Raw genomic sequence first — 55,484 nt, forward strand, 5'->3', positions numbered from 1 at the left:
CGGCCTCACAGCGCCTGAAAGGCTGATTTCGCCGAAATAGACGCAATCGGCGGGAAGGGCAAGGCCGGTGAGCGAGGAAACCAGTGCGGCCGCGACCGCGAGATCGGCCGCCGGCTCGCTGATGCGGTAGCCGCCGGCGACATTGAGGTAGACGTCATGGGTGCCGAAGCGAACGCCGCAATGCGCCTCCAGCACAGCCAGCACCATCGAAAGTCGCGCGCCGTCCCAGCCGACCACCGCCCGGCGCGGCGTGCCAAGGGAGGAGGGCGCCACCAGCGCCTGGATCTCGACCAGAACCGGCCTCGTGCCTTCCATGCCGGCGAAAACGGCCGCGCCAGGCGATTTCGCATGCCGCTCGCCCAGGAACAGTTCCGATGGGTTGGAGACCTCGCGCAACCCCTTGTCCGACATTTCGAAGACGCCGATCTCGTCGGTCGGTCCGAAACGGTTCTTCACCGTGCGCAGGATGCGGTAGTGGTGGCCGCCCTCGCCCTCGAAATAGAGCACGCCGTCGACCATGTGCTCGACCACGCGCGGCCCGGCGATCTGGCCTTCCTTGGTGACATGGCCGACCAGGACGATCGCCGCCCCCGTGGATTTCGCATAGCGGATCATCGCCTGGGCGGCGGCGCGCACCTGGGTGACCGTGCCCGGCGCCGAATCGGCAAGGTCGGTCCACAGCGTCTGGATCGAATCGAGAATAACCAGATCCGGCCGCTTGCCGTCGGCGATCGTGGCGAGGATATCCTCGACATTGGTTTCCGCCGCGAGCTCGACCGGCGCCGAGGCAACGCCGAGGCGTTGCGCGCGCAGCCTGATCTGCGCGACGGCTTCTTCGCCCGAGACATAGACGATGCGGTGACCCTTTGATGCCAGCGCGGCGGCGGCCTGGGTGAGCAGCGTCGACTTGCCGATGCCCGGATCGCCGCCGACCAGAAGCGCGGAACCGCGCACGAAGCCGCCGCCGGTGGCGCGGTCGAGCTCGCCGATGCCCGATATGATGCGCGGCGCATCCTCGATATCGCCTGAGAGCGTGGTCAGCACCACCGCGCGGCCCTTGCGGGCGTTGCGCGTGTTGGCCGGCCCCGAACCGATGCCGCCGGCCGTGCCTTCCTCGACCAGCGTGTTCCACTCGCCGCAGGCATCGCATTTGCCGGCCCAGCGCTGATGCACCGATCCGCAGTTCTGGCAGATGAACTGGACGCGCGATTTGGCCATCAGGCTGCCGCGAGTTGGAACGGAGCGGGTCGGTAGGTCAAAAAGCTACTCAAACCTCTCCGCGATATGATGCTCTTCCGCCAGATCGGAGAAGCGGGTGAATTCGCCGTGGAAAGCGAGCGTCACCGAGCCCGTCGGGCCGTGGCGCTGCTTGGCGACGATGACCTCGGCCTTGCCGCGCATCTCGTTCATCTCGTTTTCCCACTTGACGTATTCCTCCGTGCCGAGCTTCGGCTCACGGTTCTTGAGGTAATACTCCTCGCGGTAGACGAACATCACGACGTCGGCGTCCTGCTCGATCGAACCGGATTCACGCAAGTCGGAGAGTTGCGGGCGCTTGTCGTCGCGGCTTTCGACCTGACGCGACAGCTGCGACAGCGCGATGATCGGCACGGCCAGCTCCTTGGCCAGCGCCTTCAGGCCCGTCGTGATCTCGGTGATTTCCTGCACGCGGTTCTGCGAGGCCCTGGCGCTCGAGCCCTGCATCAGCTGGATATAGTCGATGACGATCAGGTCGAGACCGCGCTGGCGCTTCAGGCGACGCGCGCGGGCGGACAGCTGCGCAATCGAGATACCGCCGGTCTGGTCGATGAAAAGCGGGATCTTCTGCATGGTCTGCGAACAGGCAACCAGCTTTTCGAAATCCATTTCGGTAATTTCGCCGCGGCGGATTTTTGAGGACGAGATTTCCGTCTGCTCGGAGATGATACGGGTTGCGAGCTGCTCGGACGACATTTCGAGCGAGAAGAAGCCGACGACGCCGCCATTGGCCGCCTTGAACGATCCGTCTGCCTGCTGCGCCGGCACATAGGCCTCGGCGACGTTGAAGGCGATGTTGGTGGCGAGCGACGTCTTGCCCATGCCGGGGCGGCCGGCAAGCACGATCAGATCCGACGATTGCAGGCCGCCCATGCGGCGGTCGAGATCGCGCATGCCGGTGGCGAGGCCCGACAGGTGTCCGTCGCGCATATAGGCCGCATTGGCCATGTCCACGGCCGTCTTGACCGCGTCGGTGAAGCTCTCGAAGCCGCCATCGTAGCGTCCGGTTTCGGCCAGTTCGAACAGGCGGCGCTCGGCGTCCTCGATCTGCTCGGAAGGCGACATGTCGACCGGCGCGTCATAGGCGATGTTGACCATGTCCTCGCCGACGGTGATCAGCGCGCGGCGCGTCGCCAGGTCATAGATGGCGCGGCCATAGTCGGTGGCGTTGACGACGGTGACGGCTTCGACCGCCAGCCGCACCACATATTGCGCTACCGTCATGTCGCCGACCTTCTCGTCGGCCGGCAGGAAGGTCTTCAGCGTGATCGGGGTCGCCACCTTGCCCATGCGGATGAGCTCAGCCGCGATCTCGAAAATCCGGCGGTGCAGGGGTTCGTAGAAATGGCCCGGCTTCAGGAAGTCCGAGACGCGGTAGAAGGCATCGTTGTTGACGAGTATCGCGCCGAGCAGCGCCTGCTCCGCCTCGATGTTGTTCGGCGCCTCGCGATAAAGCGGTTGCTGCTCCGCCACGCCGAATTTTCGTGCTGCCTCTGCCATGATATCCCCGATTTCGATCCCGGCTTCTCGATATCAGAACGAGATGAAACCGTGCTGACCTTTCTGCATCACCGCACGACCAACCAACCTTGATGCCCGTTGTTCACAGGAACGGAAAACCGTCCACAGGACAGTGTTCCTGTGTCCCGATTCCGGTTGACTCGGCAAGCAACGATTCTTACGCGCGCTATTGGAACGAAGCAAGAACAATCGGCCGTTCACGTGCCGCCTGGTTCCAGCCTGTCGCCCCAGTCCAGCCGCCGGGCCAGCTTGAAGTCCGCGCCGTCACGCTTGGTGAACAGTTGCTCCGCGGCCGTGCCGTCTTCCCGGCAAAGCTTGAGCAGAACCTTGCCAGATCCGGATTTCGGCGGTGCGAGGACCCGGGCGGCATGGGAGGCGGCCGGTTGGCGCGAAGCGGCGACAAGGATGAATTTCTCGTCTTCCCACGGCACATCGGCGTCCTTGGCCAGCCGGTGCAGGCGCGAGCGGGCGACGCGGCGCGAAAAATGGCACCAGTCGGGCGGGCTGAGCGGGCAGGGCATCTCATGCGGACAAGGCGCCAGCACATGCGCACCGGCGGCGATCAGTTGTGCGCGCACCGCCAGAATGCGCTGCCAGCCCGCAGGCGTGCCCGGCTCGATGATCAGCAGCGTGTCCGTCGTCAACTGCCATAGCCGGTCGACCAATTTGGGCAGTGATGCCGGCACGATCTCGTCCAGCACATAGGCGCAGGTGACGAGGTCCGCCGGCCGAAGGTCCGCCAGGTCTGTTGTGACGTCGCCAGCCTGCCAGACGGTTCGGGCTGCGATGGCATCGGCGGCGAGCGCCTCGCCGACCTTGCGCACCGCCGCACTCGCTTCCAGCAAAACCGCCTGTTCGAGATCGGGCCAGAGCGCGCTGGTGGCCCAAAGCACCGTGCCAGGGCCGGCGCCGACATCGAGCAGGGTTTTCGGCGTGAAATCCGGCCGGGCCGCGTTCAGCGTGTCGAGGCTGGCGCGGACCGCGGCATAGGTCGCCGGCAGCCGCGTCGCCAGATAGGCCTTGACGGCCATGTCCTGCGCCATGTGCAGGCGGCCGTCGCGCTGCTCTGCACGGTAGCGGTCGGAGAGTGTTTTCGCCGCCTGCTTCAGGTCCGGCAGCGGGATTTTTTCCAGGATGCGATCGACGGCGTGTCGAAGAGGGGCCGGCAGTTCCACGCTAGGCTCCTCGCGGTGCGAGCAGGATGACCGAAGCGCCGGCTATGCAGAGCGCGGCACCACCAAGATCCCAGCGGTCGGGCCGCACGCCCTCCACCAGCCACAGCCAGCCAAGCGAGGCGACGATGTAGATGCCGCCATAAGCGGCATAGGCGCGGCCGGCGGCATTGGTGTCGACCAGCGCCAGAAGCCAGGCGAACAGGAGCAGCGAGACGAAGCCCGGCGCCAGCCACAGTGGCGATTTTTCCAGCCGCCACCAGGCCCACACCGAAAAACAGCCAGCGATCTCGGCCACTGCCGCGGCGGCATAAAGGAGATAGGTCATGAAAAAGGGCCCCGTGACGATCACGAGGCCTTTTTCAGGGCAGGGGCCGGGAATGGCAAGCGGCAATGGCGAAAGCGCACCAACGTTGCGTTTCTACTCCGCCACCTTGCGGCGCCGGGCGGGCTTGGCGGGCTTCTCGGCAGGAGCCGCTTCGCGGCGGCCCAGGTCGCGCATTTCCAGTGCCTTTTCGCATTTTGCCATATAGTCGCGGGTCACCGGCAGCGTGTCGTTTTTCTTGGCGATCTGGAACTGGAAGATGACCAGGTCCTGCCAGCGGAAGGCGGCTTCGGAAGCGGCCAGATAGAATTCCCACATGCGGCAGAAGCGTTCGTCGTAAATGGCCTTGGCCTTGTCGCGATTGGCGGCGAAGCGCTGGCTCCAGTGCTTCAGCGTGTCGGCATAATGGAGCCGCAGGATCTCGACATCCGTGACCACGAGGCCGGACTTCTCGATCGCCGGCAGCACCTCCGACATAGCCGGTATGTAGCCGCCCGGGAAAATATACTTGCGGATGAAGGCGCTGGTCGCCCACGGCACGCCGGAGCGGCCGATCGTGTGCAGGAGCATGACGCCATCGGGCTTCAGCAACGTTGCCGCCTTGTCGAAGAAGGTGCGGAAGTGGTTCACGCCGACATGTTCGAACATGCCGACCGAAACGATGCGGTCGAAGCGTTCGTTGAGTTCGCGATAGTCCTTCAGCTCGAAATGGACGTGGTTTTCCAGGCCTTGCGCATGCGCCCTGTCGGTGGCCACGCCATGCTGTTCGGTCGACAGCGTCACGCCCTGCACGTCGACGTCGAAGGCCTTGGCGAGATAGAGGCCGAGCCCGCCCCAGCCGGAGCCGATATCGAGCACGGTCTGGCCGGCTTTCAGCCTGAGCTTGGCGGCGATATGGCGCTTCTTGGCGGCCTGCGCCTCGTCCAGCGTCATGTCCGGCTGCTCAAAATAGGCGCAGGAATACTGCATGTCCTCGTCAAGGAAGAGCCGGTACAGGTCGCCCGACAGATCGTAATGACGCTGCACGTTGCGGCGCGAGCGCGAGGCGGTGTTGATCTGCTGCAGGCGGCGGAAGGCGTGGCGCAGGCCCTCGATGGCTTTTGACCATGTCGCGTCGATGCCGCCGCTGCCCATGTTCTGGAAGGCAATGCGCATCAGGCCGAGCACGCCGCCTTCGAGGATGTCGAGTTCACCGTCCATGTAGGCTTCAGGCACCGCCAGCATCGGGTCGAAGGTAATCGCCCGTTCGGCGTGCCGGGTCTTGATGTGCATGTGCACCGGCTCGCCGCTGCCGTCGCCGAAGATGACGGTCAAGCCTTTGGGTCCGGTTACCTTGAGATTGCCCGTGCGAACCAGGCGATCGAGAACGCGCTTCAGCAGAATGTTCATAACCAAATGTCCCCTCACGGTCAGACCGGCTGCCTTAATTCTGCAACAATATATAGGGGTTCGAAAAGTTCCATTTGGTATAAAAATGCCCGGGCGAGAGGCCCGGGCATTGGTCCAGAATGGCTGGATTACGACAAAGTGATCGGAGCGCTGCTCCTTCGCCTGTCGTGGGCGATCAGGCGTTGTCCTCGCCGCCGTCGAACTCGGCGTTCGGATCGAAGAAGTTTTCCGGCCGCGCATTGTCGTTGATGTCGTCGCCATAAATGGCTTCGGCGGTGGTCAGCGTCTCGCCCTTGGCCTGACGTTCGGCCTCATCGGCCGTGCGGGCGATGTTGAGCGTGATGGTGACTTCGACTTCCGGGTGCAGCGCGATCGCCACATTGGTGAGACCGATGGTCTTGATCGGCTGGTTGAGCTGGATCTGGTTGCGGTTGACCGTGAAGCCTTCCGCCGTCAGCAGATCCGCGATGTCGCGCGTCGACACCGAACCGTAGAGCTGACCGGTCTCGCCGGCCGAGCGAACGGCGATGAAGCTCTTGCCGTCGAGCTTTTCGGCGACTTGGCTGGCTTCCGACTTGCGCTCGAGATTGCGGGCTTCGAGCTGGGCGCGCTGGCCTTCGAACTTCTTCTTGTTGGCTTCGTTGGCGCGCAGCGCCTTGCCCTGCGGCAGCAGGAAATTACGGGCAAAGCCGTCCTTGACCTTGACGGTATCGCCCATCTGGCCGAGGCGGGAAACGCGTTCGAGAAGAATGACTTCCATGGTTTTGTTCCTTTTGTTTGGGCGTCCGTCCACAAGGCAGGCGCCGAATTCTCTGGAACAGGTCAGGAAGCAAAAGGGGCGTTGCCGCCGGTGTCGCTGTCCTGCCTGTCGCGGCAGTTAGAGGCCTTGGCCTCAACTCGGGATTTGATGCCTGAACCGGTCATGCCCGTCATGGCCGGCGTAAGGAACGGGCGGCGAACCGCCCGTTCGAGAGAGATTTAGCGGACCACGTAGGGCAGCAGGCCGAGGAAACGGGCGCGCTTGATCGCCTTGGCGAGTTCACGCTGCTTCTTCTGGCTCACGGCGGTGATGCGCGACGGCACGATCTTGCCGCGCTCGGAAATGTAGCGCTGCAGGAGACGCACGTCCTTGTAGTCGATCTTGGGCGCGTTGGCGCCGGAGAACGGGCAGGTCTTGCGGCGACGGTGGAACGGGCGCCGGGTCGGGATCTGGTTGATGTCGACCATTATTCTGCACCCCCTTCAAAGCCTTCGCGCGGACGGCGCGGACCACGATCACCACCGGCGTCGCCGCCGAAGCTGCGCGGCGGACGATCGCCACGGTCGCCGCGATCACGGTCGCCGAACGAACGCGGGCCGCGATCGCGGTCGCCGAAGCTGCCGCGCTCGGAGCGCTCTTCGCGCTTCTGCATCATGGCCGAGGGACCTTCCTCATGCGCCTCGACCTTGATGGTCAGGAACCGCAGGACGTCCTCGGACAGGCCCATCTGGCGCTCCATCTCGTTGAGCGCTGCCGGCGGGCAGTCGAGGTCCATAAGCGTGTAGTATGCCTTCCGGTTCTTGTTGACCCGGTAGGTGAGGGACTTCAGTCCCCAGTTCTCGACCCGGCCGACGGACCCGCCATTCGCGGAGATGACGCCCTTGTACTGTTCGACAAGCGCATCGACCTGCTGCTGCGAGAGGTCCTGCCGGGCAAGAAACACATGTTCGTAAAGAGCCATTATGGTTCAGTGCCTTTCTTCGTTTCTCTCCCGGTTCCCGGCGGCAAAAGCCTCTGCAACTTCTCTGACCCGTGGAGCCTGGGAGGGCACGGGGAAGAAAGGAGCATGACGAGACGGTCGAGAGCGGAGACACGGGAGGCGGAAGCACTTCTGGCTTCACACGAAGGCTTTTGATGAAACCTCCGGCCCTCCGTTCAGCCCCCAGCTGGGACCGGCAGATTGGCGGCGTCTATACAGCAATCCACCGATAAGGCAAGGGCAGGCGGCGTTCCCGATGTCGCAGGGCGCTGGAAATGACGTGCTGCGTCGGTACCGCCTGGCGATTTTCTGGCAACCAGCCTTTAACCACTATGTCAGGTTGCACAGGGTTGAGCCCCGCCGTCAACGGTCGATTCATCATGGAAGGTGCAAAAGCCCGGGCAATCCGCGCAGACCAAGCGGTGAGCATTTCCCGGGGGTAAGGATGCTTCTCAACAGATTCTGGCGCTCGAAGAGCGGCAATTTCGCGCTTCTGATGGGACTCGGTCTACCGGCCATCCTGTCGGCCGTCGCCTTCGCGGTTGATGTGTCGACCATCATGCGTGCCAAGAGCAACCTGCAGAATGCGCTCGACGCCGCAAATCTCGCCTCTTCTCATCTCGGCGATCTGGACATGACCCGCACGGACGCCTTCGATCGCTATTTTCAGGCCAACGTCGTCGGGCATGGCGAACTCGCCAACGCGCAGGCGACGCTGACCGTCGACAGGGGCGTCAACTTCATCAAGACAAAGGCGGTTGCCTCGGCGGACGTCAATTTGAACTTCGCCTTCCTGTTCGGCCAGAACAGACACATCGTCGTCAATGCCTCGGCTGTCGAATCGAACAATCAGCTCGAAGTCGTGCTGGTGCTGGACAATACCGGCTCGATGGCGGGTGCCCGCATGACGGCATTGAGGGCGGCAACCAAGTCCCTGCTGGACACTCTGGAGGCGACAAAATCGCCGACGCGCCAGGTGCGTGCCTCGGTGGTTCCCTTTGTCACGGCGGTCAACGTCAATGGCGATGGGTTCGACCCGTCCTGGATCGACATGGACGGGAAATCCTCCACCAACGGCATCAATTTCCCCGTCATCGACGGCAAGCGGCCGACCCATATGGCGCTGTTCAAGCAACTGGGGCTGAAGGGCGGATGGAACGACACCGGATGGAAAGGCTGCGTCGAGGCTCGCCCCGGCACCTACAACATTTCCGATACGCCACCGGACCCGAACAAGCCCGACACGCTGTTCGTGCCCTATTTCGCTCCCGACGATCCAGCACCTGCCACCAAGCCGTCCGGCTCCTATGGCAACTCGGCGACCGGCTACAACAATTCCTACCTCGACGACACCATAGACAAGAACAAACTCAAGCAGTCCGGCATCAATGTGCTGGGTATCGACCTCAGCGGCCTGCTCGGAGGTGCGATCGACGCGTCGTTGGGCGCTGATCTGGAAAAAATCGCCAAATATGTCGCCTCGACGAACAAGCTCGTCACCGAGACCGGCACCGCCATCACCGTTGGGCCGAACCGCTCCTGCCCGACCCCTATCGTTCCCTTGACCGACGACTTCGTCAAATTGCGCAAGGCGGCGAGCCAGATGACGGAATGGAACGGTTCCGGCACCAATGTCTCGGAGGGCCTGTCGTGGGGCATGCGGGTGCTTTCACCAGGCGCGCCCTATACCGATGGGGTGCCATTCAAGACGCCGGGCGTCAGCAAGATCGTCATGCTGCTCACCGACGGCGAGAATGTCGTCTATGGCGCCAGCAATCAGCCGACCAAGTCCGACTACACGTCCTATGGATATCTGGCGGGTGGCCGCTTCGGGTCCGACAACCAGACAACGGCGGCCCGCAATGTCGACGCCTGGACCAAGAGCGTGTGCACGCAATTGAAGAACGAGGGCGTGCAAATCTATACGATGGTGCTGCAGTCGGACACCGCCGCCAACCGGGCGCTTTACAGCGCCTGCGCTTCCGACCCGAGCGATTATTACGCCGTCAACGACCCGGCCAAACTGCCGAACGTCTTTCAGCAGATCGCCAACAAGTTCTCGAAGCTACAACTCACGAACTGAGCGCTCGATCTCGAGAGGGCTGCCTTATCTGATGTGCGCCCCTCAACTTGTATGGGCGACGATCTTGTCGACCGTCTCGGGGAAAAAGTCGGGCGCGGCATGGCGCTTGCCGAACATCATGTCGTACTGGATGAGCCGGAAATCGCGGATTGCCGGGTTGATCTCCTTTTGACGCGACCAATCGGGCGTGGCCTCGCCGGCCGGGGTCAGCAGCAGGTTGCGGTCGACGACGCGGTAGCGCTCCCGCATCTCGCCCAGGAAGCCCGTGTAGTAGGGATGGGTGATGCCGGCCGCGGTCAGGATATGATAGGGCAGGAATGCCGGGCTGACCGTGCCGAGGTCCGCGACCGGGCCGGAACGGTTCGACCAGATGATCAGCGGTGTCTCGTGATGGTCAAGGGCTGCTTGCGGTGTCGGCTCCTTGCGTGGCGCGACGTTGTCCTTCAGGAAGCCGGTCTCGACATAGACCGGCCCCAGTGGCGGCAGATGGTCGCCGAAGAAGGCGACAATCGTCGGCCGCTCGCGCTTCTTGGCCCATTCGATCAGCCGTTCAAGGCCGTGGTCCGCGTCGGCGGAACCCTCCGCATAGCTCAGCAGCGAATCGCGCGCCCACTGGCTGATCGGCGCCTGCACGGCGTGGGTCGGGTTGTAATAGCGGTTCGGTTCATAGGGGCCATGGTTCTGCAGGCTGACCGCGAAGAAGAACACCGGATCGTCACTTGCGTCGGCTTCCCGGATGATCTCATCCGTCATCGCCGCATCCGATGCCAGCGGTCCGCGCTTTTCCATGGGCGGCAGCGTCTCTTCCGACTTGAAATCGTTGAAGCCGAAATCGGCGTACACTGCGCCACGGTTCCAGAACCAGTTGGTGCCCGGATGGATGGCGCGCGCCCGGTAGCCCTCGCTCTTCAGGAAGGTCGCCATCGATGGTGTCGGCGTGCGCACATATTGCTGGTAGGGGATGCTGCCGGCCGGCAGGAAAGCGTTGGAAAAACCGGTCAGCGCCTCGAATTCGATATTTGCCGTCATGCCGCCGAATTCAGGCGAGAACATCGAACCGGAACGCAATGCCCGCACGGTGGGGATGGGATCCGGTGTGATGGTGACGCCGGGCAGCTTGGTCGGATCCCAGAAGGATTCGCTCATGACGACAATGATGTCTGGCCTTTCATCGGGCACCGAGGCCATTATCTGCGGCCGGTCGATCGCCGCGATCGCCTTTTCCGTATAGCCCGGGGGTGCCGAGACATGGGCCATCGGCACGTTGAGCGCGAAGGCTAGTGCAAAGCCGTTGGAGGCGTAGTTTTCCTTCTGGTCCCACATGATCGGGATGATCTGCAGCCGATCCCTGGTCCATGAGAAGGTGGCATAGTCCATGATCGAGACGAAGAAGGCGAGCAGCGGCACCGCCAGCGTCAGCCGGGCAAGGCGACCCTTGTGGCTGAGCGCGGGAACCTTGCGGCGCCACTGCCGCCAGCCATAGACGAGCAGCGACAGGCCGGCGACGATGCCGACGACCATGGCGAGCGCGGTCATCGGCCGTTCACGCACCAGGAGCGGCAACAGCGCGAAGATCTGGCGAGCGTAGAGGAAATCCGTCGGGTAGAGCGGATCGCCGAGATAGTGCGACTTCTGGTGGCCGACAAATGCCAGCGAGAGCGTCAATGGCGCGACGATCATCAGGCTCTGGTGGCTGCGGCCGAGCACGGCGTCGAGGCCGATCAGGATCAGCGCGAACACCACGATGGTCGTCCAGCCCGGCTTGAGCGGCTGCAGGAAGAAGAAGACGGTGCCGGCAAAGTCACCGCGCACGATCCATTCGATGGCGAACACCAGGATGGTTGAGATCGCCAGGCTGATCAATCCGTAACGGACAACCGGCCATCTCCGGCCCGGCAGATAGCCGGTGGACGGATCGTCTTCCAGGAACTGAGGCGCGGCTTTACCGGCGCGTTTCGAACTCTTTGCCACTTTAACTTCCCACCCGGCGACAACCCAAGTCACGCGATTGTCATATAATTGTCACGCAAAGCTAGCGCCTGTGGCGAAAATAAGAAGAGCCAGCGAACGATTCGTGAGCGGTTTTCATCAGGAGTGATCGCCAAAAACCCTTTCGGAACAGGCACTCGGCGCATGGTTTGGGTCTGGGCACGGGTCGAAGCGGGCTTGACTTGGCGGGCTGCCTTGCGCCACAGGCAGGAAAAATTCGCGTATCAGATAAGCACATCAGTCTTCGGGAGCCCTAGCATGGCCGTCGCATTCACCTTTCCGGGACAAGGCAGCCAGGCTGTCGGAATGGGCAAGGATCTTGCCGATGCCTTTCCGGAGGCGCGCAGGATCTTCCAGGAAGTCGACGACGCGCTCGGCGAAAACCTGTCGAAGCTGATCTGGGAAGGTCCGGAAGAGACGTTGACGCTGACCGCCAATGCGCAGCCGGCACTGATGGCGGTTTCGCTGGCCGCCGTGAGGGCGCTGGAAGCGCGCGGTTTCTCGCTGAAGGGCAAGGTCGCCTATGTCGCCGGCCATTCGCTGGGCGAGTATTCGGCCCTTGCCGCCGCCGGCTTTGTTTCCGTCGCCGACGCCGCCCGCCTGCTGCGCATTCGTGGCAACGCCATGCAGGCGGCGGTGCCGGCCGGCGAGGGCGCCATGGCGGCGATCATCGGACTCGAGCAGGAGGATGTCGAAGCCGCTTGCACCGAGGCCGCGCAAGGCTCCGGCAAGGTCTGTCAGATCGCCAATGACAATGGCGGCGGCCAGCTGGTCATCTCCGGCGCCAAGGCCGCGGTCGAGCTGGCGGCGAAACTGTGCACCGAAAAGGGCGCCAAGCGGGCGCTGATGCTGCAGGTCTCGGCGCCCTTCCATTCCGCCTTGATGGCGCCGGCGGCGAACGTCATGCGCGATGCGCTCGCCGGGGTGGCGAAGAACGCGCCGGCGGTTCCCGTGGTGTCCAACGTCACCGTGACACCGACCGGCGATCCGGATGAGATCGCCCGGCGCCTTGTCGAGCAGATAACCGGCCGCGTGCGCTGGCGCGAAACGGTGGAATGGTTCGGCGCCAACGGCGTTGTGACGCTTTACGAGATCGGCGCCGGCAAGGTGCTGTCGGGCCTGGCCCGGCGCATCAACCGCGATATCGCTACATCAGCCATCGGCACGTCGGCCGATGTTGAGGCGGCACTGGCCGCACTCGCATAATACACTGGCGATTTGACCCCTTCCGTGTGAAGGGTGTTTTCTCAGATCAGGAGACAAAAATGTTCGAACTGACCGGCCGCAAGGCGCTCGTCACCGGCGCATCGGGAGGCATCGGCGAGGCGATCGCCCGCGTGCTGCATGCTCAAGGCGCCATTGTCGGCCTGCACGGCACTCGCATCGAGAAACTCGAAACACTGGCCGCCGAACTCGGCGACCGGGTAAAGCTGTTTCCGGCCAATCTGTCGAATCGCGACGAGGTCAAGGCGCTTGGCCAGAAGGCGGAGGCCGATCTCGAAGGCGTCGACATCCTGGTCAACAATGCCGGCATTACGAAGGACGGGCTGTTCGTGCGCATGTCGGACGCCGATTGGGATAGCGTGATCGAAGTCAATCTGACCGCCGTTTTCCGGCTGACGCGCGAACTCACCCATCCGATGATGCGCCGCCGCCATGGCCGCATCATCAACATCACCTCGGTGGTTGGTGTCACCGGCAATCCCGGCCAAACCAACTATTGCGCCTCCAAGGCTGGCATGATCGGCTTCTCCAAGTCGCTGGCGCAGGAGATCGCCACCCGCAACATCACCGTCAACTGCGTTGCCCCGGGCTTCATCGAATCGGCGATGACCGACAAGCTCAACGACAAGCAGAAAGAGGCGATCATGGCGGCGATTCCGACGCGCCGCATGGGCACGAGTGTTGAAGTGGCGTCCGCCGTCGCCTACCTCGCCTCCAACGAAGCCGCCTACGTCACCGGGCAGACCATCCATGTCAACGGCGGCATGGCGATGATTTGACCAGACATGGCGGGGTTGTGAAAAGAGACCATTTCACCTTGGACCTCGGCCATTTTTCGTGTAATGCGGCCCGCAACCCGGCGGTTCGGGCAAAAACCGGTCCGTGGCCGTTGCGTTTCCGGCAGGACCATCTTTCAGCTTGATTAGCGGCATTCTGCCCGCTAACGAAGACAGACAAACAAAAGACGAGGATGCCCAAATGAGTGACACCGCAGAGCGCGTCAAGAAGATCGTCATCGAGCACCTTGGCGTCGATGCCGACAAAGTGACGGAGCAGGCGAGCTTCATCGATGATCTGGGCGCTGACAGCCTCGATACGGTCGAACTCGTCATGGCGTTCGAAGAAGAGTTTGGCGTCGAGATTCCCGACGACGCGGCCGAGACCATCCTGACCGTCGGCGATGCGGTGAAGTACATCGACAAGGCTTCGGCCTGACGCTTTCCGCAGTCATCACCGGGGAGGACCTGCGATGAGGCGTGTCGTCGTCACGGGCCTTGGGTTGTTGTCGCCGTTCGGCATGGGCTTCGAGCACAGCTGGAAGGAGCTTCTGACCGGCCGCAGCGCCGCCAAGCGCATCACCGAGTTCGAGGTGGAGGATCTTGCCTGCAAGGTCGCCCACGTCATTCCGCGTGGTGACGGCAGCAATGCGACCTTCAATCCAGAGGCCGTGCTCGAGCCCAAGGAATTGCGCAAGATCGGCGACTTCATCCTGTACGGGATTGCCGCCGCCGACGAGGCGCTGAAGGATTCCGGCTGGGAGCCCAAGACGCATGAGGAGCAGTGCGCCACCGGCGTGCTCATCGGTTCCGGCATTGGCGGCATCGAGGGCATCGCCGAGAATGCGATCATCCTCAAGGAGCGCGGTCCGCGCCGCATCAGCCCCTTCTTCATCCCGGGCCAGATCATCAATCTTGTCTCTGGCCAGGTTTCGATCCGGCACGGGCTGAAAGGCCCCAACCATGCCGTCGTCACTGCCTGTTCGACCGGGGCGCACGCCATTGGCGATGCTGCCCGGCTGATCATGTGGGGCGATGCCGACGTCATGGTCGCCGGTGGCGCCGAAGCGCCGGTGACGCGGCTGTCGATCGCGGGCTTCGCCGCCTGTCGGGCGCTGTCGACCGAGCGCAATGATACGCCGCAGACGGCCTCGCGTCCCTATGACCGTGACCGAGATGGCTTCGTCATGGGCGAGGGCGCCGGTGTCGTGGTGCTCGAAGAGCTCGAGCACGCCAAGGCGCGCGGGGCGAAAATCTATGCCGAGGTGACCGGCTACGGTCTCACGGGCGACGCCTATCACATCACCGCACCGGCTGAAGACGGCGACGGCGCCTTCCGTTGCATGACGGCGGCGTTGAACCGGGCCAAGCTTGCGCCATCCGATGTCGACTACATCAACGCGCATGGCACCTCGACCATGGCCGACACGATCGAGCTCGGCGCCGTCGAGCGGCTTGTCGGCAATGCCGCGTCGAAGATTTCGATGTCGTCGACCAAGTCGTCGATCGGCCATCTGCTGGGGGCGGCTGGTGCCGCCGAGGCGATCTTTTCGATCCTCGCGATCAGAGACAATATCGCGCCGGCGACCATCAACCTCGACAACCCGGAGCGTGAAACCGCGATCGACCTGGTGCCGAACAAGCCTCGCTCCCGCCAGATCGACGTGGCCCTGTCCAATTCCTTCGGCTTCGGCGGCACAAACGCTTCGCTTGTATTCCAGCGCTACAATGGCTGATCGTCCGGCCGCCGGACGACGCTTCGACGTGCCGTCAATTTTGCCATATTCGCCCCTACTCTGCCGCGGGGGATTCGTTGGGCGATCAAACGGTAGGGCAAAATGAACACAAATCCGGTGGGCAACGGAGAATTCGGGCAACGGCCGGCGAACACCGGGCCGATCGTGCCGAAGACAGCCAGCGAGGCCTTGCGGCCAGAAGCCGGAACCCCGCCGCCGAAACGCTCGCGCGCTTCGCGCAGCCAGGTCGTGGTGTTCATGAACTTCGTCATCTCCTCGGTGATGCTGCTGGTTTTGGCGGCTGGAGTGGCGCTCTATTTCGGCAAGCAGGAATTCACCGAACCCGGTCCTTCGGCCAATGGCGACACCTTCCTGGTCAAGGCGAACACCGGCGTCCAGGACATCGCCGACCAGCTTGAACGGCGCGGACTGATCAGCGACGCCCGTGTCTTCCGCCTTGGCGTGCGTGCCTTCGGCAATGATTCCGCGCTCAAGGCAGGCGAATACGAGATCAAGCCCAGGGCATCCATGCGCGACATCATGGAGCTCCTGAAAAGCGGCAAGTCGGTGATGTACTCGCTGACCATTCCGGAAGGGCTGACGGTCGAGCAGGCCCTGCAGCGTATCGCCGACGAACCCGCCCTGAGTGGCGACATGCCTTCGACAACGCCTCCCGAGGGCAGCCTTGCCACCGACACGCTGCGCTTCACGCGTGGCGCGACGCGCCAGCAGATGATCGACAAGCTGCTGGCCGATCAAAAGAAGCTGGTCGACGAGGTATGGCAGCGGCGCGCGCCGGACCTGCCGCTCGCCAATATCGAGGACTTCGTCACCCTGGCGTCGATCGTCGAGAAGGAAACCGGCAAGGGTGACGAGCGTTCGCGCGTCGCCGCCGTCTTCCTGAACCGGTTGGCCAAGGGCATGCGCCTGCAATCCGATCCGACCATCATCTATGGTCTGTTCGGCGGCAAGGGAAAGCCTGCCGACCGCCCGATCTACCAGTCGGACATCCAAAAGCAGACACCTTACAACACCTATGTCATCAACGGGCTGCCGCCGACGCCGATCGCCAATCCGGGCCGCGCGGCGCTTGAGGCCGTGGCCAATCCATCGAAGACCGACGATCTATATTTCGTCGCCGACGGCACGGGCGGTCATGTCTTTGCCGCGACGCTGGACGAGCACAATGAGAACGTCGCCCGCTATCGTGCGCTGCAGAAAAAGCAGGCCGATGACGCGGCCAAGGCCGCTGCCGCCGGTGCCAACGGCAATACGGACAAGCCTGCCGCAGACAAGCCCGCCGACGGCGGCGACAGCACCGGTGGCGACAATGGCGATGCCGGCGGCGATGCGGGTGATGCCCAGTAAGACGAAGAAAGGCGTTGCCCGGAAGGCGACAGCCTGACATTTGAAGGAACGCCAAGCGTCCGGTTTCGACGCGCCCGCGGCGTGGTTGTTTTCAAGCAGCACTTGCCCCGTCCGGAAGACTGGTTTCGGGGTGATGCGCCAGGGATGTGCAGGCGACATGAATTTGCAGAGCATGACCGGGTTTGCACGTGCCGTCGCCGAGCATGACGGCACCTCGATCGCCTGGGAGGTCAAGTCCGTCAACGGCAAGAGCGTCGAGGTGCGGCTGCGGCTGCCACAGGGTTTTGAGCGGCTGGAGCCGGCGGTGCGACAGACGCTGCAGAAGCGTTTCGCCCGCGGCAATTTCCAGGCGACGCTCACAATCGGCCGCGCCGCCGGCGCGCAGGCGCAACCCGTCGTAAACGAGGCGTTTCTGAAAGACCTTGCGGGTCTGGCCAAGCGTCTGCAGGAACAATTCGGCGTTGCCCCGGCGACAGCCGACGGATTGCTGTCGCTGCGAGGTGTGCTTGACATTCCTGAAACCATCGAAACCGAGGAGGCGCGCGCCGCGCTCGACGCCGCCATCACGGTTGCGCTCGACGTCGCGCTGAAAGGGCTGGAACAGGCGCGGCAGGGCGAGGGGGCGGCGCTGGCTTTGCTGCTGTCCGGCCACATCGATGCCATCGAGGCACTGACGTTGCGCGCGGAGGCGGACCCCTCACGCGACACCGCGGCGATCCGTGAACGCATCGCCGAGCAGGTCAGGCTGCTGATGGACGCGTCCGCCAATCTGGACGCCAGCCGGCTGCATATGGAGGCGGCATTCCTTGCGACCAAGGCTGATATTCGCGAAGAGATCGACCGGCTGAAAACGCATGTCGCATCTGGCCGGGCCCTGCTTGGGGGTGGCGGCGCCGTCGGCCGCAAGCTCGATTTTCTGGCACAGGAATTTAACCGCGAATCGAATACGCTGTGCTCGAAGTCGAACGCCGCGGCCGTCACCGCGATCGGGCTGGAGCTGAAGGCCGTGGTCGACCAGTTTCGTGAACAGGTACAGAATCTGGAGTAGCCGATGGTTGCCAAGGAACCGATGGTTCCCAGGGATTTGGGGGGCCGCATTCGCCGCCGGGGGCTGATGCTCGTCCTGTCGTCGCCATCCGGTGCCGGCAAGTCGACGATCGCGCGCAATCTCCTGGAAAGCGATTCCAGCCTCGAATTGTCGGTATCGGTCACCACCAGGCCGCGCCGCGGCTCGGAGATCGAGGGTGTTCACTACCATTTCCGCACCATGCGCGAGTTCGAGCGGCTGCGCGATTCCGACGCGCTGCTCGAGTGGGCGGAGGTGCACGGCAATTGCTATGCGACACCGCGCGAACCCGCGGAACTGGCGCTGGCGCAAGGCCGCGACATGCTGTTCGACATCGACTGGCAAGGCGCCCAGCAGCTCAAGGAGAAGATGCGTGCCGATATCGTTTCGATCTTCATCCTGCCGCCCTCGATGAAGGAACTGAAGGCGCGGCTGAAACGCCGCGCCGAGGACCAGGAAGCGGTGATCGAGACGCGGCTGAAGAACGCCCGCAATGAGATCGAGCACTGGAAGGAATATGATTTCGTCATCGTCAATGACGATCTCGACCGCGCCTTCGCCGAGGTGCGCGGCATTGTCGTCGCCGAACGATTGCGGCGGGACCGCCGGCCCGGTCTGTTCGATTTCGTCTCCGGCCTGCTGGACGAGAAGACGGCGTAAGGCTCCCTTCTTCCTTCTCCCCGTTCACGGGAACACCGATGCTATAACTCGCTCGAACTGCCGGTATGAGGTGGTGGCCTCAATCTGCCGCCAGTCAGCCAGCGCGAACTGGATCGCATCCGCCTGAGAATGGCGACGGTCTGTTCCATTCCACTGAAACCAACGAGGCCGCTCAAGGGTGGCACATGGCTGACACAAGACCACGGTAGACAAGCTCGCCTGCACGTTGAATAGTATCACAGTTCTTGATCGCAAGTCCCAATGGTACTGGATTTGAGAGCGTTGACATCATGATACCGCTTCGAAACCGCTCTTCATTCTTCCGCGCGCTCGGGCCGGCATGACGGCTCCGATCGCGAGCAGCCACGCCCGGTCGCTGGGTGTAGTCACCTGCAGCGCGCTGGTCGTCGGCAATATTATCGGAAGTGGTTTCTTTCTCTCGCCGGCCGCACTCGCGCCCTATGGCTATGTCGCGCTCATAGGATGGGTCCTGATGGCCGGTGTCGCGATCTGCATCGCGCTGCTGTTTGCGCGGCTTGCGCGGATATTGCCAAGCGTCGGCGGTCCCTATGCCTATGCGCGGCAGGCATTTGGCCCGCAGGCCGGGTTCATCGTCGCGTGGACCTATTGGATTTCGATGTGGGTTTCGCAGCCCGCGATCGCGATCACCTTCGTGGGTTATCTCGGCGTTTTTTTCCCCGGCATTGGTCAAAGCCGGCTGCTTTCCACCGCAATCGGGCTGGCCGCGATATGGGCCGTCGCGCTGGTGAATATCCGTGGCGTCCGGTCCGCCGCGATACTTCAGAATATCATGGTCGGCATGAAGCTCGTGCCCTTCATCGCGATCGGGTCGATCGGGCTGTTCTGGGTTTCGCCCGCGACCCTCGCGCTACCGCCTGACCTCCCCGCCGGCGCGGGCGGTTCTGGCCCGCTTTCCACGCTATTCGCGATCGCCAGCGTAATGCCTTTGATCATGTTCGCTTTCCTGGGCATCGAATCCTCGACCGTGCCCGCCGACAATGTCAGGGATCCGGCGCGCACGATTCCGCGCGCCACCATCCTAGGCACATTGATCTGCGCCGCGATATTCATTCTCTGCACGGTCACCGTGATGGGCGTCGTACCGCGCGCGACGCTGGCGGCCTCGTCGGCGCCCTTTGCCGATGCAGCCCGCCTGATGTGGGGGGATTGGGCTGGCGACGTGCTGGCGGCGGCGGTCATCTTCTCGTCGCTCGCCGCGCTCAACGGCTGGACGCTGGTGATGGGCCAGGTTCCGCTTGCCGCGGCGCGCGACGGCCTGTTCCCTCCGATCTTCGCGCGGCTTAGCCGCTCGAGCACCCCTGCGGCGGGGATTGCCATTTCGCTTGTCCTGTCATCGCTGATGCTGCTGCTGCAGGCGAGCGGATTGACCGCTTTGGTCGGCGTCTATCGCGAGCTCATCAATCTCTCGACCACCGCGGAAATGGTCCCCTATGCCTTTTGCGCGGCCGCCGAAACCACGCTGCTCGCGAGTCTTGCCCGGCCCGGCCCATGGGCTGACCGGCCCTTCACTCTGATTTCGTTGATCGCCTTCACCTTTTCACTGGTCACAATATATGGCGGCGGTGCGGCGGCGGGTTTGTGGACCATGATTCTGACGATGATCGGGATACCGGTCTATGCGATGATGACGCGCCGGCAGCCACCGCGCGATGATGTGAGGAATGAGGAGCCGCAACGTTCGATGCCGTGAGAGGAGAACGCACCTGTGCGATGTTCCCCCACCATCGTAGCTCGGCGGCGTCGTGCGGCTCGTCGGGTTCCGCGACGAACAGGATGGCAGCTCGCGCATCACCTCGCGCATCCAGGCGACGATCGAGTATGATTTCGTGCGCTGATCAGATTTTGCGGATCAACGCGCGCGCTTCCTCGCCATAGCCTTTCGCCGGATTGATCCGGCCGTCGCCGAGCGATGCGAAACCCCAATAGTTCCAGAAGGCATGGGCATCGCCGACCGCGATCAGGGCGATAGTGTCAAAAGCCACCACGGCGTGCTTCCTCCACGACAATCTCCACCGCGCGGTTCGCCATGCCGTGCCCGCGCGCTGCCTCGCCGACCGCGAGGTCGTGAAGATAATAGCAGTCGAGCGGTTCGGGCAGCCGCTTCAGCGGCACATCGAGTGCCGGCGGCGTGTCGAGCCGCCCTGGATGTGAGATCAGGTAGCCGCCAATCCTGCCGTCGCCGATGTCCAGAACATGACATCCTGCCGGATAGAGGCGGAAACAGGCGGCGAAGACCGATGAGTTCTCGGGATAATCGAGGTGAACCGCCTCTGCGAGGTTCGTCACTCGATCGAGATCCGCATCGGTCATCGCACGCCAGTCCATCAGGGCGTCTCTTGTGGCACCATCTTGTCGACCGTCTCCGATACGTTCGGCGGCGATGCAGAGCGCGAGTGAAGGTCGAGACCGGAATAGCGGCCCACCGACAGCCAGAACATTACGGCCAGCGCGGCAATGGTAACACCCAGTGCGAGATAACGCACCCAGACGGGCGAACGCCCACCCGGATGGAGATGCTTTTCCTCGATATCGCGCTTGCGGGTGATCGACGCCGAGTAGAAAACGATTGTGGAGATCACGAAGATCAGTGACCACCGCACTTGCTCTCCATCGGAGCCAGCCAGCGCCACCATGCAATAGGCCGCCCCCGCCAGCCCCGTGATCACGAAGAAGGTGTACTGCGCGTGGGGCATCTTGCGATAGCCGAGCACCTTTATGGCGATCATCGAGTAAATATAAGGCAGCAATGTCATGATGACCGCAATCGACGCGATCTTGCCGAACTGCTCGCTTGCGGTCGGCGACATGGTGGCGAGCACCTGAATGCTCATGATCGTCGCCACGATGACAAGGCCCAGCGAGGGGACGCCGCGCTTGTTGACCCGCGCGAAGATGCCAGGGAACAGCCCGTCATCCGCCGCGGCTTTTGCCGACTGGCCGACGAGCAAGGTCCAGCCCGCCAGCGACCCGAGACAACCGACGGCGGCGCAGAGCGCGACTACACTGCCAGAAAAATCGCCCAGCGCGAGCCGCGCGGCATCCGCGAAGGGCGCTGATGAAACCAGCAATTCCTTGTTTGGGATCATGCCCATGATGACCGACGAGCTGAGTATATAGGCGACCGATGCCAGCACCACCCCGCCGACCGTAGCAATCGGGACATTGCGCGAGGGATTCTCGACGACGCCGGCCGAGACGGACGCGCTTTCGACGCCGATAAATGCCCAGAGTGTGAAGGTGAGCGTGGCCATTACCGCGCTTGTGTCGCTCTTGCCGGAGACGTTCCACGCCGATTCATAGATGTCGGCGCTGAACCAGAACCAGCCGAACAGCGCCATCCCGAAGATCGGGACCAGCGCGAACACGGTGGTGAAGCTCTGGAGCCGACCGACCAGCTTGGGGCCGAGGATGTTGGCGTAGGTGAAGAACCAGATGACTGCGATGGCGGCGAATGCCATCACCACCGGAACTTTCAGCACCGGAAAGAAATGCGAGAGATAGCCAAGGCCAGCGACCGCGAGCGCGACGTTGCCAATGACGTTCGCGAGCCAGTAAATGAGGTTTGTCTGATATCCCATATAATCGCCGAACGCCTTTCGCGTATAGGCATAAGGGCCGCCCGCCGCCGGATCGATCGCTGCCAGCTTGGCGAAGACGAGCGCCAGCGCGACCGCGCCAACAATCGTGAATATCCATCCGATCAGCGCGATGCTTCCGATCGCCGAAAGATTGGCGGGCAGCATGAATACGCCCGATCCCATCATGTTGCCTGCCACCATTAATGTGGCGGCAACCACCCCGATCTTGTTGCCGCCCCCGCTTGCGGGCGCAGCCGCTGCTTCTTCAGCCATTTCGCTTCCCCTTCAATGCTTGACGACCAACACGTGATAGACGCCATCCTCATTCTCGACCCCGTGGGTATCGTGCCCAAAGCCGGGGAAGCGCAGGTCGTAGCTTTCGAGCGCCTTGAGATAACCGATCAGTGCCCCGCCTTTGGGACCGGCATTTTCGCCCGGCATCATCAGCGGGATGCCCGGGGGATAGGGGACGATCCCTGTCGCCAGCGTGCGGCCCGCGACCTGATCAAGCGCAACCTTCTCGATATTGCCGCGGACCAGCTGCTCATAGGCGGCGACAGGGCTCATGTCGGGCTTGGGGAGGATGCCGAACGCCTCGGACATCATCCGCGTCGTCTTGAGGTCGCCCATCGCGGCGAACATCAGGTCGGCAAGCTGGCGCAGTCCCATGCCCGCGTAACGATCGGGATGATCGGCGACGAGGCTGGGGATCGCGCGATCGAGCGGGCAGTTCGCGTCATAATCCTTGCGGAAATCGAGCAGCGCGTTGACCAGCGTTCCCCATTTACCCTTGGTGACGCCTAGCGAGAACAGGAAGAGGATCGTGAAGTCGGTGGTTTTCTCGCCGACTATACCGCGCGCCGCCAGATAGGCGGTAACGATGCTCGCGGGAATGCCGACCGCGCGCAGATCGCCCGTCGGGTCCATTCCGGGGGTCAGGATCGACACCTTGATCGGATCGAGCATGCAATAACCAGGCTCGATATTCCCGAAGCCGTGCCATTCGGCGTTGGGCTCGAGGTACCAGCACGACGGCTCGGTCGCCAGATGTTCCGGATCGGCTTCGTGGAAGGCGACGGTGCGTCCGCGCGCGTCTGGAACCTTGGCTGGCTGCCACAGGTCGAAGAACCAGCTATTGTCCTCCGCCATTTGAGCCGACAGTCGCGCCACCATCTGGCGAAACGCAATCGCCTCGCGGATCGATGTGCCGGTCAGTTTTCCGCCCGACGAATCCATCATCGCCGCCGACACATCGTTGGACGCGATGATCGGATAACAGGGCGAGGTCGATGCGTGCATCATGAACGCTTCGTTGAAGCGGGCATGGTCGATCGGGTTGCGGCCGTCGCGAACATGGATCATCGACGCCTGCGACAGCGCCGCGAGCAGCTTGTGCGTCGAATGGGTTGTGAAGACGGTCGGCTTCGACCGATCGCGCGTCGCCGGTTCACCGTGCATTCCGAAGCGTTCGCGATAAATCGGGTTGAAGCGCGCATAGGCGTACCAGGCTTCGTCGAAATGGAGCCGGTCGACGCTTTCGCCCATCAGTTCCTCGACGCGCGCGACATTGTAGCAAAGCCCGTCATAGGTCGAATTGGTGATGACCGCGTGGACCGGCCTGGCATCGGGACCGATCGGCACCAGTGGATTCTCGCTGACCAGCAGGCGCAGCGCGGCGGGGGTCAGTCGCTCGGGCGGGATCGGTCCGATGATCCCCAGCGCGTTGCGCGTCGGCATCAGGTAACACGGGATCGCGCCCGACAGCGTCATCGCATGTTCGACAGACTTGTGGCAGTTGCGGTCGCACAGCGCGACCTGGTCACGTGTCACGCTCGCCATCAATATTACGCGGTTCGATGTCGACGAACCATTGGTGACATAATAGCTCCGGTCCGATCCAAAGACCTTCGCGGCATAGCGTTCGCCCGCGCCGATCGCCCCGCTATGGTCCAGCAGCGAGCCGAGTTCGCCGACCGAAATCGACAGGTCTGACCGGAACAGGCTTTCCCCGAAAAACTCGAAGAAGGCCCGTCCGACGGGCGAGGTCAGAAAAGCGGTGCCGCCAGTATGTCCCGGGGTGTGCCAAGAATATTCATAGGTCCGCGCGAACTCGACGAGACCGGCGAACATCGGTGGCAGGACTGTCGAGCGATAGCGTTGCAGCGCCGCGAAGACGCGCCCGCCGATGAAGTCGGCAGTGTCCTCGAGCAGCCAGATAAAATCGTCGGCCTTGGTCATCGCGTCGGCCGGGATCGTTGAGGCCACGCTGCGGTTGGCGAGCAGGAAGATTGGCACGTCGGCGTTGAAATCGCGCATCGCGTCCAGGATCGTGCGCGCCGCCTGATGCTCGTCGCCTTTGCTCAGATCCCAGTCGAGTAGCAAGCATTGGATCGAGGGATCGGTCGAAACGATCGCAAGCGCGTCGTCGACGGCCGAAGAAAGCACGACTTCGATCTCGCGCCGTTCCAGTTCATCGACCAGGGCCGCCATCGCGCGTCCCGCAGCTGATTCTTCGCCAAAATTCTCGCGGACCAACAATGCCCGCATCGCCAACCTCAGGCTCGATTGTGAAGACATGCTGCGCTTCCTTTCTGCTTTGGGACCGGAAAATGGAAAACGGAAAAGCGTGGGGCGCTTAGCGCGCCTTCTCCGATGATTGGGTAGGGCGCGCGTCGTGCGCTTGCGATGAATGAAAATGACACAGCGCCGTGGGCATCCCACGTGCGAATCGATTCGGATTCGAATAATCCGAAAGAAGGCTTCTGGCGTTCATGGGCTCCCATTCAAGAACTTCATGATTAAGCAGTTGCGCGACTATCGCCCGAACTGATCACAGTTTTAATACATTGTCATGTCATTCTCAGAATACTGCATCGTCCGCCGCGCTGCTGGCGGACTTCTGGAAGCAGGCCAGAATGACCATCATGACACCTTCCGTCGCAATATGCGACGATATGACGCGCCTGCCGCGCTCGTTACGGCAAAGGGGGTTCGATCTCACGGGAGAATGTGGCCCGAAGGGCCGGATGGGGCAGCACACCGTACTCTGAAAATGGTTTGCGCCGCTCATTGCCTGTCGGCATCGTCTCCCCGCAAGCGGCGGGAAGGGAGCTACACCGCGTTCGTCAGGCGTACAAATTCCTCGACGCTGAGCGTTTCGGCGCGTCTCGTCGGATCGATGCCCGCGCGCTCAAGCAAGGCCTCGCCGCCCAGGCTTTTCACGCTCTGCCGCAACATCTTTCGGCGCTGGCCGAACGCGGCTTCGGTGACGCGGCCGAGTTTCTTCACGTCAGTGGGCAGGGGTGTCGCGCGCGGCTCCAGATGCACCACCGAAGAGGTGACCTTGGGCGGCGGCGTGAAGGCCTGGGGCGGCACGTCGAAGGCGATCCTGGCTTGCGTGCGCCAGCCGGCCAGCACGCCAAGCCTGCCATAGGCATCGCTGCCAGGCGCGGCGACGATGCGCTGGGCCACCTCACGTTGGAACATCAGCGTCATCGAGGCGTAGAAAGGCGGCCAATCCATCACAGTCAGCCAGCGGACGAGCAATTCCGTGCCGATATTGTAGGGCAGGTTGGCCACAATCCTCACCGTGCCATCATCTCCGCCTGCTGCCGCGGCGAGGACGGCGAAGTCGGTCTTCAGCGCGTCGCCTGAAATCACCTCCAGCCGACCGGGATAGTGAGCGGAGACTTCGGCCAGTGCCGCCAGGCAGCGCTCGTCACGCTCGATGGCGACAACCCGGCGGGCGCCGTTGGAAAGCAGCGCTCTTGTCAGGCCGCCAGGCCCCGGACCAACCTCGATCACCGCGGTGCTTGTCAGGTCGCCGGCGCTGCGTGCGATCTTGCCCGTCAAATTGAGATCGAGCAGGAAATTCTGGCCGAGCGCCTTTTTCGCCTGTAGCCCATGGCGCTCGATCACATCGCGCAGCGGCGGCAGCCCGTCGATGCTCATGCGTTCGGACCGGAAACGGGAGCGCTCATGCGGCCGCGGCCTTGTTGTCGATGTCGGCGAGCCGTCTGGCGAGCTTCAACGCGGCGATCAGGCTATCGGGCCGTGCAATGCCCTTGCCGGCGATGTCGAAGGCCGTGCCATGGTCGGGCGACGTGCGGATAAAGGGCAGGCCGAGCGTGACGTTGACCGCCTCGTCGAAAGCCAACGCCTTGGCCGGGATCAAGGCCTGATCATGATACATGCACAGCGCGACATCATAGCCCGCCCGCGCCCGGGCATGGAACAGCGTGTCGGCCGGTAGAGGCCCGAAAGCATCGATGCCCTCGGCGCGCAGGATGTCGACCGCCGGGCGCACCACACGTTCGTCTTCCTGGCCCATGGAGCCGCCTTCGCCAGCATGCGGATTGAGGCCGGCAATGGCAAGCCTCGGCCTGGCGATGCCGAAGCGGCTGGCGAGGTCTGTGGCGGTGATGCGCGCGGTCGCCACGATCAATTCGGTGGTCAGGGACTTCGGCACCTCGGCCAGCGCGATGTGGATGGTGACGGGAACGGTGCGCAGATCAGGGCCTGCCAGCATCATGACCGGCGTCACGTCGACACCACCGTGCCGGGCCGCCAGATGCGCCAGATATTCGGTATGGCCGGGAAAGCGGAAGCCGGCATCGTAGAGCGGCTTCTTGGCGATAGGGCAGGTGACCATGGCAGCGGCGTCGCCAGCGAGGCAGGCGGCGACCGCGCGGTCGATCGCCTCGATGGTGCCGGCCGCATTGGCCGGATTCGGCCTGCCGGGGCTGTCGATGAACCGGGCGGCCAGTGAAACGACCGGCAGGCTATCGACGAAAACTTGCGCCGTTTGCGCCGGCGTTGTCTCGACGATCGGCACCGACACGCCGAGGTGGCTTGCCCGCGATGCGATCAGCGCCGGATCAGCCAAGAGATAGAAGGCAGGCAAGCCGACTGCCTCGCGCGCCAGGAAGGCGGTGATAGCGATTTCGGGGCCGATGCCGGACGGATCGCCAACGCTAAGCGCCAGCGCGTTCATCGCGCTGCTCACGTCAGCGCTTGACGATGCGGGCTTTCGCCTTCAGCTCGTCTACATATTTCTTGCTGAGATCGTCGGCCGCCTTGTCGTTGGAGCCTTCGCTCTGGAACACCATCTGGGCAGTCTTGTCGTCGGACACTTCGCGCGACGAGCAGATGCCGATGAACTCGACGCCGCGCTCGGTTTCGCGCGTGACAGTGGCGCCGCCAACCTTGGTGGCCTTGATCTGCTCGGCCCAGTCCGGCGGCAGTTGCGGCGCCAGCACCCGGCCCAGATCGCGAACGGTGACGTCGATCAGGCCCTTGGCGAACTCGCGCGTCGTGTTGCAGCCGTTGAAGCGGGCGCGCATGGCGTCAGCCTCGCGCTTGCGCTTGGCCAGCGTCGCGCTGCGTTCGGCGGCCGGCACGACGAAGATGACCTGCTGCAGCATGTACTCGGTGGCGCTTGGCTTGGCCCCACCCTTGTCGAGCATGCGCCTGACCGCGTCCTGCTCGGTCACGCTGCCGCCTTCTCCGGAACGGTAGCGCGCGCTCAAGGCCTGGTTCCAGGCCATCTGGGCGCGGATGAACTCCTTGAAGTGTTCCTTGGTGACTCCGGATTTTTCCATGACGCCGTCGAGCTGGCTGAGTTGCATCTTGTTGCCGGAAGCAAAGCGCTGATAGGCTGCCTCGACCTGCGCGTCGCTGATGCGGATGCCAAGCCGCCTGGCCTCGGCAAGACGCAGCGTCTGATCGATCATTTCCTGGGCGGCGTCGCCCCCCTTCTTGTGCTGCAGTTTCAGGAAGGCGGCACGATGCGCGATATCGCCTGACGTGATTGGTATGTCGTTGACGACGTATTTGATCTCGCTGGCGAAGGCCGGGGGCGTCATGACGGTCATCGACACGGATGTCGCCGCCACAAGCAGCGCGAACCCTGCTGAAAAGAGGTATTTCCTCATCATTAGCATCCCAATTCTATCCCGGTTCCGCCCAATTTCGTCCTCTTCCGGGTGCGCGAATCCGTGCCAGCCCTATGCGGCGAAACGATGTCGCCGGCTACTGGATGGTGTCGATCGCGCTGGTCGACGAGCCGAAGTCGCCGAGGGTGCGGAACGACAGATTGAAGCCGATGCTCTGTGTCACTTCCCTGGTGTTCAGGTCACGCGACTGCGAGTACGTCATCAGATAGGTGAAGCAGGAATCGTTGTAGGCGAAGCCGATCCCATCCTTGACCAACAGGCTTTCCTGCAGGTCGTAGGTTCCTGTCCCGAAAACGCGCCAGTTCTCGGCAAGGTGGGTGGACGCACCCAGCGTCACCTCATGACGGTCGGTCGTGAAGCCATAGAGCGGCTGGGCCTGGATGAAGGCGTATTTGGCACTCAACGACACCGGCAGGCCTGAATAGGCTGCCTTCACCTCGGCGCGGCGAACCTCGAAGCTCTGCTCGTCGAAGCGACCGCTGATGGAAGCCGCGAATCCGTTCGGGCTGTTGATGCCGAACAGGCCGACATAGTCGGACTTGGTGTCCTGAAGGCCCGAATAGGCGCCGACATTGACCAGATCCGGCGCCGCGAAGGAGTTGTCCCCGCCAATCTGGTAGGACTGGCCGAAAATCGCATTGGTACCCCAGCCGTTGATATAGGAGCCGGAATAGCGGAAGCCGACATTGGCGCGCGAACCGCCTTCCACGCGGTCGTAACCGGAGAACTTGTCGCGTTCGAAGAGCGTGGTTGCATCGAACACCATGCTCTGGGCGTCTTCATTCGGGACGGCGAGGCCGCCGACATACTGTTCGTTCGGACGCAGGAACACCTGCGCCATCGGCTCGATGACATGGCTCGACCCGCTGGCCATCGAAAACAGCATCGGCCAACGCATTTCGAGGCCCGCTGTTGCCATGTAACGGGCAAACGACGAACGCATGTTGTCCTGCTGGCCCAAATTCGTCGCCATCTGGTTGACGGCGGCGAGCGATCCAGACGACGCGTTGAGGTAGTCCACATCGCCCTGCAGCGCCAGCAACGGAGTCAGCACCAAGCCGTCGTCGGTGATGAATGACCGCTTCCATTCCGCTTCGGCCGTGAGACGGCTGGACTCGCCTGCGATGCCGCGTACGCGCTGCACCGGCGTGCCGGCATTGTATGGCGTCTCGAAAGCCTCATCGAGATCATCGCGGCGGATCACCCGCGTATTGACGTTCATCGACAACTGACCGCCCGCGATGGACGCATCGGGGATATATGCATAATCCAGCGAGGGCAGCACCCAGGGCTGCTGGCCGCTGCGTGCCGCCGGATTGCCGTTGAGCGTATTTTCCTGGACCTCGAAATGCATGGCACGCACGTCGAAATAGTTACGGCCATTGAGACCGGTCAGGTAGACCGACGACTGATGGACGGCGGCATTGTACTTGTCGATGTTGTAGGTGTTGGAGAAGTTCTTGTCTGTCTGCAGCAGCACGTCCCAGCCGAAATTCCAGCGTTCGTTGATCGCGAACTGTCCCTGCGTGCCCATCATGCCGCGGAACTTGTTCGGGTCGCCCGCGGCGCCGGAATCGACGTTGCGGCCAGCGCTGTCGATGAAGGCGTCGGGATCCTGCTGCTGGATGCCGGCCATCTTCAAACTGTATTGGCCATTGTTGAAGCGCTGCCGCCACTCGGCCTCTCCGAGGAAGCCCTGCTTGGTGTAGCCGCTTCCCGACACCGTCAGGTCATAGGTCGGCGAAAGTGCGAAATAGTAGGGAACCTTGACGCTGTATCCCAGGTGGCTGTTGTAGCTGATGCTGGGGATCAGGAAACCGCTCTTGCGCTTCACCGTCGGGTCAGCGATCTCGAAAGCCGGCAGGTAGGCGAGCGGAAAGCCGAAGAACTCGAAATTCGCATTCTCGAAGCGAACCGTCTTCTTTTCGCCGTTCCAGATGATCTTCCTGGCCTTCACGCGCCAGGTAGGCGCTTTGTCGGGCTTGTCCTCGCACGGCTCGCAGGCGGTGTAGACACCATTGTGGAAGGTGGTCAGCACGCCGCCCATGCGCTCGGCGCTTTCGGCGGCGAAATAGGCCTTGTCTACGGTTTCGACGCGAAGCGCATTGACGAAGCCGTCGGCGAAATCGTCGGTGATATCGATATGCTGCGAATTGATCTTGGTGCCGTCGCTGTTGACGATTTCGACATTGCCGCTGGCAACCATCCGCTTGGTGTTGCGGTTGTATACGACCTTCTGGGCGACGAGGCGGTTGCCGCCATAGTCGATCTGGACCCCGCCGATAGCGGTCACGGTCTGGTTGTCGTTGTTGTACTCGAGCGTATCGGCCGCGAGCAGCATCTGCGAGCCGGACGGAACCTTGGTCGCCACATCGCCGACGTCCTGCGCGAACGCAGGCAATGGAACGCCGCAGGCAAGCAGGCACGCCAAGGCGCTCGCCGCATAGAGGCGCGCCAACCTGGCCTGCCTGTTGCTGGGCAAAAACGCCTCCCTCACTAGCCGTCTTCCTTGTATAGCAGGAAAGTCACCCCGAAGAACATAGCTACCACAACTGGCACCCAGGCGGCTATGGCAGTCGGCACGAACCCCGCCACGCCGAATGCCTTCACCAGCACAGAAACGACATAAAGCAGAAACCCGGCAACGACGCCACCCAGAATCATCGTTGCCGATTGTCCCATCCTCGCAAATCGCATTGAAACTGTTGCCGCAATCAGCGTCATGGCGACGAGGAGGAACGGCAACGCCACCAGCGAATCAAACTGCATGGCAAAGGCATTTGCCTTGAGGCCGAAGGAACGGGCAACCTCGATTTTTCCGGGCAGGTCGTAGAATGGAATGGTCTCCGGGCGCGCCAGCCGCTCCTGCACGAATTCCGGCTTCAGATTGGTCGGCACACGATCGCTCGCGGCGGGCTGGATGGTGCCGTTCTTGAAGGTCTTTACGTCCTGCAAGTCCCAATAACCGTCCCGCAGGTAGGCACGCGCGGCATCCTTGCGCTCGACGATATTGCCTTGCTGGTCGAGGACGAAAAAGACGGCGTCGGCCATCTCCAGACCCTGGTTGAGGATGGCCCGCGCACCGATGATGGTGTCACCAGAGCCGGTTTTCTGACGAATCCAGGGAGCGGCATCGGCCGAAACCGTGTTCGATTTGCCGGAGCGCAACTGGGTCTCGATCTGCTCCGACAAGGAGAAGGCGTGCGCGGCCAGCGGATTGATGAGCCCGACCGACACGAAGCCGAACAGCAATGCTCCGATGCAGCATGGCAAAAGGAATTGCCAGGCGGAAACGCCGGCGGAACGCGCGATGACCAGCTCGTAGCGGCGGTTGAGGGACACCAGCGTTGCCATCGCCGAGAACAGGCCGACAAATGGCACCGTCTGCAGCATGATCATCGGCATCCGAAGGCCCGAAATGGCCACGGCCGTTCCATAGGTGAAGCCGGGCAGGCCGGTGGTGCGGCCGGACAGTTCTGTGAAATCGATCAGGAACACCAGCGCCAGCAGGCCCAGGAAGAACCAGATCGTGATCGTCACGTAACGGAAGAAGAAGTAACGGCCCAGTGTCCAGCCCATCAGCCGACCCCCTGACCTGAAGTGCCGCGCCGCGACCAACGCAGCTTGAGGGCGTTCCAGCCGTCACCGAAGCGGCTGGCCAGGTTCGTCATCCAGTCCGCCCAGGCCACCGGCAGTTCCATGGTGCGGTTCGACACGATGAACCAGATGGCAACGGCGGAAGCCACGATCGGCACGCCATAGACCATATAGGCGTATTGCGGGATCTCATCCGCCTTGCTGGCGGCGAAGAAGCCCAGCCAGCGCACGAACAGGGATATGGCGATCGCCGTGATCAAGGGATTGACGCGCGCCTCGCGATGCGAGCGCGCGTCGCCGGCGACCGCGAGCGCGATCAGCGCGAACACCATGGAATAGGTCCATTCCGAAAATCGCTGGTCGATCTCGGCCCTGTATTCCTGCGGTCTCTGCTGGAAATTCTTGTCGTTGGGGCTTGGATTGAGCAGGTACTGGGTTGTCTGGTCCTTCGGCAGCAGCGTCACCTCGGAGGCCGCCGCCATGAACGCCGACATGTCGAAGGCATAGGAGGTGAACCGAATGACGCTGAGGTCGCCGGTCAGCGTTTTGCGGTGGATGACGCCGTCATTCATCATCAGCACCTTCTCGCCGCCGCGTTCGACGATGCTGCCCGTCTTGGCATAATAGACGAGATTGACGCCTTCCTCACGCGAATCGGCGACGAAGATGCCGCCCAGCCGATTGTCCGGAAGCCGCTCGCCAATCTGCAGGAACAGGCCGTCCTCGATCTTGCGGAAGGTGCCTTCCTGGATGATCAGCGACAACAGGTCGGCGCGCGACTGCGCCACCAGGGCGCGGTTCTTCTGCCTTGCATAGGGGTCGATGCCATTGTCGACGGCAAAGGAAAAAACGCTGGCCGCAAGCGCGAGAAGCATGATTGGCCGCACGATCGTCCAGCGCGAGGCGCCTGCCGCGTTGACGACAGCGAGTTCGGAATCCGAATTCATGACACTGAGTGTCTGGGCAACCGCTACCACCAGCGCGAAAGGCACGACGATCGGTATTATCGAGGGAAGAATGAGGGCGGCGACCTCGAAGAAGGTCAGCGACGACTGGCCACTGTCGGTGACAAGGTCGATCTTGGCCAGCACCTGCGTGGTCCACACGATGGCCAGCGTCCAGACCAGCGCTGCCAGGAAGACCACGAAAGCGCGGCGCATGATGTAGCGTTCAACGACCTTCATGAAGGCTTTACTCGATTTTCTCGAACGGCATCATGCCACCACGCTCAGGGTAGCTGTCCGGCGACGACCGCACAACTGGCTCCGATGGGCTCGATCAGGCAGGCGATCCGGTTCCCGTCCCACGTCGCGTGCCGCAGTGAACCGGAGTGTCGGAGGGAATGGATAAGAAAGGGCGAACATCGATGGTTAACAACATGTTGCGGCATGAAGCGGGGCCGTGCCGCGACGAATCGCCATCGATTCCGTGTGTCATATGGGTAGCCATTTTGGCAAAGTCTTGCCAAATGCCGGAAAACGACCAAATGTCGCGGATCGCCTCAAACCGCTTCGCGCATCATCGCGCAATCCCCGAAAGCAGGACATGATGAATCCGAGACCGTCGATCGCCTTTGCAAAATTTGCCGCGCCCCAGACGGCGGCGGGCAGGAAGGGCACGGTCTTCGTGCTGTCGGCGGATGACGGCAGCCTGAGCGACGCCGCCTCGGCGTACGATCCCGGCAAGACGCTGGAACGGGCTTTCCCGGTGGCCGAGTTCACGGGCAAGTTCGCCGGCGTCGTCGAGGTTCTGGCGCCGCAGGCAACGTCGCTCGACAGGCTGGTCGCGATCGGCGCCGGCAAGGCGTCGGGGCTCGACGAATATGCCTGGCTGAAACTGGGCGGCACCATTGCAGCCTCGTTGCGCAAGGCAACCGACGTTGCCGTCGTGATCGACCTTGCCGGCGCCTCGCCTGACGGCAAGGACGCGGCCAACCTTGCGGCTGGTCTCCTCCTGCGCGGCTATTCCTTCGACAAGTACAAGACCAGGAAGGACAAGGATGACGCAAAGGCCGATCCGAAGAAGTCGGTCAAGATAACCATCCACACTGCTGACCCGGCCGGCGCCAGGAAGGCTTTCGCGGATGCCGAGGCGGTGGTCGACGGTGTGCTTCTGGCGCGCGACCTTGTCAACGAACCGGCAAATATTCTGGGACCGGTCGAGTTCGCTGCCCGGGCCAAGGAGCTCGAGGCGCTCGGCGTCAAGGTCGAGATCCTGACCGAGAAGGAGATGAAGAAGCTCGGCATGGGCTCGCTGCTCGGCGTTGCGCAAGGCTCGCCGCGCGGCGCGCGCATGGCGATCATGCAGTGGAACGGCGGCAAAGCCAAGGACAGCCCGATCGCCTTCGTCGGCAAGGGTGTCACCTTCGACACCGGCGGCAATTCGATGAAGCCGGCGTCGGGCATGGAGGACATGAAGGGCGACATGGGCGGCGCTGCCGCGGTAACCGGGCTCATGCACGCGCTGGCCGCTCGCAAGGCGAAAGCCAATGTCGTCGGCATCATCGGTCTTGTCGAGAACGCCGTCGACGGCCATGCCCAGCGCCCTGGCGACATTGTCACCTCCATGTCGGGCCAGACCATCGAGGTGCTCAACACCGACGCCGAAGGGCGTCTCGTGCTGGCCGATGCGCTGTGGTACTGCAACGACCGCTTCCAGCCGAAATTCATGGTCAATCTGGCGACGCTGACCGGCGCCATCATGGTCGCGCTCGGCCTGCATTATGCCGGTCTGTTTTCCAACAATGACGAATTGGCGGAGAGGCTGGCGGGGGCGGGGCAGGCGACTCAGGAGCGGCTGTGGCGCATGCCGCTCGGGGTCGAATACGACAAGCTGATCGATTCCAAGAACGCCGACATGAAGAACATCGGCGGCCGCTATGGCGGCGCCATCATCGCCGCGCAGTTCCTGCAGCGCTTCGTCAAGGATACGCCCTGGGCGCATCTCGACATTGCCGGCACCGCCATGGGCGCGCCATCGAGCGAGATCAACCAGTCCTGGGGTTCAGGCTTCGGCGTGCGCCTGCTCGACCGGCTGGTGCGCGATCATTACGAAAGCTGACCTCGATCCATGGCCGACGTGCTGTTCTACCATCTGACCGAATCGACGCTGGAGGATGCGCTGCCGGGTCTGCTGGAGCGCAGCGTCGATCGTGGCTGGCGCGCCGTGGTGCAGACCGGCACCGAGGAACGGCGCGACGCGCTCGACCAGCATCTGTGGACCTTCCGCGATGATTCGTTCCTGGCGCACGCGACCGATCGCGAGGCTTATCCCGGGGAGCAGCCTATCCTGTTGACCACCGGCGACGGCAATCCCAATGAAGCCAGGATAAGGTTCCTGGTCGACGGCGCGGCGCCGCCCGATCTTGCCGGCTACGAGCGCGCCGTGTTCCTGTTCGACGGCCATGACGCCGGCCAGGTCGAGGCGGCCCGCGCGCATTGGAAGACGATGAAGGACGCGGGCCATGCCGTGACCTACTGGCAGCAGACATCTGACCGCCGCTGGGAGCGCAAGGCCTAGGTTTCAGCGCAACGGCAGACATGGCGACCAGGTCGCAATCGGGTGTCGGTGCATGGGCTGCCCATGAAGAGACCCGCCCTTTGGCGGGTCTCTTAGACGATTACAACCGTCATCGGCTGGTTCGCCACTTCACCGATTTCTTCTTGCCTGCGGGGCTTATTGCCCGCCCATTTCCTTCTTGAACGTTTCGAAATCGACCTGCATGCCATTGAAGATGGTGCTCCAGTGGCGGGTCAACGCAGCCATTGTCACGGCTTCCTGGATCTCCTCGTCGGTGGCGCCGGCGCGCTTGGCGTCCTGCGTGTCCTCCCAGATGCAATAGCTGCACGGGATCTGCGCCGCCACCGCCAGCGAGATCAGCGACTTGACCTTTGGCGGCAGTGCCGTCTTGTCGCTGAGTTCGATGGCCTTGACCTCGGCCCAGGCACCGGGCAGACCGGCTTTGGGAAACTGCTTCACAAAGCTCGGTACGCCACCCATGGTCGACTGGATATCCTTGAGGGTCGCATCATAGTCGTCGGCATGAGCAGGTGCCGCGGCCAGCGTGAGTGCACAGCCGGTAGCGGCGAGCAGGAAGGTCCGGCAGATGGAAGAAGGCACGGATGAAAGAATGCGATAATCGAACATGACATTCTCCTCTGGTTTTTCCAAGCCTTACGGCGTAAGGTGATGTGGAAAATGAACCTTACAGTGTAAGTTGTCAAGCGGCGCCATGGACTCATCGATAAAAAAAGCTGGAACACGTGGCCGCCTGTCGCGCGAGATGATCGAGGACGCGGCCTTCGAGGTGATCGAGAAGGAGGGGCTCGCCGGCTTTTCCATGCGCAAGCTGGCGGCGGCACTCGGTTGCGAGGCGATGAGCATTTACCACCACTTTCCTTCGGTGGCGCATTTGCACGAAGCGCTCGTCGACCGGTTGATCGGTGCGCTTGAGATGCCCGACGCCAGCCTCCCATGGCGGCAAAGGATGCGCATCGCCATCGAGGATTTTCGTCGCATCGGCCGAGACCATCCCGCCTATGCCGCCTTCTTCGTCACCTACCGTATGAACTCGCCCATTTGCCTTGCCTGGCTGGACGGCATTATCGGCCTGTTCAAGGATGCCGGCTTTGACACCGAACTCAGCGCGCGGCTGTTTCGCGCCGTCGGCTATTACTTGATGGGCGCGGTGCTGGACGAGAACGCGGGCTACGCCAGGGGCCCGTCGGCTGTGAACACGGTCAGCAACGAGCAACTGGCCCGGGATTTTCCCTATGTCACGGCGGCCGGGCGCTTTTTCGGCACCGCCGAATTCGACAAGACATTCGAGCTCGGCCTCGACATGCTGCTGGACGAAATGGAACGCCTGCGTGACGGTGCCGGTACTGGCAAGTTGCCCGGCGAGGCATGATTGCCAAGGCATGACTACAAGGTGACTGTCTGAATGCGCTTTCTGTTTGTCCTGATCCTGCTCGCCGGCACCGGCATCGGCCTCATCTATCCTTGGGCGATGACCAATTTTTCAGGCCGTGAGATCGGCACCTGGCGGGTCTATGGACAAGGCCGCTTCAAACCAGTGACCGTGTCGCTCTCGAGCCGCGATGCGCCGGTGCGCGTGCTGGTCGACCTGACCGCGAGAGCCGAGCGCATCGTTTCGCAGCAACACACGGTGTTGACGCTGACCGCCGCCACCAATGGCCGCACGGTGCTTGCGTCGACGTTGCGGTTCAACCATGTCGACAACCCGCGCCAGGTCAGCCCGCAACTGCCCGACAAGATCTTTCGTGACGAGGCGGGCGTCATCGCGACCGTCAGTCCCGGCCCTTATGTCTTCACCGTCGGTCCGGGCGATGCCGAGGACATACCGATGCGGGCGGTCGACCTTGTGCTGCGTTCCGGTGTCGGCGAAGCCGACCGTCGTGCGCGGCCGGTCGGCCTCTCGCTGATGGTGGTCGGCCTGATCGGCTTCCTGCTGTCCCTGCGTTCTGGTGGCGGCCGGCCGGACAATCCGAACTCGCAACCGCCGCCGCCGCGCTGGGGCAGGGGACCCAAGTGAACTATCGCCACGCCTACCACGCCGGAAATTTCGCCGATGTCGTCAAGCATGTCGTGCTGACGCGTCTGCTCGACTATCTCAAGCAGAAGGACAAGGCTTTTCGCGTCGTCGACACCCATGCCGGCATTGGCCGCTACGATCTGTCGTCGCTCGAGGCGCAGAAGACCGGCGAATGGCAAGGTGGCATCGGCAGGCTGATCGATGCCTCGTTCGACGCCAGGGCGGGCGCGCTGCTGGCGCCCTATCTGGAGGCTGTGCGGTCGCTCAATCCCGGGAACGGCGTGAAGAAATATCCGGGTTCGCCGATGCTGGCGCGCCATCTCCTGCGCAAGCAGGACCGGTTGTCGGCGATCGAACTGCACCCGAAAGACTCCGCCAAGCTGAAGGCGGAATTCGCTGGCGACTTCCAGGTGAGGGTGATGGAACTCGATGGCTGGCTGGCGCTCGGCGCGCATCTGCCGCCGAAGGAGAAGCGCGGCCTGGTCCTCATCGATCCGCCATTCGAGGAGGAGGGCGAGTTCGGCCGCCTGGTCGACGGGCTCATAAGGGCGCACAAGCGCTGGCCCGGCGGCATTTACGCGCTGTGGTATCCGATCAAGGATCGCAAGGCGATCATCGCCTTCAGGAAGGCGCTGAAGCAATCCGGCATCCCGAAAATCCTCGACATAGAGTTCGAGATCCGACCGGCCTCTTCCGAACCCAGCCTTGATGGCAGCGGCATGGTGGTGGTCAATCCGCCCTTCACGCTGGAAGCCGAATTGCGGACCGTGTTGCCGGCACTGCACAAATTGCTCGCGGTGGAAAAGCCGGCGCACTGGTCGGTGGAATGGCTGGCCGGGGAGCAGGCGGGAACGGCTTGAACCCTGTCGGCCGAGGCGCCGCTATGCTCGGGTGGCGGCCAGTGCCGAAGGCGTGATGCCGGACAGCCGCCTGCTTTCACGTATCAAATGGGCCTGATCCGCATAGCCGGCCTCGACCGCCAGTACGGCGGTCGAGTCATTGCTGAATGTCCGCCGCAGACGCCGGAATCGATGGAAGCGAAGGATGCGGTCGAGCGTCTTGGGGCCATAGCCGAAACTTTCCTCGAAACGGCGACGCAGCGACCGCTCGCTCATATGCAAGCTGCGCAGCAGGAACGGCACCAGCGGCTTGCCGGCCGGCAGCCCCCGGTCGATGACGTCGAATGCATTGCCCATGACCACATCGGGCGCACGGTGTTCTTGCGTGTATTCCCCGATTGCCTTCTCCAATTGTCCCGCCAACTCGGCAAGATCGGGCGTGGCCCGCACATGGCATGCCAGATGGCGCGCCCTGGTGCCCCAGAAGTCACCGAGATCGAGGCGTTCTCCAACGATCCGGTTGGCCGGCACGCCCAGCCACGCGGCGGCCGCCCCCGGCCGGAATCTGAATCCGACAATCGTTGCTCCTGACGGCAATATCTCGATCTGCGGCTCCCGGTCCGGCCCCGCGACCCGGAACCGGCCATCGATCCACTGCAGGTCGATCGTCGCATCCGGCGTTATCACGACAGGTGGGGCGTCCTGGTCCTGCATGCGGTGGACCCAGACGGGCGCGAAGACGGCACCCAGCCGCCTGTCTGCCGGGCGTTCCTGGAAAAAACCGGTGGTCTGCGCCAGTACCGCTTCCATCCCTTCAGTCATAATCCGTCTGCTTGGCTGGCAATCGCAGGCTCGCCGCGCGATCCGCTCTCTCTGCCATTTTGGCCGAAATCTTCAATGCGCGCCGCTCCGGCAATGGCAAATCACGTGAAGCCTTCCGCTGGCATTAGCGACCGCATCCGCGCTGACGTCACCGCGTAAGTCGTGAATATAGAAACGTGAATATAGAAAGGAGAAATCAAAATGAAAGCTCGCATCAGTGTCGTCACCCTTGGTGTAGACAATCTGGAGGCGTCGCTCGAATTCTATCGAGACGGACTTGGGCTTCCGACCGAGGGCATCATCGGCAGGGAGTTCGAGCATGGCGCCGTGGCCTTCTTCGATCTGCAGGGCGGCTTGAAGTTCGCGATCTTCGAACGTCCCAACATCGCCCGAGACGCCGGCATCGGCCAGACCGGCCGCAGCCCGACCGAGTTCACCATCGGTCACAATGTCACGAGCGAGGCCGAGGTTGATGCCGTGATGGCGCAGGCCGTCAGGGCAGGCGCGCGTCTCGTCAAGCCGGCCCAGACTACGTTCTGGGGCGGCTATGCCGGTTATTTCCAGGATCCGGATGACCATCTCTGGGAAGTCGTCTTCAACCCCGCCTTTCTTCCGGAAGACTGATACTGGAAGGAACGCGCAGCCGGCAGGTACGTTGGTAGACGCTCCAGCTCGTTTCTGGAAACCATTGTCTGAGCAACCGCTTGACCGACGCCAAGCGAATCCGCACAGTGCGCGCAATCGACCTTGAGAGGCTGTCATGACTCGCTTCGCCAAATCCGCACTTGCTGCCCTGATTTCGCTCTGTACCCCGCTCGCCGCGCCTCTTGGCATTACCCATGCGGTCCAGGCGGCTGACCTTGGCGTCTATTCGGAGGACGATGGCGGCGTCTGCGGCCAGCCCTGGGTGCTGAGCAAGATCACCTCCCGCTTCTCCTACCAGGTGCATCATGTGCCCCATCTGCCGGATGTGCAGATCATCGATTTCCGGCGTATCCATCAGCACCGCTATCTGCCGGCCGACGACACCTGGCCGATCGGCCGCCGCTATTGCGGGGCCACCGTCAGCCTGTCCGACGGGCGCGACAGGTCCATCTGGTACCTGATCGAGGAAGGTCAGGGCTTTGCCTCGATCGGCGACAATGTCGAATTCTGCGTCTCGGGCTTCGACCGCTGGATGGTCTATAACGGCCGCTGCCGCGTTCTGCGCTAGACGCACCCTTCCGATTCTCGATTCCCGTTAGCGCCTGCGGCTTGATCAGCCGCAGGCGTTTTTCGTGCCGCGTTGACAGAAGGTGAAATCCATCGCATAGGTATGAGACAGACCTGTCTCATCACTTGGTGCGTATCATGACACCGCCGCCTGTCTCCGACAAACGCCAGCACGTCGTCGAAACCGCTTATGCGCTGTTCAAGCGTGCCGGCTTCCATGCCACCGGGATCGACCGGATCATCGCCGAAGCCGATGTGGCCAAGATGACGATGTATCGCCATTTCCCCAGCAAGGATGAGCTGATCGTCGCCGTGCTCGACTACCGCGCCAGGCGCTTTGACGATCAGCTCGACCAGCTTGCGCGGGAGAGCATGACGCCGGAGCAGAAGATCGCCAGGATTTTCGACTGGCATGGCCGCTGGTTCCGCAGCCCGGATTTCCACGGCTGCCTCTTCGCGCATGCGCTGGCCGAGTTCGGCGATCCGCGGCATGCCGTATTCAAGGCCGTCGCCAGGCAGAAGGACGGCTTCAGGCAGCGCATGCGATCGATGCTCGCGCAGGTGATGCCGCGCGGGCGCGCCGAAAACGTGGCGGCAACCTTGTTGATGCTGATCGAAGGGGCCACCCTGATGGCGCAGATGGGGCAGGCGGATACCGCCCTTCGTGAAGCCCGCAAGGCCGCCCTGGATATCGTCGCCGCCTCGCGCAGGCCGCAATGAGCCCGCTGGTCGTCGGGCTCGCGCTATTCGCGGCGATCCTGCACGCAAGCTGGAACGCTTTCCTGCGAACGGGCGCCGACAGATTGTGGACCGTCACCGTGATGAGCTTCTCCAGCACGGCGCTGGCCATTCCCCTTGCCGTCTTCAACGGTTTTCCCGCCACATCAGCCTTGCCCTATGTCGGGCTCTCGGCCTGCCTGCAGGTCGGCTACAGCGTGTTTCTGGTGGCCGCCTACAGATATGGCGAATTGGGACAGGTCTACCCGATTGTTCGCGGCAGCGTGCCTCTGCTCGTCACCCTTGGCGGCCTCCTGCTGGCCGGCCAGCAGCTCACCGTTCTGGAGACCGTCGGCGTTGCCCTGGTCGGTGGCGGCATCATGGGTCTTTCGCTCGGACGAGGAAGAGCCGCCACGACATCGATCCTCTATGCGCTGGCGACGGGAGCAATCATCGCCGCCTATGCGACTGTCGATGCAATCGGCGTTCGCGCGGCGGGCAATGTCGGCGCCTACACCGCCTGGGTCCTGCTGGCCTATGGCGTATTGCTGCCGGCGACCTTCGTCGCCAGTCGTGGCCGGCTTGCTTTCGACCCGCGGGCGCCGGAAACCTGGAAGGCACTTGGCGGCGGCCTGTTCTCGCTTCTGGCCTATGGCGTCGTGGTGACGGCCTTCGCGCTCGGACCTGCCGGTCCGATCACCGCGATCCGCGAGACCAGTGTCGTCTTTGCGGCTTTCATCGGCCGGCTGTTGCTCGGCGAGACGCTGACGCCCCGGCGGGTCGGCGCCTGCGCCGTCGTGGTGCTCGGCGCCATCTGCCTGGGCTATCAGCCGTGACGAAAATCCATGCGCCTTGCCTGCATGCGGGCCGCCGCCGTCGTCGCGACGCGTCAACGGTGTTCGCTGAATCTATTTGCCGCGCCGCGTTGCCTCCGCCTGATCGATGATCTTGCGAAGGAAGGCTATGTGGCCGCGAAAGGCCCGCCGCCCGATCGTTGTTGCCTTGACCCGTGTCTGCGGCCGTCGACCGACGAAAGCTTTTCAATATCGACATAGCCCGCCCTGGCCAGCGTATCGAGGTGTGCCCCGAGATTTCCGTCGGTGGCTTCGACCATGATCTTCAACTGGGTGAACTCCAGTGCCTCGCGCCTTTCCAGCGCGTTGAGGATGGCCATGATCCTGAGTCGCGTACTCTGGTGGATGATGTCGTCGGCGCTCATCGATGGGCTCCAATGCGGCAAGCCTTGGACTGTCATGTGGCACGGCGCTCTCGGGAAGCGGCGCCGTCACTTGCCTCTTGCGCGATCGCAAAGCGCGATCATCTCTTGCAGAATACTCTGCTTTGCAGAGTTATCTGTCAATTGGAGGTACGGATGCGCGCTTGACAAGGTGATCCTCGGATCGGTCTTCGTATCGTGCTCGTGATCCCCATAGATCGCTCGCTTGCTGAAGATGATCGCGTTGATGAGGCGGTAGGTCATGATATTCACGGCCGGCGATCATGCCTAAAGCTGCTCGCTAGTCTTCGCAGTTCGGTGATGGGTTCGCATCGAGAATGCCGATGTCAAATTGTCGGCGGTATCAGAAGATCAGCGACGGATTTTTGCGATGATGAGTGCGATCGCGTCTCGATCTCAACGAAAATTTAAGCTGAGAAAATCATACCATTGCTTCGCTGGCTAGCGAGCCGCGAGTCAGATATGCATTGCGCGCCGGGGTCATTCACGGCCATCGGCATAACGTGAAGGGGCATGACATGGCTAAGCAGTCATCTAAAGCGCCGGCATCCAAAGCACCGGCAAAGAAAGCACCCGCAAAAGCAGTCGCGGCGAAGGCCGCAACGGCAGTTAAGAAAGCAGCGCCCGCGAAGGCGGCGGCAAAGCCCGCGGCGAAGGCAGCACCGGCCAAGAAGCCGGCAGCGGCCAAGGCTGTGGCGAAGCCAGCAGTGAAGAAGGCGGCGCCCGCCAAGGCAGTGGCGAAGCCCGCAGCGAAGGCAGCACCGGCGAAGAAGCCCGCGGCCAAGGCGGCGGCAAAACCCGCGGCCAAAAAGGCAGCTCCCGCCAAGGCTGCGGCAAAGCCCGCCGCGAAGGCTGTGGCAAAGCCCGCCGTGAAAGCAGCGGCAAAGCCGGCAGCGAAAGCAGCAGCGGCCGCTACAAAGCCCGCGGTGAAGAAAGCCGCCGCGCCGAAGGCCAAGGCAGCGCCTGCGAAGGCCAAGGCTCCGGCCAAGAAGTAGACCGGTCGTTGGGGCGTCGCGTGTCCTTCGGGGCTCGGCAAGGACGCTCTGACGCACTGGATTGACGCAAGTCCGGCAGCGGGTTCAGCCCTCGGGGCTGAACATCGGGATGAGACCGAATGGGGCAAGCAAAGCGAGGCGCCGGTTGGCTGCCTCGCTCGCCCGTCGGACTGTCTCCTTGCCGCGCTTGGCGAAGGCCCCGGCGCAGTGCCTGGGTTGGTGAGATGGAATGCAGGTCTGAATACTATCAACTTGTCGCTCGCTCGTGTTTCCGGCGTACCCCTCTGTAGGCTGATGCCTGGGAAGGAAACCGCAACCGGTTTCTGGCAGTTCTTTTTTTGTGCTCTGGCGGTTGATCGCAAGTGATTGTCCAGTCAACACTGGACGTCCGCAACCAGGAAACCGATCATGCCGAAGCTGCTCTACGCATCCACCTCTCCCTACAGCTCCAAGGTCAGGATGGCTGCGGCCTATGCCGGGATCGTGATCGATCTGGTGCCGGTCAAGACCGAGGACCGACCGGCCGAACTGATCGGTGCCAATCCGCTCGGCAAGATCCCGGTACTGGTGCTCGATGACGGCCGTTCGATTCACGACAGCCGCGCCATTACCCAGCACCTCAACCGGATTTCGAAGAACGCGTTGTTTCCGCGCAATCCCGACAAGCGGCTGGAAGCGGAAGTGCTGGAGGCGCTGGCCGACGGCATTTGTGATTGCGCGCTGTCGATGGTCTACGAGCGCCGCACGCGGCCAGACGAGATGGTCTACCAGCCCTGGCTCGACCGCCAGTGGGCGAAGATCACGGCAGCACTCGACCTGCTCAACGCCAATCCGCCGAAACTGCCGAAGAAGATCACCGCAGGCCAGATGGCATTGCGGGCTTGCCTCGGTTACCTCTCACTGCGCTTTGCCGGCAAATGGGAAAAGGGCCGCGGCCGGTTGACCCGCTGGGCGGCGCGTTTCGACGAGAAATTCCCGGAGTTGAAGTCCGCGATCCCGGGGTGACCGGCGGCCACAAAAAAAGCCGGGCGCGAGGCCCGGCTTTTTCGTGTCGTGGCTTGAACGACTTAGAACTTCATACCGACGCCGAAGGTGACGCGGTTGTCGGTGGCCTTGACCTTGCCGATACCGTCGAAGCTCTTCGAGCCGAAGTCGGTGTAGCGATACTCGACACGGCCGAACACATTGTCGGTCAGCTTGATGTCGGTGCCGACGCCGGCGGTCCAGCCGAGCATCGTAGCGCGGTCGCTGGCCGGAATGTCGGAGTCATCAACCTTCAGGCTTTTGCCAGCGAGACCGCCGGTGCCATAGAGCAGGATTTCCGGGGTCACGGCGTAACCGAGACGGGCACGCAGCGAACCTTCGAAGCCACCCTTGGAGTGGATGCCGTTGTCGTCACCCTTGACGCCGTTGTAGCCGAGTTCGGCTTCACCGCCGTACACGAAGTTCTCCTGCTGCCACTGATAGCCGCCGAAGACGCTGCCCACAAAACCCTTGGTATCGGTTTCGAAGCCGAGATCCTTTTCCTTGGTACGGCCGGAAAAGCCATAGCCGAGGTTGATACCGGCATAGGGGCCGGCCCAGGATGCGACGGGCAGTTCGGCAACCGGAGCGGGTGCCGGCGGCTCTTCCTGAACGACGTCCGCGGCATAAGCGGTTCCACCGAGGGCGAAGAGCCCGAGCGCGACGGCCAGCGGCCGTGCGAATTTGAGATTGGCTTGCATTGTTCTTTACTCCTTAAGCCACAGGACACAGGCTTGTTTCTTACGATCGCCATCAACCCGTCCGGGGGGTGAAACGGATCTGGCGCTCGTCGGTTCCAAATGTCGTGTCAAAATGCGGCTGAAGCGAACCTGAACTTGGGTCATTCCCCGGCGCGAATGAGGCAGAACCTTGACGTTGCATCTTCGCAACAGCGAAATGTCAGCAGCTTGGCCATGTTGCGCTGCACACCGCTTGGTGCAAGGAGTCCACCGCCCTATATGGGGATGTGACTGGCCTTGTTGCGGGGCGAGTCTGAATGCCCGCCAGGCGGTTTCGCCACAATGTTGCCCCAGGTGCGAACGCCATTTAACGGATGGCGGGCCATATTTTGCCGGCGCCGTCTTTTTGTGCCGAAATTGAGGATTGACTGAATATGAGCAAAGCCACCGCGGCGCTGGTGACCGGCGGGGCGAAACGGATCGGAAGGGCGATCGTTGAGGACCTCGCCGGCCATGGTTTTGCAGTCGCCATCCACGCCAATCGCTCGCGCGGTGAGGCTGACGCCTTGGCCGCGGGGATTAACCAGTCCGGCGGCCGCGCGGCGGTGGTGAGCGCCGACCTGACCGATATGGATGCCGTCAGCGACCTCGTCGGCCAGGCGGAAGTCGCGCTGGGGCCCATCTCACTTCTGGTCAACAACGCTTCGCTCTTTGTCGATGATTCCGTTGACGATTTCGACTGGCAGGCCTGGGACCGCCACTTTGCCATTCATGTGAAGACGCCGGCGCTGTTGGCGCAGAATTTCGCCCGCGCCTTGCCGAAAGGGCAGGAGGGGCTGATCGTCAACATCATCGACCAACGCGTCTGGCGGCCGACGCCGCGCTATTTTTCCTACGCGCTGTCCAAATCCGCCCTGTGGACGCAAACGCAGATGTTGGCGCAGGCGCTGGGCCCAAAGATTCGTGTCAACGCGATCGGTCCGGGGCCGACGTTGAAGAACATGCGCCAGGATGATTCCGATTTTGACGCGCAGGTCGCCGGCCTGATCCTGAAGCGCGGCCCGGAATTGCCTGAATTCGGCGCCACCATCCGCTATCTCTGGGATGCGCGCTCGGTCACCGGCCAGATGATCGCGCTTGATGGCGGCCAGCATCTTGCGTGGCAGACGCCCGATGTGACAGGCATGGCGGAATGAGTCCACTGGATCACAAAAACAAGGTGCGTGGCGGCGCCGATGATCTTCCTCCCGAAATCGACCTCGAGGACGAGGCGCTGGAGGAGATCGTCGAACCAGCCGGCCCGGATGTCGCCTTCACGGCCATCGACTGGACGCCGCATGCCGGCGATGCCGAAGGCATGGTCGGCGCCGAGGTGATCCAGACGCTGGTCAAGCGGCTGCCCAATGCCCCCGGCGTATACCGCATGATGAACGCCGCCGGCGACGTGCTCTATGTCGGCAAGGCGCGCAGCCTGAAGAAGCGCGTCACCAACTACGCGCAAGGCCGGTTCCACACCAATCGCATCGGCCGCATGGTGCGCGAGACGGCGACGATGGAGTTCGTCGTCACCCGCACCGAAATCGAAGCGCTGCTGCTTGAAGCCAACCTTATCAAGCGCTTGCGGCCGCGATTCAACGTGCTGATGCGCGACGACAAGTCGTTTCCGTATATCCTTTTGACCGGCGATCACGTCTCGCCCGGCATCTACAAGCATCGTGGCGCGCGGTCGCGAAAGGGCGATTACTTCGGCCCCTTTGCTTCGGCCGGCGCCGTCGGCCGCACCATCAATTCGCTGCAGCGCGCCTTCCTGCTCAGGAGCTGCACCAACTCCTTTTACGAGAACCGCACCCGGCCGTGCCTTCTCTACCAGATCAAGCGCTGCGCGGGCCCTTGCACCGGCGAGATCTCGCATGAGGGCTACGCCGAGCTGGTCGCCGAAGCGAAGGATTTCTTGTCCGGCCGCAGCCAGAAGGTGAAGACCGAAATTTCGGCCGCCATGCAGCAGGCGTCCGAAGACCTCGATTTCGAGCGCGCCGCCATCTATCGCGACCGGCTGGCGGCCCTGTCGCATGTGCAGAGCCATCAGGGCATCAACCCGCAGACCGTCGACGAAGCCGATGTCTTCGCCATCCATCAGGAAGGTGGCCAGGTCTGCATCCAGGTCTTTTTCTTCCGCACCGGCCAGAACTGGGGCAACCGCGCCTATTTCCCCAAGGCCGACCCGGCACTGGAGGGATCGGAAGTGCTGGGCTCGTTCCTGGCGCAGTTCTACGACGACAAGCCGACGCCACGTGCCATTCTGCTGTCGCGTGGGGTCGAAGACCAGGAGCTGCTGGCCGAGGCGCTCTCCACCCGCGCCGGCCGCAAGGTGGCGATCTCGGTGCCGCAGCGCGGCGAGAAGAAGGACCTGACCGACAACGCCCTTCAGAACGCCAGGGAGGCGTTGGGCCGCAGGCTGGCCGAAACGTCAACGCAAGGACGATTGCTTGCCGGCTTCGCCGAGACCTTCGGGCTGGCCAAGCCGCCGGTGCGCATCGAAGTGTACGACAACTCGCACATCATGGGCACCAATGCCGTCGGCGCCATGGTGGTCGCGGGGCCGGAAGGTTTTGTCAAAAACCAGTACCGGAAATTCAATATCCGCTCGACCGAGATCACGCCGGGCGACGATTTCGGCATGATGCGCGAGGTGATGGAGCGGCGCTTTTCGCGGCTGCTCAAGGAGCATGGCGATGTTGCCGTGGCCGACGAGGCCGCGGCAGGCGAGGCGGCCGATGATATCGATGACGACATCTCCGGCAGCTTTCCGGCCTGGCCCGACGTCATCCTGATCGACGGTGGTCAGGGCCAGATGACGGCGGTGCGCAAGATTCTCGCCGATCTCGGCATCGAGGACCGCGTCGTGGCCATCGGCATCGCCAAGGGCCAGGACCGCGATGCCGGCCGCGAACGTTTTTTCGTCAAGGGTAGGGATTCGTTTTCGCTGCCGGTGCGCGATCCCGTGCTCTATTTCGTGCAGCGCCTGCGCGACGAAGTCCATCGCTTCGCCATCGGTTCGCACCGGGCGCGGCGCAAGAAGGAAATGGTCAAGAGCCCGCTCGATGAGATTGCCGGCATCGGTCCCGGCCGCAAGCGGGCGCTGCTGCTGGCATTCGGCACCGCCAAGGCGGTCAGCCGTGCGGCAATAGAGGATTTGAGGAAAGTCGACGGCATTTCCGAACAGGTCGCCAAGCTGGTCTACAATCATTTTCACGAAAGTTGAAAAATTCGGCAGTTTCAGCTGGTCAGTCGAATCTGGCCTGTTGACCCCCTACATTCGCTTCTGATTTGAGTACGCAGGCAGAAAGAGTCCCCCAGACATGGCCCAGCGCGCGTTCAACTTGCCCAACATACTGACCTACGCCCGCATTATCGCGGTGCCGCTGGTGGTGCTGTGCTTTTTTCTCGAAGGCCATCTCAAATCCAGCGACTTCGCCCGCTGGTCGGCGCTGATCATTTTCCTGCTCGCATCCATAACCGACTATTTTGACGGTTATTTTGCGCGCGCCTGGCAGCAGACCTCCAACATCGGCAAGATGCTCGATCCGATCGCCGACAAGCTGCTGGTCGCGACGTGCCTTTTGCTGCTGGCGGCCGACACCGATCGTCATGCCGGCATCGCCGGCTGGTCGCTGTGGGCGGCGATCATCATCCTGTGCCGCGAAATCCTGGTTTCGGGCCTGCGTGAATATCTGGCGGCGCTCAAGGTCTCGGTGCCGGTGACGCAGCTTGCCAAGTGGAAGACCACCATCCAGATGGTCGCCATCGCCTTCCTGCTGGCGGGGCCGGCCGGCGACAAGATATTCCCGCTGACCACGCAGACCGGCCTGGTGCTGCTGTGGATCGCGGCGCTCGTCACGCTCTACACCGGCTACGACTATTTCCGCGCCGGCCTCAAGCACATCATGGATGAGTGAGATGACGACCCGTCTCATCTATTTCGCCTGGGTGCGCGAACGGATCGGCACATCGGAGGAAGACGTTGAATTGCCGGCCGGCATCGAGACGGTCGCCGACCTGTTGCGCTGGCTGCAATCGCGTGGCGAGGGCTACGAGCATGCGCTGCAGTATCCCGACGTGATTCGCGTTGCCATTAATCAGGAACATGTCGACCACCGCGAGAAGATATCGGGCGCGCGCGAGATCGCGCTGTTCCCGCCCATGACCGGGGGCTGATACTCATGTCGGCCGTACTTGTGCCGAGCGTGCGCATCCAGCGCCAGGATTTCGACGTCGCCGCCGAGATTGCCGGGCTGACGCAAGGCCGCGCCGATATCGGCGCGGTGGTCACATTCTCCGGTCTTTGTCGGGATGAGCAGGGCTCCCTGTCAGCACTGGAGCTCGAGCATTATCCCGGCATGGCGGAAGCCGAGATCGGTCGTATCGCCGCTGAGGCGGTTCAGCGCTGGCCGCTGCAAGGCCTCACCGTCATCCACCGCCATGGCAAGATCGCCCCGGGTCAGAATATTGTGCTGGTGGTGGCCGCCTCGGCCCATCGCCAGGCGGCGTTCGATGCGGCGAATTTCCTCATGGATTATCTGAAGTCGCGTGCACCCTTCTGGAAGAAGGAGCATCGCGCCGATTGCTCGGAAGGCGGCTGGGTCGAGGCCAAGGAAATCGACGCCGAAGCGGCAGGGCGCTGGAAGTCGCCTTCCGAATAAATCCCCGTCGCAGCCATGCATTGACCGCAATCCTTTGGCCAGATGGACGGCGTGGTCAGCCATTGGCAGCCCGGGGATTGGCGATCCCTGGCAAGGGAGGTGGTCATGCTGGACAGGCTCGCGGAGTTCTTCGTCTTCGGTTTCGTGCCTCTGATCGTCGGTATCCTGGCGGTGCCGGAACTGTCCGTGGCCGCCGAGAAGGCGGTGAGAGGCGAGGTGATCTATCGCGAGCGCATCGCCCTGCCGCCCAGCGCCGCGCTTTCCGTCCAGCTTGTCGATGTCTCGCTGGCCGACGCGCCGGCCAGGGTCATCGGCGAGCAGACCATCAAGCCGACCGGCCAGGTGCCGATCAGCTTCGAGATCAAATTCGATCCAGCGGCGATCCGGTCACAGATGACCTATGCGCTGCAGGCGCGGATCACTGTCGACGGCAAGTTGATGTTCATTTCCGATGTGCGCCACCAGCTCGATCCGCTGGCCGGCGCACCGCAAACCATCATGCTCAAGATGGTCGCGCCAGGCGGCGAGCCGACGGCTTCCGTCTTTGGTCAGCTCTGGGTGGCCGACTATGTCGACGGCTTCGGCGCCATCACCGCGCCGCAGGCGACGTTCAGGGTCAGCGAGGCCGGCAAGGCCGGCGGCAGTGGCCCCTGCAACGCCTATTTTGCCACAGCGAAGGTCGATGGCCAGGCGATCGCGATCAGCAATATCGGTTCGACCTACAAGGCCTGCGCGTCCGAGGTGATGGCCGAGGAAAAGGCGCTGTTCGATGCCTTGGCCAGGGCCGCGTCCTACAAGGTCGATGCCGGCAAGCTCACCATATCGGACAAGAACGGCCGCGAAATCCTTCGCTTCAGCGCCGCGAGCTGACCGCCAATGAAAAAGGCCGGCGAGGTGCCGGCCTTTTCACGTAGGACTTGGCAGTGTCGGCTCAGCCGACGATCTCGGTGTCCGAGAACCAGTACTTGATTTCCTGCGCGGCGGTTTCCGGCGCGTCGGAGCCGTGCACCGAATTCTCGCCGATCGACAGCGCATGCACCTTGCGGATGGTGCCTTCGGCGGCGTTGGCCGGGTTGGTGGCACCCATCACTTCGCGGTTCCTGGCAATGGCGTTCTCGCCCTCCAGAACCTGGACGATCGTCGGAGCCGAGGACATGAACTCGACCAGTTCGCCGAAGAACGGGCGGTCCTTGTGGACGGCGTAAAAGCCTTCCGCCTCGCGGCGGCTCATCCACACACGGCGCGAAGCGATGACGCGCAGGCCGGCGTCCTCGAGCATCTTGGTGATGGCGCCGGTGAGGTTGCGCCGGGTTGCGTCCGGCTTGATCATGGAGAAGGTGCGTTCGAGCGCCATGGGTCGTCCTTGTCTGAGAATGGAATTGAGAGTGGCGGGCTCTATACAAGCCGCCCGACCCATTGCCAAGGGGTGAGGAGCGGTCCGCGAAGCGGACGGAAAGCCAATTGCTTGGCTTTCCGAGCGACGAACGCCCGCAGCGACAGCGAAGGGCAGGGAACCGGTCCGCGAAGCGGACGGAAAGCCAATTGCTTGGCTTTCCGAGCGACGAACGCCCGCAGCGATAGCGAAGGGCAGGGAACCGGTCCGCGAAGCGGACGGAAAGCCAATTGCCTGGCCTCGCGCGTGAAGAGCACCCATCGCGGAGCGCCGGACCGGCGAGGTGCTTCGATGTCGGGCCGGCAGCCCCTAGGCCGGATCAGACGGCTGCACAGCAACGCTTTGCTTGCTATAGTCGCGTATCGGCGCCGCGCTGAAGTCGGCCCGAATGGAGACAACATGACCATGGCAGACGATCGTCAGGAGCGCATTCGCAACCGCGCACATCAGATCTGGCAGGAAGAAGGGCAACCGGCCGGTCACCACGAACGCCATTGGCACCAAGCGGCGGCCGACATCGATCGGGAGGACGCGGCCAAGCCGTCGGCGGCCAAGACGCCAGCCAGGAAGGCATCTGGCGCTGGCAAGGCCAAGGCCGCGCCCAAGGAAGAAAAGGCCGCCACGAAAGCCAGCAAGCCGAAAACCGGCAAGCCAAAGAAGGCGGCCAAGTAAGCCTGCTATCCCGCAGCTGGTCTTCGCCACGGATTGACGGCGCCCGAGCTGCCTTGCGGGCAGGGCGGGCGTTTTGCGGCCGTCACGCCGCCGCCGCCACCTTTCGTCCCAGCCCGCCATGCAGGTCGAGGCAGCGGCTGAACCATTGCGCCGCCACGTCGCTGTTTTCGAGCAGCTGATAAGGGGTGGCAATGCGCGCCCATTGCAGCGCGCCGAAGACGATATAGTCCGCAAACAGCGGCGAGGCACCGCCGATAAAGGGCTGATAGCTCAGCATTGATCGCAGCGGCTCAAGCGAGGCCCGAAACGCCGCCAATCCGCCGTCGCGTGCCGCGACGACATTTTCCAACGGCTTGCCGAGGCGCTGCTCCCGGCTCTGCCGGAAATACACGGCGTTCTCTTCGTCCTGCATGGCATGGAGGTCGGTGAGCGTGGCCGTGGTGACGTAGGGATGGATGGTCAATTGCGACCAGCGCTCGATGAAGCGCGCCATCGCCTTGCCGCCTTCGCCGCCAAACAGCGTCGGCCGGTCCGGATAGGCTTCGTCTAGATAGAGCGCGATGGCGAAGGAATCGATGACCACCTTGTCGCCGTCGCGGATCACCGGAACGCTTTTCGAAGCGCCGCCTTCTATGGTGGGGACCTCGAGAAAACGCGTCGGCGCGGTTGAGACATCGAGGCCTTTGTGGGCCAGCGCCATCGTTGCCTTCCAGCAATGCGGGCTGAACGGACGGCTCTCGTCACGCCCGACGAGATCATAAAGCAGAATGGTCATTGGCGCGGGTCCCTTTGCGGTCTAGGTATCGCTCGCGACACCCCGAGACGGGCGGCGGGAGAAAAGATGAAACAGCACTTCATGATGTTTGCGGCCTACAATCAATGGGCCAATGGCCGCATCTATGCCGCGGCGACCGATCTCGATGAGGAGGAATTCAACCGCGATGTCGGCGCCTTCTTCGGCTCGCTGATGGGCACGCTCAACCACCTGCTCGCCGCCGATCGCATCTGGATGAAGCGCTTCACCGGCGAAGGCGACGCGCCGACGGCGCTGGACGCCGTGCTGCATCGCACCTTGCCCGATTTGAGGACGGCGCGCGAGGCGGAGGATCGGCGGATCATCGACTGGCTCGCCGGCTTGAGCGACAAGGCGCTGTCGGGCCGCTTCACCTATATGACCGTATCGGACATGCGCACCGTCTCGCAGCGCCTGGCGCCGGCGCTCGCTCATGTCTTCAACCACCAGACCCATCATCGCGGTCAGGCGCATATGATCCTCACGGTTCTCGGTCGCCCTTCCGTGCAACTCGATCTGGCGCATTTCCAGCGCACGGAGGAGGGCAGGGCTTTCGCCTGATCCCGTTGTTTTCGTTCTGGATTCGAGAGCTGGCGGCTCGCGCCGTCATCGAGGGACGATCCGAATTTCAGACAACCTCAGCGGCCAAGTCTCTGATTTCGCTATCCAATTGGCGCTGCGTCAGGGCCGCTTCCGCCATTACCCATTGTTTGAACAGCTGCACCTTGCGTGCGGCCAGGCTCTTGTGCGGGGAGACGAAATACCAGCCGGCCGTGTTCGGGTGGTGGACGGCAAAGGGAGCGACCAGCCTTTCGGCGCGGATGTCGCTGGCCATGTAGGCGCGGTTGGCGACGGCGAAACCCATTCCGGCATTGGCCGCCTCGTAGGACATCATGCACGAGTCGAAATAGATGCTCTTGGTCTCGCTGAGCACGAAGCTGGCGCCGGCGAAAGCCAGCCAGGATTGCCAGTTCTGGGTGCAGGTATCGGAATGCAATAGGGTGAAGAGCTTGAGGTCATCCGGGGTCACCTTCGACAGCGGCTTGTCGCCGAGAACCTCATGGAACAGCTTGCGGCTGCACACCGGCGTCAGGTCTTCCCGAAACAGCAGATCGGATGGCAACCCGTTGAAGTGGCCGTCGCCATAGCGGATTTCGAGATCGAAATCGGAGGTCGTGAACTCATGCGTGGCGTAGGAGGTCGAAACCCGCATCACGATATCGGGATATCGCCGCTGAAACAGCGGCAGGCGCGGAAACAGCCAGCGCGCGGCAAACGTCGGCAGCACGGATATTTTCAGCACATGCTCCTGCGATTGCCCGGTCGCTTCCATGCTGGCGGCGACGATTCGCTCCAGTGCCTCTCGAACGCGCGAGACATAGGTCTCGCCCTCCGGCGTCAGCGACACCGCATTGCCGCCGCGCTGGAAAATCTTGAAGCGCAGCTGGTCCTCAAGGCTCTTGACGCGCTGGCTGACTGCGGAAGCGGTGATAAACTGCTCTTCGCCCGCGCGCGTGAAATTGCCGTGCCTTGCAGCACTTTCCACGATTTTCAGCGAATTGAGGTTGACCTGACTGAGCAGACGCACTGGGTTCGACCTTAAGCTGGGCTTACGGTAGCACTAGCATTCCTAATTTTACAGGGGGGGCTAATTTAATCGACTGTTAACCAAGTGTTTGCCCCCGCTTGGAGAAGTACAATGAACGCACACACCATACCCGAACTGCGCTATGCGATGAGCCGCGAGGCCATTATCGGACACGAAACCGCCTGGAAAGTGTCGAGTTTCGGCGTTGCGCAGTATCTTCATGGCTATGATCCGGCCCTGCTTGCCGCAATCGAGGAGGCTGCCCTGAAGCTCAAGGCGAGCCATGCTGTGCACAAGCATCTCGACCTGACCTTTATCACCGGCGCTGACCGTTTCATCCCCGAAATCAAGGAATTGCTGCACGACAAGCTGCGCCTGGAGCGACTGTCTGACATGATGGGCACGAAGCTGGAGCCCTATCCGCTGTCGATCGTCGGCTCGACCGTCACCTTCATGAATCCCAGGGATGGCGCCGTCGAATGGCATTGCGACGGCGTTCCGGTCACCGAGCTCATTCCGCTGTCGATCAGCGATCCGCTGGTCGGCGGCCATCTCGAAATTTATTGCGACGATTCCGAGACCGGCCGCGCCATCCTCGAATCCGGACGCGAAATCCCGCGCAACCGTATCATGCGCATCGATCACAAGATGAAATACGCGACGCTCGGCCAGTTCCTTGGCGTCCTGCATCGCACAGCGCCGATCCAGTACGGCGAGCGCGTCACACTGGTGCTCAACCAGCGTTCGGTGGCCAAGCCCTATGTCGACGACAACCGCATGTTCTATCTTGCCGCCGACAACGACCACGACCGCCAGTGGGTCAACGAACTGGCCGAAGATGTCTGGACCAACCAGTTGCCTGCCTATCGCCGGTTCGAGGCGGAGCATCCCACGCCCGCCCCATCTGCCGAAGCACAGGTTCCAGGCGGGACACGGGACTCATGGTAGCGAACCATGATTCCGAAAAGTGGAACCCGGTTTTCGGACAAGGTCATGGTCAAGCCTGGAGATAGAGCGCCATGCCGATTCCTTCGGCATGGGTCAGGCTCGCTATCCGGGCTGGTCTTCGCCGCCGGCGCGGTGGCTTTGTGGTCGACCAATGCCTTGGTCGGCAAATCCCTCTTGGCCAACCATCCGGTCTCGCAGGTGCAGTTCCTGCAATTTGCAGGGGCTGCACTGGTCCTCGCCGTCATCCGGCTGATGAGCCGGGAAAAGTCCGCGCCGGTGGCCGGGGCGGCGTTGGCATCGCTCGCGGTCGGCTTCATCGGTCTGGTCGGCACCATGGTGCTGCAATACATCGCCTTTGCATCGATGCCGGTAATCGAGGCCAATCTCGTGGCCTACACTTGGCCCTTGATGGTGGCCGCGGCAGTGATCGTGTTCGAAAATCCGCGCCGTCCGGCTTTGCTGGGGCTTGCCGCGGCCCTTGGGTTCGTCGGCGTCGCACTGGTGATTTCGGGCGGGCGTGAGAGCGCCTGGTTCCAGGGCGATCTTGTCGGCTATTTCGCCGCCTTCGGGTCCGCGCTGTGCATGGCCTTTTATTCGGTGATGGTGAGGCGGCTCGCTACGTCGCCCGAGCGGCTGTTGCTGCCCTCGTCGCTGGTCGGCGTCGCCTTGACGCTTTTATGGTCGGCTCGCGAAGGCGTCGCATGGCCCACCGGGGTGGATCTGGCCCTTGGGCTCTATCTTGGCGCCGGCCCGATGGGCCTGGGTTACCACCTCTGGTCTCGCGCCTTGAAGCTCGAAGGCAGCGGCAAGGTCGCTGTCATCGCCTATCTCACGC

General features: G+C 62.8%; 57 protein-coding genes and 1 pseudogene (2 of these 58 only partly in view). 29 read left to right on the forward strand and 29 right to left on the reverse strand.

What is annotated here, in order from left to right; genetic code table 11:
* The 8 genes from radA to rpsF all read right to left on the reverse strand — a co-directional run.
* A protein-coding gene (gene radA, locus AC07SZ_RS02020; RefSeq protein WP_494913100.1) for a DNA repair protein RadA crosses the window boundary here: on the reverse strand, nt 1–1,218 show its 5' portion. Its footprint begins 186 nt before the window's first position; 1,218 of the gene's 1,404 nt are visible here — the first part of the coding sequence; it begins with the start codon at nt 1,216–1,218; its stop codon lies beyond the left edge, outside the window.
* A 45-nt stretch (nt 1,219–1,263) separates the two neighbouring features.
* Nucleotides 1,264–2,757 carry a replicative DNA helicase gene (locus tag AC07SZ_RS02025; protein WP_056563270.1) on the reverse strand — a complete coding sequence of 498 codons (1,494 nt, stop codon included), beginning with the start codon at nt 2,755–2,757 and terminating at the stop codon, nt 1,264–1,266.
* A gap of 218 nt (nt 2,758–2,975) precedes the next feature.
* Nucleotides 2,976–3,953: a small ribosomal subunit Rsm22 family protein gene (locus AC07SZ_RS02030; RefSeq protein ID WP_494913101.1), complete on the reverse strand. Its 978-nt coding sequence runs from the start codon at nt 3,951–3,953 to the stop codon at nt 2,976–2,978.
* 1 nt (nt 3,954) lies between these two features.
* Nucleotides 3,955–4,278 (reverse strand): YnfA family protein, encoded by a 324-nt coding sequence (locus AC07SZ_RS02035; RefSeq protein ID WP_056565549.1) that lies wholly within the window; start codon nt 4,276–4,278, stop codon nt 3,955–3,957.
* A 93-nt stretch (nt 4,279–4,371) separates the two neighbouring features.
* On the reverse strand, nt 4,372–5,664 hold the full coding sequence (locus tag AC07SZ_RS02040) for a cyclopropane fatty acid synthase (protein ID WP_494913102.1): 1,293 nt from the start codon (nt 5,662–5,664) through the stop codon (nt 4,372–4,374).
* 175 nt (nt 5,665–5,839) lie between these two features.
* Nucleotides 5,840–6,424, reverse strand: coding sequence for a 50S ribosomal protein L9 (gene rplI / locus AC07SZ_RS02045; RefSeq protein WP_056563263.1), 585 nt, complete (start codon nt 6,422–6,424; stop codon nt 5,840–5,842).
* Between the two features lie 218 nt (nt 6,425–6,642).
* Nucleotides 6,643–6,891, reverse strand: a complete 249-nt coding sequence (rpsR, locus tag AC07SZ_RS02050; protein WP_006203718.1) for a 30S ribosomal protein S18 — start codon at nt 6,889–6,891, stop codon at nt 6,643–6,645.
* Nucleotides 6,891–7,385, reverse strand: a complete 495-nt coding sequence (gene rpsF / locus AC07SZ_RS02055; RefSeq protein ID WP_056563259.1) for a 30S ribosomal protein S6 — start codon at nt 7,383–7,385, stop codon at nt 6,891–6,893. Before rpsF ends, rpsR begins: the two co-directional genes overlap by 1 nt.
* Before the next feature lie 463 nt (nt 7,386–7,848).
* Between rpsF and AC07SZ_RS02060 the strand changes: the two genes are divergently transcribed.
* The gene (locus AC07SZ_RS02060; RefSeq protein WP_494913103.1) at nt 7,849–9,486 is read left to right on the forward strand and encodes a pilus assembly protein; all 1,638 of its coding nucleotides are present in this window, start codon (nt 7,849–7,851) and stop codon (nt 9,484–9,486) included.
* A 42-nt stretch (nt 9,487–9,528) separates the two neighbouring features.
* Here the strand turns inward: AC07SZ_RS02060 and AC07SZ_RS02065 are convergent, their stop codons facing one another.
* Nucleotides 9,529–11,457: an LTA synthase family protein gene (locus AC07SZ_RS02065; protein ID WP_494913104.1), complete on the reverse strand. Its 1,929-nt coding sequence runs from the start codon at nt 11,455–11,457 to the stop codon at nt 9,529–9,531.
* A gap of 276 nt (nt 11,458–11,733) precedes the next feature.
* Here AC07SZ_RS02065 and fabD point away from each other — a divergent pair, with 276 nt between their 5' ends.
* The 4 genes from fabD to fabF all read left to right on the forward strand — a co-directional run bounded on the left by fabD (nt 11,734) and on the right by fabF (nt 15,211).
* Nucleotides 11,734–12,681, forward strand: a complete 948-nt coding sequence (fabD, locus tag AC07SZ_RS02070; protein ID WP_056563251.1) for an ACP S-malonyltransferase — start codon at nt 11,734–11,736, stop codon at nt 12,679–12,681.
* A 59-nt stretch (nt 12,682–12,740) separates the two neighbouring features.
* Complete coding sequence (gene fabG / locus AC07SZ_RS02075) at nt 12,741–13,478, forward strand: 3-oxoacyl-[acyl-carrier-protein] reductase (protein ID WP_056563248.1); 738 nt, start codon at nt 12,741–12,743, stop codon at nt 13,476–13,478.
* A gap of 199 nt (nt 13,479–13,677) precedes the next feature.
* Nucleotides 13,678–13,914, forward strand: coding sequence for an acyl carrier protein (locus AC07SZ_RS02080; RefSeq protein ID WP_006203723.1), 237 nt, complete (start codon nt 13,678–13,680; stop codon nt 13,912–13,914).
* Nucleotides 13,915–13,948: 34 nt separating this feature from the next.
* Entirely contained in the window at nt 13,949–15,211 is a 1,263-nt protein-coding gene (fabF, locus tag AC07SZ_RS02085) for a beta-ketoacyl-ACP synthase II (RefSeq protein WP_056563245.1), read from the forward strand.
* On the opposite strand, the gene AC07SZ_RS02090 is transcribed toward fabF, so the two are convergent.
* Nucleotides 15,199–15,471, reverse strand: coding sequence for a hypothetical protein (locus AC07SZ_RS02090; protein WP_244493892.1), 273 nt, complete (start codon nt 15,469–15,471; stop codon nt 15,199–15,201). The two genes, fabF and AC07SZ_RS02090, sit on opposite strands and share 13 nt — an antisense overlap.
* On the opposite strand from AC07SZ_RS02090, the gene mltG reads away from it, so the two are divergent.
* The 4 genes from mltG to AC07SZ_RS02110 all read left to right on the forward strand — a co-directional run bounded on the left by mltG (nt 15,470) and on the right by AC07SZ_RS02110 (nt 20,037).
* A complete protein-coding gene (gene mltG / locus AC07SZ_RS02095; RefSeq protein WP_244493891.1) occupies nt 15,470–16,579 on the forward strand; it encodes an endolytic transglycosylase MltG in 1,110 nt (369 codons plus the stop codon). The two genes, AC07SZ_RS02090 and mltG, sit on opposite strands and share 2 nt — an antisense overlap.
* A gap of 157 nt (nt 16,580–16,736) precedes the next feature.
* Nucleotides 16,737–17,627, forward strand: coding sequence for a YicC/YloC family endoribonuclease (locus AC07SZ_RS02100; protein WP_056563240.1), 891 nt, complete (start codon nt 16,737–16,739; stop codon nt 17,625–17,627).
* 21 nt (nt 17,628–17,648) lie between these two features.
* The gene (gene gmk, locus AC07SZ_RS02105; protein WP_056565545.1) at nt 17,649–18,305 is read left to right on the forward strand and encodes a guanylate kinase; all 657 of its coding nucleotides are present in this window, start codon (nt 17,649–17,651) and stop codon (nt 18,303–18,305) included.
* A gap of 340 nt (nt 18,306–18,645) precedes the next feature.
* Nucleotides 18,646–20,037 (forward strand): amino acid permease, encoded by a 1,392-nt coding sequence (locus tag AC07SZ_RS02110; protein ID WP_056563237.1) that lies wholly within the window; start codon nt 18,646–18,648, stop codon nt 20,035–20,037.
* A 145-nt stretch (nt 20,038–20,182) separates the two neighbouring features.
* On the opposite strand, the gene AC07SZ_RS02115 is transcribed toward AC07SZ_RS02110, so the two are convergent.
* The 10 genes from AC07SZ_RS02115 to lptF form a co-directional block, all read right to left on the reverse strand.
* Nucleotides 20,183–20,329, reverse strand: coding sequence for a hypothetical protein (locus tag AC07SZ_RS02115; RefSeq protein ID WP_196772369.1), 147 nt, complete (start codon nt 20,327–20,329; stop codon nt 20,183–20,185).
* On the reverse strand, nt 20,319–20,672 hold the full coding sequence (locus AC07SZ_RS02120) for a GNAT family N-acetyltransferase (RefSeq protein ID WP_196772370.1): 354 nt from the start codon (nt 20,670–20,672) through the stop codon (nt 20,319–20,321). The genes AC07SZ_RS02115 and AC07SZ_RS02120 overlap by 11 nt, the downstream gene beginning before the upstream one ends.
* Complete coding sequence (gene adiC / locus AC07SZ_RS02125; RefSeq protein ID WP_056563232.1) at nt 20,672–22,198, reverse strand: arginine/agmatine antiporter; 1,527 nt, start codon at nt 22,196–22,198, stop codon at nt 20,672–20,674. Before adiC ends, AC07SZ_RS02120 begins: the two co-directional genes overlap by 1 nt.
* 12 nt (nt 22,199–22,210) lie before the next feature.
* Nucleotides 22,211–24,502 carry an Orn/Lys/Arg family decarboxylase gene (locus AC07SZ_RS02130; protein WP_494913105.1) on the reverse strand — a complete coding sequence of 764 codons (2,292 nt, stop codon included), beginning with the start codon at nt 24,500–24,502 and terminating at the stop codon, nt 22,211–22,213.
* Nucleotides 24,503–25,036: 534 nt separating this feature from the next.
* A complete protein-coding gene (gene rsmA, locus AC07SZ_RS02135; RefSeq protein WP_056563226.1) occupies nt 25,037–25,876 on the reverse strand; it encodes a 16S rRNA (adenine(1518)-N(6)/adenine(1519)-N(6))-dimethyltransferase RsmA in 840 nt (279 codons plus the stop codon).
* Between the two features lie 25 nt (nt 25,877–25,901).
* Nucleotides 25,902–26,918 carry a 4-hydroxythreonine-4-phosphate dehydrogenase PdxA gene (gene pdxA / locus AC07SZ_RS02140; RefSeq protein WP_494913106.1) on the reverse strand — a complete coding sequence of 339 codons (1,017 nt, stop codon included), beginning with the start codon at nt 26,916–26,918 and terminating at the stop codon, nt 25,902–25,904.
* A gap of 13 nt (nt 26,919–26,931) precedes the next feature.
* The gene (locus AC07SZ_RS02145) at nt 26,932–27,867 is read right to left on the reverse strand and encodes a peptidylprolyl isomerase (RefSeq protein WP_056563219.1); all 936 of its coding nucleotides are present in this window, start codon (nt 27,865–27,867) and stop codon (nt 26,932–26,934) included.
* Between the two features lie 88 nt (nt 27,868–27,955).
* Nucleotides 27,956–30,376 carry an LPS-assembly protein LptD gene (locus tag AC07SZ_RS02150; RefSeq protein ID WP_056563217.1) on the reverse strand — a complete coding sequence of 807 codons (2,421 nt, stop codon included), beginning with the start codon at nt 30,374–30,376 and terminating at the stop codon, nt 27,956–27,958.
* Nucleotides 30,376–31,461 (reverse strand): LPS export ABC transporter permease LptG, encoded by a 1,086-nt coding sequence (gene lptG / locus AC07SZ_RS02155; protein WP_171883365.1) that lies wholly within the window; start codon nt 31,459–31,461, stop codon nt 30,376–30,378. Before lptG ends, AC07SZ_RS02150 begins: the two co-directional genes overlap by 1 nt.
* On the reverse strand, nt 31,458–32,660 hold the full coding sequence (gene lptF, locus AC07SZ_RS02160; RefSeq protein ID WP_056563211.1) for an LPS export ABC transporter permease LptF: 1,203 nt from the start codon (nt 32,658–32,660) through the stop codon (nt 31,458–31,460). The genes lptG and lptF overlap by 4 nt, the downstream gene beginning before the upstream one ends.
* 364 nt (nt 32,661–33,024) lie before the next feature.
* Here lptF and AC07SZ_RS02165 point away from each other — a divergent pair, with 364 nt between their 5' ends.
* Both AC07SZ_RS02165 and AC07SZ_RS02170 read left to right on the forward strand, forming a co-directional pair.
* Nucleotides 33,025–34,536 carry a leucyl aminopeptidase gene (locus AC07SZ_RS02165; RefSeq protein WP_494913107.1) on the forward strand — a complete coding sequence of 504 codons (1,512 nt, stop codon included), beginning with the start codon at nt 33,025–33,027 and terminating at the stop codon, nt 34,534–34,536.
* A 9-nt stretch (nt 34,537–34,545) separates the two neighbouring features.
* The gene (locus tag AC07SZ_RS02170; RefSeq protein ID WP_056563208.1) at nt 34,546–34,995 is read left to right on the forward strand and encodes a DNA polymerase III subunit chi; all 450 of its coding nucleotides are present in this window, start codon (nt 34,546–34,548) and stop codon (nt 34,993–34,995) included.
* 156 nt (nt 34,996–35,151) lie between these two features.
* Here AC07SZ_RS02170 and AC07SZ_RS02175 read toward each other — a convergent pair whose 3' ends face one another.
* The gene (locus AC07SZ_RS02175; RefSeq protein ID WP_056565539.1) at nt 35,152–35,622 is read right to left on the reverse strand and encodes a carboxymuconolactone decarboxylase family protein; all 471 of its coding nucleotides are present in this window, start codon (nt 35,620–35,622) and stop codon (nt 35,152–35,154) included.
* An 85-nt stretch (nt 35,623–35,707) separates the two neighbouring features.
* Between AC07SZ_RS02175 and AC07SZ_RS02180 the strand changes: the two genes are divergently transcribed.
* The 3 genes from AC07SZ_RS02180 to AC07SZ_RS02190 are packed head-to-tail and all read left to right on the forward strand — an operon-like array spanning nt 35,708 to nt 37,890.
* Entirely contained in the window at nt 35,708–36,385 is a 678-nt protein-coding gene (locus tag AC07SZ_RS02180) for a TetR/AcrR family transcriptional regulator (RefSeq protein ID WP_494913108.1), read from the forward strand.
* Nucleotides 36,386–36,418: 33 nt separating this feature from the next.
* Nucleotides 36,419–37,030, forward strand: coding sequence for a hypothetical protein (locus tag AC07SZ_RS02185; RefSeq protein ID WP_494913109.1), 612 nt, complete (start codon nt 36,419–36,421; stop codon nt 37,028–37,030).
* Nucleotides 37,027–37,890 carry a 23S rRNA (adenine(2030)-N(6))-methyltransferase RlmJ gene (locus tag AC07SZ_RS02190; RefSeq protein ID WP_494913110.1) on the forward strand — a complete coding sequence of 288 codons (864 nt, stop codon included), beginning with the start codon at nt 37,027–37,029 and terminating at the stop codon, nt 37,888–37,890. Before AC07SZ_RS02185 ends, AC07SZ_RS02190 begins: the two co-directional genes overlap by 4 nt.
* A 21-nt stretch (nt 37,891–37,911) precedes the next feature.
* Here the strand turns inward: AC07SZ_RS02190 and AC07SZ_RS02195 are convergent, their stop codons facing one another.
* Nucleotides 37,912–38,691: a helix-turn-helix domain-containing protein gene (locus tag AC07SZ_RS02195; RefSeq protein WP_494913111.1), complete on the reverse strand. Its 780-nt coding sequence runs from the start codon at nt 38,689–38,691 to the stop codon at nt 37,912–37,914.
* Nucleotides 38,692–38,892: 201 nt separating this feature from the next.
* Here AC07SZ_RS02195 and AC07SZ_RS02200 point away from each other — a divergent pair, with 201 nt between their 5' ends.
* From AC07SZ_RS02200 to AC07SZ_RS02215, 4 genes are all read left to right on the forward strand, one after another.
* Nucleotides 38,893–39,315: a VOC family protein gene (locus AC07SZ_RS02200; protein WP_056563193.1), complete on the forward strand. Its 423-nt coding sequence runs from the start codon at nt 38,893–38,895 to the stop codon at nt 39,313–39,315.
* A 136-nt stretch (nt 39,316–39,451) separates the two neighbouring features.
* Nucleotides 39,452–39,904 carry a hypothetical protein gene (locus AC07SZ_RS02205; RefSeq protein WP_056563190.1) on the forward strand — a complete coding sequence of 151 codons (453 nt, stop codon included), beginning with the start codon at nt 39,452–39,454 and terminating at the stop codon, nt 39,902–39,904.
* 137 nt (nt 39,905–40,041) lie between these two features.
* Entirely contained in the window at nt 40,042–40,623 is a 582-nt protein-coding gene (locus AC07SZ_RS02210) for a TetR/AcrR family transcriptional regulator (RefSeq protein ID WP_056563187.1), read from the forward strand.
* Complete coding sequence (locus AC07SZ_RS02215; protein ID WP_056563183.1) at nt 40,620–41,456, forward strand: DMT family transporter; 837 nt, start codon at nt 40,620–40,622, stop codon at nt 41,454–41,456. Before AC07SZ_RS02210 ends, AC07SZ_RS02215 begins: the two co-directional genes overlap by 4 nt.
* A 72-nt stretch (nt 41,457–41,528) precedes the next feature.
* Here AC07SZ_RS02215 and AC07SZ_RS02220 read toward each other — a convergent pair.
* The 3 genes and pseudogenes from AC07SZ_RS02220 to AC07SZ_RS02230 form a co-directional block, all read right to left on the reverse strand.
* Nucleotides 41,529–41,839: pseudogene (locus AC07SZ_RS02220) on the reverse strand (transcriptional regulator).
* A 66-nt stretch (nt 41,840–41,905) separates the two neighbouring features.
* Entirely contained in the window at nt 41,906–42,100 is a 195-nt protein-coding gene (locus AC07SZ_RS02225) for a hypothetical protein (protein ID WP_056563177.1), read from the reverse strand.
* Between the two features lie 241 nt (nt 42,101–42,341).
* Nucleotides 42,342–42,812, reverse strand: coding sequence for a hypothetical protein (locus tag AC07SZ_RS02230; protein WP_494913112.1), 471 nt, complete (start codon nt 42,810–42,812; stop codon nt 42,342–42,344).
* A gap of 448 nt (nt 42,813–43,260) precedes the next feature.
* Here AC07SZ_RS02230 and AC07SZ_RS02235 point away from each other — a divergent pair, with 448 nt between their 5' ends.
* The gene (locus tag AC07SZ_RS02235) at nt 43,261–43,857 is read left to right on the forward strand and encodes a glutathione S-transferase (RefSeq protein ID WP_056563171.1); all 597 of its coding nucleotides are present in this window, start codon (nt 43,261–43,263) and stop codon (nt 43,855–43,857) included.
* Nucleotides 43,858–43,919: 62 nt separating this feature from the next.
* On the opposite strand, the gene AC07SZ_RS02240 is transcribed toward AC07SZ_RS02235, so the two are convergent.
* Nucleotides 43,920–44,576 carry an outer membrane protein gene (locus AC07SZ_RS02240; RefSeq protein WP_056563168.1) on the reverse strand — a complete coding sequence of 219 codons (657 nt, stop codon included), beginning with the start codon at nt 44,574–44,576 and terminating at the stop codon, nt 43,920–43,922.
* Between the two features lie 413 nt (nt 44,577–44,989).
* Here AC07SZ_RS02240 and AC07SZ_RS02245 point away from each other — a divergent pair, with 413 nt between their 5' ends.
* The 6 genes from AC07SZ_RS02245 (at nt 44,990) to AC07SZ_RS02270 (ending at nt 50,125) form a co-directional block, all read left to right on the forward strand.
* On the forward strand, nt 44,990–45,751 hold the full coding sequence (locus AC07SZ_RS02245; protein WP_056563166.1) for an SDR family oxidoreductase: 762 nt from the start codon (nt 44,990–44,992) through the stop codon (nt 45,749–45,751).
* Complete coding sequence (uvrC, locus tag AC07SZ_RS02250) at nt 45,748–47,817, forward strand: excinuclease ABC subunit UvrC (protein WP_494913113.1); 2,070 nt, start codon at nt 45,748–45,750, stop codon at nt 47,815–47,817. Before AC07SZ_RS02245 ends, uvrC begins: the two co-directional genes overlap by 4 nt.
* Nucleotides 47,818–47,914: 97 nt before the next feature.
* The gene (gene pgsA / locus AC07SZ_RS02255; protein ID WP_140768350.1) at nt 47,915–48,511 is read left to right on the forward strand and encodes a CDP-diacylglycerol--glycerol-3-phosphate 3-phosphatidyltransferase; all 597 of its coding nucleotides are present in this window, start codon (nt 47,915–47,917) and stop codon (nt 48,509–48,511) included.
* A gap of 1 nt (nt 48,512) precedes the next feature.
* Nucleotides 48,513–48,770: a molybdopterin converting factor subunit 1 gene (moaD, locus tag AC07SZ_RS02260; protein ID WP_056563159.1), complete on the forward strand. Its 258-nt coding sequence runs from the start codon at nt 48,513–48,515 to the stop codon at nt 48,768–48,770.
* Between the two features lie 5 nt (nt 48,771–48,775).
* Nucleotides 48,776–49,255 (forward strand): molybdenum cofactor biosynthesis protein MoaE, encoded by a 480-nt coding sequence (locus AC07SZ_RS02265; RefSeq protein ID WP_494913114.1) that lies wholly within the window; start codon nt 48,776–48,778, stop codon nt 49,253–49,255.
* Nucleotides 49,256–49,360: 105 nt separating this feature from the next.
* On the forward strand, nt 49,361–50,125 hold the full coding sequence (locus tag AC07SZ_RS02270; RefSeq protein ID WP_056565535.1) for a YbaY family lipoprotein: 765 nt from the start codon (nt 49,361–49,363) through the stop codon (nt 50,123–50,125).
* A 61-nt stretch (nt 50,126–50,186) separates the two neighbouring features.
* Here AC07SZ_RS02270 and ndk read toward each other — a convergent pair whose 3' ends face one another.
* Complete coding sequence (gene ndk, locus AC07SZ_RS02275; RefSeq protein WP_010915217.1) at nt 50,187–50,609, reverse strand: nucleoside-diphosphate kinase; 423 nt, start codon at nt 50,607–50,609, stop codon at nt 50,187–50,189.
* 330 nt (nt 50,610–50,939) lie between these two features.
* Here ndk and AC07SZ_RS02280 point away from each other — a divergent pair, with 330 nt between their 5' ends.
* Nucleotides 50,940–51,320, forward strand: coding sequence for a DUF2934 domain-containing protein (locus AC07SZ_RS02280; protein WP_244493889.1), 381 nt, complete (start codon nt 50,940–50,942; stop codon nt 51,318–51,320).
* An 82-nt stretch (nt 51,321–51,402) separates the two neighbouring features.
* On the opposite strand, the gene AC07SZ_RS02285 is transcribed toward AC07SZ_RS02280, so the two are convergent.
* Complete coding sequence (locus AC07SZ_RS02285; RefSeq protein WP_494913115.1) at nt 51,403–52,095, reverse strand: glutathione S-transferase family protein; 693 nt, start codon at nt 52,093–52,095, stop codon at nt 51,403–51,405.
* A 66-nt stretch (nt 52,096–52,161) separates the two neighbouring features.
* Here AC07SZ_RS02285 and AC07SZ_RS02290 point away from each other — a divergent pair, with 66 nt between their 5' ends.
* On the forward strand, nt 52,162–52,674 hold the full coding sequence (locus tag AC07SZ_RS02290; protein ID WP_056563151.1) for a DinB family protein: 513 nt from the start codon (nt 52,162–52,164) through the stop codon (nt 52,672–52,674).
* 67 nt (nt 52,675–52,741) lie between these two features.
* On the opposite strand, the gene AC07SZ_RS02295 is transcribed toward AC07SZ_RS02290, so the two are convergent.
* Complete coding sequence (locus AC07SZ_RS02295; protein WP_494913116.1) at nt 52,742–53,701, reverse strand: LysR substrate-binding domain-containing protein; 960 nt, start codon at nt 53,699–53,701, stop codon at nt 52,742–52,744.
* A 111-nt stretch (nt 53,702–53,812) separates the two neighbouring features.
* Here AC07SZ_RS02295 and AC07SZ_RS02300 point away from each other — a divergent pair, with 111 nt between their 5' ends.
* Both AC07SZ_RS02300 and AC07SZ_RS02305 read left to right on the forward strand, forming a co-directional pair.
* On the forward strand, nt 53,813–54,649 hold the full coding sequence (locus tag AC07SZ_RS02300) for a hypothetical protein (protein ID WP_056563145.1): 837 nt from the start codon (nt 53,813–53,815) through the stop codon (nt 54,647–54,649).
* Between the two features lie 45 nt (nt 54,650–54,694).
* Nucleotides 54,695–55,484 carry the 5' portion of a DMT family transporter gene (locus tag AC07SZ_RS02305; protein ID WP_056563142.1) on the forward strand. The gene runs 134 nt beyond the window's last position, so 790 of the gene's 924 nt are visible here — the first part of the coding sequence; its start codon is at nt 54,695–54,697; its stop codon lies off the right edge, out of view.

This window comes from Mesorhizobium sp. GW821-FHT07A06 (assembly GCF_059419085.1).

Coding starts and splice junctions, on each gene's coding strand:
- AC07SZ_RS02025 (WP_056563270.1), bottom strand. CDS start 2,757: ATGGCAGAGGCAGCACGAAAATTCGGCGTGGCGGAGCAGCAACCGCTT.
- AC07SZ_RS02035 (WP_056565549.1), bottom strand. CDS start 4,278: ATGACCTATCTCCTTTATGCCGCCGCGGCAGTGGCCGAGATCGCTGGC.
- AC07SZ_RS02040 (WP_494913102.1), bottom strand. CDS start 5,664: ATGAACATTCTGCTGAAGCGCGTTCTCGATCGCCTGGTTCGCACGGGC.
- rplI (WP_056563263.1), bottom strand. CDS start 6,424: ATGGAAGTCATTCTTCTCGAACGCGTTTCCCGCCTCGGCCAGATGGGC.
- rpsR (WP_006203718.1), bottom strand. CDS start 6,891: ATGGTCGACATCAACCAGATCCCGACCCGGCGCCCGTTCCACCGTCGC.
- rpsF (WP_056563259.1), bottom strand. CDS start 7,385: ATGGCTCTTTACGAACATGTGTTTCTTGCCCGGCAGGACCTCTCGCAG.
- AC07SZ_RS02060 (WP_494913103.1), top strand. CDS start 7,849: ATGCTTCTCAACAGATTCTGGCGCTCGAAGAGCGGCAATTTCGCGCTT.
- fabD (WP_056563251.1), top strand. CDS start 11,734: ATGGCCGTCGCATTCACCTTTCCGGGACAAGGCAGCCAGGCTGTCGGA.
- fabG (WP_056563248.1), top strand. CDS start 12,741: ATGTTCGAACTGACCGGCCGCAAGGCGCTCGTCACCGGCGCATCGGGA.
- AC07SZ_RS02080 (WP_006203723.1), top strand. CDS start 13,678: ATGAGTGACACCGCAGAGCGCGTCAAGAAGATCGTCATCGAGCACCTT.
- fabF (WP_056563245.1), top strand. CDS start 13,949: ATGAGGCGTGTCGTCGTCACGGGCCTTGGGTTGTTGTCGCCGTTCGGC.
- mltG (WP_244493891.1), top strand. CDS start 15,470: ATGAACTTCGTCATCTCCTCGGTGATGCTGCTGGTTTTGGCGGCTGGA.
- AC07SZ_RS02090 (WP_244493892.1), bottom strand. CDS start 15,471: ATGAACACCACGACCTGGCTGCGCGAAGCGCGCGAGCGTTTCGGCGGC.
- AC07SZ_RS02100 (WP_056563240.1), top strand. CDS start 16,737: ATGAATTTGCAGAGCATGACCGGGTTTGCACGTGCCGTCGCCGAGCAT.
- gmk (WP_056565545.1), top strand. CDS start 17,649: ATGGTTCCCAGGGATTTGGGGGGCCGCATTCGCCGCCGGGGGCTGATG.
- AC07SZ_RS02110 (WP_056563237.1), top strand. CDS start 18,646: ATGACGGCTCCGATCGCGAGCAGCCACGCCCGGTCGCTGGGTGTAGTC.
- AC07SZ_RS02120 (WP_196772370.1), bottom strand. CDS start 20,672: ATGGACTGGCGTGCGATGACCGATGCGGATCTCGATCGAGTGACGAAC.
- adiC (WP_056563232.1), bottom strand. CDS start 22,198: ATGGCTGAAGAAGCAGCGGCTGCGCCCGCAAGCGGGGGCGGCAACAAG.
- AC07SZ_RS02130 (WP_494913105.1), bottom strand. CDS start 24,502: ATGTCTTCACAATCGAGCCTGAGGTTGGCGATGCGGGCATTGTTGGTC.
- rsmA (WP_056563226.1), bottom strand. CDS start 25,876: ATGAGCATCGACGGGCTGCCGCCGCTGCGCGATGTGATCGAGCGCCAT.
- pdxA (WP_494913106.1), bottom strand. CDS start 26,918: ATGAACGCGCTGGCGCTTAGCGTTGGCGATCCGTCCGGCATCGGCCCC.
- AC07SZ_RS02145 (WP_056563219.1), bottom strand. CDS start 27,867: ATGCTAATGATGAGGAAATACCTCTTTTCAGCAGGGTTCGCGCTGCTT.
- lptF (WP_056563211.1), bottom strand. CDS start 32,660: ATGAAGGTCGTTGAACGCTACATCATGCGCCGCGCTTTCGTGGTCTTC.
- AC07SZ_RS02165 (WP_494913107.1), top strand. CDS start 33,025: ATGAATCCGAGACCGTCGATCGCCTTTGCAAAATTTGCCGCGCCCCAG.
- AC07SZ_RS02170 (WP_056563208.1), top strand. CDS start 34,546: ATGGCCGACGTGCTGTTCTACCATCTGACCGAATCGACGCTGGAGGAT.
- AC07SZ_RS02175 (WP_056565539.1), bottom strand. CDS start 35,622: ATGTTCGATTATCGCATTCTTTCATCCGTGCCTTCTTCCATCTGCCGG.
- AC07SZ_RS02180 (WP_494913108.1), top strand. CDS start 35,708: ATGGACTCATCGATAAAAAAAGCTGGAACACGTGGCCGCCTGTCGCGC.
- AC07SZ_RS02185 (WP_494913109.1), top strand. CDS start 36,419: ATGCGCTTTCTGTTTGTCCTGATCCTGCTCGCCGGCACCGGCATCGGC.
- AC07SZ_RS02195 (WP_494913111.1), bottom strand. CDS start 38,691: ATGACTGAAGGGATGGAAGCGGTACTGGCGCAGACCACCGGTTTTTTC.
- AC07SZ_RS02200 (WP_056563193.1), top strand. CDS start 38,893: ATGAAAGCTCGCATCAGTGTCGTCACCCTTGGTGTAGACAATCTGGAG.
- AC07SZ_RS02205 (WP_056563190.1), top strand. CDS start 39,452: ATGACTCGCTTCGCCAAATCCGCACTTGCTGCCCTGATTTCGCTCTGT.
- AC07SZ_RS02210 (WP_056563187.1), top strand. CDS start 40,042: ATGACACCGCCGCCTGTCTCCGACAAACGCCAGCACGTCGTCGAAACC.
- AC07SZ_RS02215 (WP_056563183.1), top strand. CDS start 40,620: ATGAGCCCGCTGGTCGTCGGGCTCGCGCTATTCGCGGCGATCCTGCAC.
- AC07SZ_RS02225 (WP_056563177.1), bottom strand. CDS start 42,100: ATGACCTACCGCCTCATCAACGCGATCATCTTCAGCAAGCGAGCGATC.
- AC07SZ_RS02235 (WP_056563171.1), top strand. CDS start 43,261: ATGCCGAAGCTGCTCTACGCATCCACCTCTCCCTACAGCTCCAAGGTC.
- AC07SZ_RS02240 (WP_056563168.1), bottom strand. CDS start 44,576: ATGCAAGCCAATCTCAAATTCGCACGGCCGCTGGCCGTCGCGCTCGGG.
- AC07SZ_RS02245 (WP_056563166.1), top strand. CDS start 44,990: ATGAGCAAAGCCACCGCGGCGCTGGTGACCGGCGGGGCGAAACGGATC.
- uvrC (WP_494913113.1), top strand. CDS start 45,748: ATGAGTCCACTGGATCACAAAAACAAGGTGCGTGGCGGCGCCGATGAT.
- pgsA (WP_140768350.1), top strand. CDS start 47,915: ATGGCCCAGCGCGCGTTCAACTTGCCCAACATACTGACCTACGCCCGC.
- moaD (WP_056563159.1), top strand. CDS start 48,513: ATGACGACCCGTCTCATCTATTTCGCCTGGGTGCGCGAACGGATCGGC.
- AC07SZ_RS02265 (WP_494913114.1), top strand. CDS start 48,776: ATGTCGGCCGTACTTGTGCCGAGCGTGCGCATCCAGCGCCAGGATTTC.
- AC07SZ_RS02270 (WP_056565535.1), top strand. CDS start 49,361: ATGCTGGACAGGCTCGCGGAGTTCTTCGTCTTCGGTTTCGTGCCTCTG.
- ndk (WP_010915217.1), bottom strand. CDS start 50,609: ATGGCGCTCGAACGCACCTTCTCCATGATCAAGCCGGACGCAACCCGG.
- AC07SZ_RS02280 (WP_244493889.1), top strand. CDS start 50,940: ATGTCGGGCCGGCAGCCCCTAGGCCGGATCAGACGGCTGCACAGCAAC.
- AC07SZ_RS02285 (WP_494913115.1), bottom strand. CDS start 52,095: ATGACCATTCTGCTTTATGATCTCGTCGGGCGTGACGAGAGCCGTCCG.
- AC07SZ_RS02290 (WP_056563151.1), top strand. CDS start 52,162: ATGAAACAGCACTTCATGATGTTTGCGGCCTACAATCAATGGGCCAAT.
- AC07SZ_RS02300 (WP_056563145.1), top strand. CDS start 53,813: ATGAACGCACACACCATACCCGAACTGCGCTATGCGATGAGCCGCGAG.